Consider the following 57671-nt stretch of genomic DNA (forward strand, 5'->3'; position numbering starts at 1 on the left):
GGCCTGCACCATGAGGTGCAGGCCGCCGCCGTTGGCGCGAGACTGGCGGGCAGACAAGGGAGGGCACCGATGTTGACCGATACGTCGACCAGCGCCGGCAGGGCGATCCTGCTTCACGACCGGCACCCCACGCTGGAAGAACTCGCCGACACAGCACACCTGTTGGCCGCCAGGCACCCGGAACTCTGCCGCGTGCGCACCGCCGGAACCTCCCGCGCCGGCCAGCCGCTGGTGCTCCTGACGATCGGCCGCGCCACCGCCACCGACAGCGTGCTGATCGTGACGGGTGCGCACGCCGACGAGTTCTCCGGCCGCGCCGGCATCGTGGAACTGGCCCACCGGGTCCTCGCGCAGCCGTCTCTGCACGAGGCGGTGACCTGGAACTTTCTGCTCTGCCTCGACCCCGACGGGGCACGCCTCGCAGAGGTCGGCGCCGGCACCCGAAGCCTGCCCGAGTACTTCGAGCACTACTTCCGCCCCGCCGCCGAGGAACAGCCCGAGTGGGCGCCGGCGATCGGCGGGAGACTGCCCGAGAGCCGGATCCTCCTCGACCTGATCGACGACCTCCGGCCGTCCCTCCAGTTCTCCCTCCACAGCGCCGACGTCGGCGGGACCTTCCTCCAGTCGACCTGCGATCTGGCCGGCCTCGCCGAGCCGTTCGCAAAATCCGCCGCCGGACTCGGGATCCCGGTCGAGACCGGCCCCTACGACGCCTTCTGGCTGCGCGAAGCGGGCCCGGGCGTCTTCATGATGGCGCCGCACCACATCGACCAGCAGGAAAGCAGCACCGGAATGCTGGCGCCACCTCACGCCGACCAGCCTCACGCCAGCCAGCCTCACCCCGACCAACCTCACGCCGACCAACCCCAACCTCACCCCGACCAGCATCAGGAGACAGGAGGCGTCCGCGCCACCACCTGGTTCGCCCCCCAGCGCTACGGCGGCGAGACGGTCATCGTCGAGACGCCGGTCTGGGCCAGCGCCCACCTCGGGGACGCCCGCCCGGCCGACGACCCCTACGCGCGCCTGACCGCCTGCGCCGGCCAGGTCCGGGAGCGCGGACGCCTGGTCACCGACCTGATGGACGAAGTTCTGCCCCACCTGGACGACACCGCCCTGCTCCGGGCCGCGCACACGCCGCTGACGGCATCGCGGCAACTGGCCCACGAATGGGACCCGCAGGCCGCCGGACAGCGCCTCCTCCACCCGAGGCCCATGACGGAGGCGAGACTCGCCGGCATCGAACTGTGGGCCCACCGGATCCCGGTCCGCGCGGCCGCGCTGCTCCGCCGCGCCGCCGAGGCGGCCAAGGCACCCACCACACCGGCCACCGCCCGACTCGACCACCTCCTCCAGGACTGGTGCGCCCAGTACCAGCAGCGCTTCCAGCCGCTCTGGCTGCCCGTCGCCCGCCAGGCAGAGCACCAGGCGAACACCGTCCAGGCCGCCGTGGAGCTCAGCCGTCCGACGAGGCCCGGCTTTCGGCGCGACCGGTAGAGCGCTCCGCAAAAACCCGTTTGGTGGGCGAGGTGACCGCTGCTATGTTTTCGGAGGCCGTGCGAGAGAACGAGGAGGTGGTACCCGTGAACGCAGTATTCACATGGGTGCTCTCCTCCGGGGTCACGGTCGGGCGATAGGTCGTCCGGGAGCGCCGTATCTGAGCCCTCCCGAAAGGCACGACCATGCACTTCACTTCTGAACAGCGTTTCGACGACGGTGTCCTCGAGCGCGAGTTCACCCTCGGCGAGATCCCCGGCATCCTGTGGACGCCCGGATCCGTATCCGCGCCGGCGCCGCTGATCCTGCTCGGCCACCCTCCCCTCGGACTGCGCAGGATGTACCCCCGACTGGTGGCCCGGGCCCGGCACGCCGCGGCGGATGGCTTCGCCACGGCCACCATCGAGCTCCCCGGAAGCGGCGACCGGCCTCGTTGGCCCGCCGTGGAGCAGGCCCGCGCTGACCTGCGCCGGGCGATGGAGGCTGGCGAGCCGGTCGGCGACGAGATCGTCGACGCCCTCGTCCTCCCGCTGGTCGACAAGGCGGTCCCGGAATGGCAGGCCGCCCTGGACGCCCTCCTCGCGCTGCCTGACATCGGCGGCCCGGTCGCGTACTCGGGGGGAGTGATCTCCATCGGCGTCCGGCTGGCGGTGGTCGAGCCGCGCATCTCGGCCGCCGTTCTGTTCGCCGGAAGCTTCGTGCCTCGCTCCATGTTCGAGGAGGCCCGGCAGGTCACCATTCCGCTGCATGTCCTGCTGCAGTGGGACGACGAAGGGAACGACCGGCAGGCGGCCCTGGACCTGTTCGACGCCTTCGGCTCGAAGGAGAAGTCCCTGCACGCCAACATGGGCGGGCACACCGGCGTCCCGCAGTTCGCCGGGGACGCCGCGGCCCAGTTCTTCACCCGACACCTGAGGTGAGGCCGGGCCGTCAGACCGGCGGCTGACGGTAGCTGATGTCGGCCGGCCTGCCACTCGTCGACGGCAGGTCCCGGCCGTCTACAGATCTCTGCACCGTGGGCCCCTGCCGAACTCTCGGCAGGGGCCCGTGCTGCCCGAAGTCAGAACTGTTCCATTTCTGCAGAGCTTCGAGTGCTGCCCGAACTCGTGTACAGGTGCTGTCGGTTCTCGTGGACAGAGCCACCCAACGCCTGTCGCGTGGCGGCGCCGAGGGCTGTGAGGGGGTCCGGGGAGGCGTGGGCGGTGCGCCAGGCGATCACGTGGTCGGGACGGACCAGCAGGGCGCCGTGGTCGCCGATGCCGCAGGTGTCGGCGGGCCGTTCCGTTGCCGGGGCGATCCGGCGGGGCAGAAGTGCCGTGTCGAGGAAGGCGTTGTGCGGATCCAGCTCGCGTGCGGCCCGGATCCAGGGGTGTCCTTCGGGTCCGGCGAGGACCAGGTAGCGGCCGGCGCGGACCAGGTCGAGCGTGGAGCGGGGCCGGTCCGTGCCGGGGAGGGGCAGGGGCAGGGGCAGGGGCAGGTGCGGCAGCCGGGTGCCGGGCTCGCCGTGCCAGCGTTCCGGCTCGTCGGCCGCCGGGTGGGCGGCGGCCGGGCCGTCGCCGGGCATGGGGTAGCGGTAGCCGATGGCCACTGCCGCCTCGCTGAGCAGCGGGCGGTCCTCGATCGGGGCCCGGGCGCGGTCGCGGGCGCGTAGGAGTGCCTGGTCCACGGTGATCCGGCCCACCGCGCGGCGCTCGGTTTCGTAGTCGTCCAGCAGCCGCGGGTCGGCGTGGCCGCGCAGGACCGAGACGAGTTTGGTGGTGAGGTTCCAGGTCATCGACCTCGTCCTCGACGGTGCGGCGCCCGCGCCGAGCTGAGGAGAAGAGCGGACCGGACTGCGGCCTCCGCCACGCCGGCACCGCCTCCACGTGCGCACTGGCGCGTCCGTCCGCCGCCACGCCGCTCACCGGCATCGGGTGCTGCCGGGCCCGGGTGGGGCATTGCACGCCAACTTCCTTGCTGTCATCCTCGGTTGGCCGTATCGGTCCCGGCGGTCGGTCGGGCAGGCTCTGCGCGGCGGGCGCGGCTTCGTGGCGGGGGCGGCGGGCGCGGCTTCGTGGCGGGGGCGGCGAGCGCAGCAGCAACAACGGGGGGTAGCGGTCGTGGTGCGTGCGCGGGGAGGCGGCGTGTGGGGTGTGGCGGTGCGAGCGGTGGCGGGGATGCTGGCGGTGGCGTTCCTGACCGGGGCGGTGTGGCTGGCCTGGTGGCTGAGCGCGGAGCGGATGGGCGCGGCCATGGGGCTGGGCCCGCCGGACGGCGTGGTGCTGGTGGACCGCTGTTACGAGGTGTCCGACAGCGAGGGCAACAGCGACGGCACCAACTGCCAGGGGCGGTTCACGCCGGCCGGCGCCTCCGCGGGCGAGGCCCGCCCGATCGTGGTGAACGGCACGACCGGCAAGCACCGGGCCGGCACCCGGCTCCCGGTGCGGCTGGTGCGAGGCGTGGCCTACGAGCCGTCGTCGTCGCCCGCCGTGAAGTACGGCGCCGGCGCGGGCGTGGTCCTCGTACTGGGCGTCGTGCCGGCCGGCTGGCTGCTCGTCGGAGTCCGGCGTGGTGAGGCCCCGGAGGTCATGACCCTGGTGGTCGGCCTCTTCATCGGGCTTGCGGCCGTGGCGGCCCTGGGCATCGTCGTCGGCTTGCTCGCAGGCCTCGTCGAACTGGCGCTCTGAGCGGAGCCGGGCCGTCGACGTGGTGCTCACCTGGTGATGTCGCCGTCCGGCACGTCCCGGACGGTGACCTCCTTGCCCTGTCGGCCCAGGATCTTGGCCACCACGTCACCGATCCCCTTCGCGTCGCCCGTCGGCTCGGGGACCGACCCGTCGGTGTACCGCTCGATGGCCTTCCGAAGGTACGAGGGGTTCCAGGCCCCGACGGCCCCGCTGACGTCGACGGCCGCCACCCGTCGGCCACCGACGGCACGCCTGATGGCCGGCAGGACCTCGTCCGAGTAGTACTTCCCCGGGACCTGGAACAGGCTGACATGGCCGCCGACCTTGCCGCCGTCCCGCAGGTAGACGGTGACGACCAGGCAACTGGTCACCGACGGATAGGTGATCGTCCCGTGCGGACCCACCTCGCCGACCTCGCCCTCCGTGATCGAGAGGGTGGTCGCGGGCGCACCGGCCTGCTGGACCCCGGCTACCGGGCCGGACACAGTGCCGAGCCCGGTGAGGTCCTCGGTCCCGGCAGCCTTGCCGAACGCGGCCCTGACGGCGCTGACGGCGCTGACGGCCCTGACGGAGCCGACGGAGTCGACCGCCTCGGTGGGTGCCGGGCCGCGTGCCGTCGCCCCATCGCCCCCGCCTGCCGCGCAGGCCGCCGACACCAGTACCGCGCCGACGGCCAGCCCGACCCTTCCCACGCACCGCCCGGACACCACGAACTTCATGACTCCACACCCCACGAATCCGGTCTACACACACCCGCGCACACACGCGGCGACACATGCTCCCGAGTGCGAACGATCTCGTCAACCCGACACCCGACGGCCCCCTGACGGGGTCACCGGCGCCGGTCGTGTGGCCGCCGGTAGCGGTCGCCGTGGTCGGCCCGTCCGGGGGAGGGGGAGTCGGCTCCGATCGTCGCCGGGTCAGGCGTTGGAGGAGTCGGTGATCCACCGCAGGACGTCCTCGGCGACCTCCACCGGGGCACGGCCGGAGCTGGTGAAGGCCGTGGGGACGAGTTCGCGCAGTTCGTCGGCGTCCTGGAGGGCTTCCTCGACCTGCTCCGCGCTCCAGCCGCGGGCGGCCAAACGGACGCGGCGGTCGTGGTCCGCGCAGTCCAGCCGCGCCCAGACGACCTCCGGGGCGTCCGGCACATCGGCCGCGGCGGCCTCCCACTCGGCCGGGGTGAGGGGGCAGGACACCAGGACGGGCCCGCCTCCTCGCGCGAGCATGCCCGCGATCCGCACCCACAGGCGGTTGTAGTCGGGCCAGACCCCGGACGCGTCCGGGGAGGTGATGTCGATACCGAGCAACCGACCGTCCTCGTCGGGCAGTTCGTCGAAGTCGACCACCGTGACGGGCCGTTCCCGCAGCCGGCCCAGAAGTGTCGACTTGCCCGCCCCCGGTGCCCCGGTGATCAACCGCACCACAGACCTGACCATGCCGATTCCAGCCCCGCTTCCGTCGATGACCGGCACCCCGGATCCTGAGTGCCCAACCGACCATAGCGGGACACCTGTCCTTCGTCCCCCAGGATCCGGCCGCAAGCCGCGCTCCGGTGCCGCAACATCCGGGTTCTGTCCGCGAGTTCGCGTTGATCCGGCGACGAACCGGCCGAGGGCAGACCACCGATCGGGCTGCGGGCCCCGGTCCGGCGGGCTCTCGCCACGCGAACTCCATCTGGCGCCGGTTCGGCCCCGAGGCTGACCACGCTCTCGCCGCCGACTGGACCGGCTGCTCGCGGCTGGCGAGCTTATTGGAAGTACTTCCAGGCACCGCACGAGGAGAGGCTGCCGTTCCAGTTGCAGATCCGGGCCTGCTTGATGGGGTACTTGAAGGTTTTCGCCTTGGGTCCCATAGCGATCATGAAGATGCCGGTGTGTTCGCCGCTGGAAAGATAGAGGTCCAGGGCAGCTCCGATTCCGTCGTCGCTGTCGTCCGTGATCGTTCCGATCGCGCCTTCCACGTAGGCGTAGTCGCACAGGCCTCGGTCGCAGCTCGACCAGCCGGTCCCGGCGGCGCTGGCCGGGCTGGCGGTCAGGAGTGCTGTTGCTGCGAGGATGGGTACCACTGTTCCCACCAGTCGCTTGATCATTCGATGCTCCTTCTCGTGTGATTTCTGTTCAGAGACCCAGTGGCGGCTGCTACGGGGTTTGTGGTGCGGGTTTCCTTTGCTTGACGGGCCGTTGATCCATCGATCGACAGTTGGGAGACCTCCTTGGAGGCTCCTGGCCGAATGGCGGGTCCGCGCAGAAGAGCGCATCGTTGAACGAGCGATCTCTGGATGCAAAACTCGCGGACCCGCCATCGACCGAGCTGCCTACAAGGCCGCCATCAGCATCGACATGCTCACCACCAGCCCTTGACGGCCCTGGCGCCGGTGGAGACTCCACAGTGCAGCCTGTTTGATTGTCCATCTACAAGAACCCGGCCGAAGGCCAGGTGGGCGGCGGACAACCCGGTTTGGCCGCGGACAGGACAAGGTGGCTTGGGGTGGCTGGTGTTGGACGTCCGCAGGGGCGGCTCTCGGCGGCCTTCGGCGAAACGGACTCCCATGCGTCCCGGGAAGATCGCGGCACTCGGCTCGGCAGTCCGCGCACGGAACCGCCGACCCCTTCCGTTCGGCCGCAGCCGCAGCCGCAGCCGCAGCCGCAGCCGCAGCCGGCTCCCACCACGTCGGCGTCTGCGCGGCCCGGCGGGCGGCGGGCTGCTCCGGACGGGACCCGGGCAGTAACCTCAGCCGGTGCGGCGCGTTGGGGGAGGCGTGCCACAGTCTGCATCCACCCCCAGCTCCAGCAACGCCACCGCCGTTCCGGCCGGCAAACCCCAGGCGCTGCCCTTCCTCCTGACACCCCAGCAAGGCGCGGCGGCGCGCACGCTGCTGAGCTACGTGGCCGCCCTGCCACTGCCGGATCCCGGCCAGCAGCTCCTGGCCGTCGTGGTGGCGATCCGGGCCGCACGCGGCGGCACCGGCAACCTCACCGGTACCGACCTGTCCGCCCTGCGGCTGGGTGATCCCCGCGAAGTGGTCGATGCCCTCCGCGGCCTGGGCTGGCTGATGGGCGACACGATTTTCAGCAGCGACCCGGTCGCACCTGCGACGCCGGTCACCGTTCCGGATCTGGCCCGCGAGGCCGACCACCCCCTGCCGTTCGGAAAGGCCGTGCGCTCGCGCGTATCCGGGTGGACCACACGGGCCTTGTCGGCCAAGCCGGTCCGCAAACTCCCGCCGGCCGCCCGGCTGGCGGCCCTGTTCGCCGCCGCACACAGCACCTCCACGCTCCTCGGACAGATCCCGCCCGACCTTCCCGAAGCCTGCCGGGCCGCTCTGCCGGACCTTCTGGCCAAGGGCTTCCTCGCCGAACTCGCGGACGGGCGCTACCGCCTGGATCCCCAGGTGGGCCACCTCGCGGGCATGCGTCCGCCCACCGCCCAGGAGAAGGCGGCAGACCCCGAAGCCGGCACCGGCACCAGCACGACCGTGACTCCGGGCTTCGACTTCAACGCCGCCGCGTGGACGCAGTGGAAGGACGCGGCCACGCCCGCCCTGCGGCGGCACGCGGAGAGCGTCGAGTACTGCGCCCTGTGCGCGCTGGGCCCGGAACGGGTCGCGATGGCCTTCACGCTGCCCCCGCCCCGACCGTCACAGCAGCCTTCCCTGGACGGCAGGAGCCAGACCGCGTACAAGCGGTGGAAGGACGCGCACCCGGACCGCGGGCCGCAGGCCGCGCAGTTCACGGTGGCCTTCCGTGCCGAGCACGGACACGGCCCGTCGTTCAGACAGCTCTGCAAGGGGCTGGGCTCGCGCCCCGACCTGCGCGAGGTGAACCTCTTCATCGTGCACCGTCTCGTGGCGAACGGATGGCTCACCAGCACTGACCAGGTGCCATGGACCCTCCGCCCGGGCCCGACCGCCCAAGACCAGGGCATCACCCTTCCCCAACGCCGCAGCCCCGAGACGACCGTCCCCGCAGCCCGCCCCTGACCGTCCCCACCGACGGCCGCGGCCGAGCACAGACGAAGTGCCGCGAAGGCTCGCCTCGATGAGGAAGGCCTCGGCTGCCGCCGGAACGCAAGTCACCGCCGGACTCCAGGAGTCGGCAATGCAGGCAGGCCAGCCGGCCGGCGTACCCACACCGGCCGGACGATGGCCAGCCGGCAGGGACCGTCGCGTTCACGAACGTCCCGAGGCGCGCACTGGGCGCCCGAGCCCGCCCAAGCCGCCAACTCCCCGGCAACCAAAGGCATCACGGCGCCCCCGGTACCGCCGCTGCTCCGCCTCACGGACACGCCGCGCCTCAACGCCGGCGGCCCGGTCAGGGCGACCAGCCGCCGTCGGCCCGGCTGTGGGCGTGGGCGTAGGTGTGGCTGGGGGCGTGGGCGTGGCTGTGGGTGTGGCTGTGGGGGAAACGCTCCGCCGGCCGGTGTGAGGTGCGGGCCGGCCGGCGGAGGAGGGTGATCAGGCCTGCGAGCGGCGGCGCGAGGCGACGACCGCGCCGGCGCCCAGCACGACGGCCGCGCCGGCGGCGGCGGCGAGCTGCCCGAGCGGGGCGGTCGTGCCGGTGGCGGCCAGCGAGCCACCGGCGGTGCTCCGACCGTCCGTGGTGGTGGCGGCGGTCGTCGTGCCAGTGGTCGTCGTCCCGGTGGTGGCCGAGGCGGGCGCGACAGCGGCGTCGGGGGTCACGGCGGTGACCGCCTGGGTGGTGCCGGAGCCGCCCCGCGAGGTCTCCGTAGCGGTCTTCGTCGCGGTCTCGGCAGTGTTCTCGGCGGTGGTCTTCGCGGCGGCCTGGTCCTTGGCCCGGGCGGTGAACTGGCCCTCCTGCAGGAAGGTCCGGACGTCCTCGATGCCGCCGTTGAGCGCGGCGAGGCCGGCCTTGCGGACCTCGGGCCCCCCGGCCTCGATGAGCTGCGAGACGTGGATCCGGTCGTCGCCCGCCCGCAGCGGCTCCAACTGCTCCTTCAGGAAGTGCTCGACGTCCGCCGCGCTGCCGGCGAGCGCCTTCTCGGCCGCCTCCCGGACGTGGTGGCCGGTGCCCGCGTCGGCGAGGATGTCCTGCACCTTGGCGCGGTTCTCGTCCTCGGCCCGGGCGACGTACTGGCCGGTCTTCAGGAAGGCGCGGACGTCCTCGATGGTGCCGGACATCGCGGCGTTGGCGGCCTTCTTCACCGCCGGGCCGCCGCGGGACATGATCTGGCTGAGCAGGACCCGGTCGTCGTGCTCGGCGGCCGTCTTCAGCCCCGTGTTGAGGAAGCGCTCGACATCCGCGGCGGTTCCCGCCAGTGCCTGCTGGGCGCCCTCGCGCACACCTGGTCCGCTGTTCGGGTCGTCGAGGAGCTGCTGCACCTTGGCGCGGTTCTCGTCCTCGGCCCGGGCCGTGTACTGGCCGACGTTCAGGTAGGCGCGGAACACGTCGAGGTCGTTCGAGCCGAACGCGGTGTTGGCGGCCTTCTTGACGGCCGGGCCGGCGGCGTTCATGGTCCACAGGATCGCGATCCGCGCGTCGTCCCGGCGAATCCTGTCCGCCTCCACCGCGAGGAAGCGCGCCCGGTCCGCGGGGGTGCCGGCGAGGGCCTGGCCCGCGTGCTCGCGCAGGTAGTCGCTCGGAGCCGTGAGCAGGTAGTCGTTCGGGTAGACGAGCAGCCTCTCGATCGCTGCCCGGTTCTCCTCGTCCGCCTTGGTCTCGGCCGGGTCGGTCTGCCCCTGCCCCGCCGGGACGGTGTCGGCGAACGCCGGGGCGGCGCCCAGGGCGACGGGTGCGGCGGCTGCGGCAAGGAGGACGGCAGCGAGCGAATGACGGATCTTCAACGGTCCCTCGGGATCTGAAACACGGGTGGGCCCGCCGCGGCTTCACGACGGTCGGCCGAGTGATCGTATAGCAACGGCACCCCCCGCAGGCGAACACATTTCCGTCACGTCCCACACCCCGGCTTCCTCGTGCACCGCCTGGTCACACCAGCCGGGAGAGCTACCCGGCGCCCCCGTCCCTGGCTCAGCCCTCGTACGCGCGGGCGGCAGCGTCGAGGCGGGCGGTCAGCGCCCGGGCGACGGTGCCCAGGGCGTGATGCGGCCACAGGTGCTCGGTACTGGTCACCGCCGCCCGGGTGCCCAGCAGGTCGGCGCGGGGCGCGATGCGTCGTCGCACCGGTTCTCGCCGGGAGTCCTCGACCGGCGCCCGCCCGCTGCGAGCAACACGGCCAGGCCCACGCGAGTTGGCCGGAACCCCTGGCGAACGGCATGCGCGCTACGGTAAGCATTCTCTCAACTACGTACTGTGGGAACCTGCTTGTGCTGACGGCCGTACGGCCGCGGCCCGTGAAGGAGGTACACCGGGATGACCCGATCGCCATCGACAGCCCCGACCTCGACTGGCGTCGCCGGCAGAACCTCCTGACCTACACCCAGGTCGCGGTGCCCGACGATGTCGCCGCTGCCGTGGCCCGCTACCTCGGCGCCTTCGGCCTGGTCTTCGGCGCCTTCGACTTCGCCGTCGACACCGCCGGGTGCTGGAACTTCTTCGAGTGCAACCCGAACGGTCAGTGGGCGTGGTTCCCGCCGCCGATGACCGACCTGATCGCCGAGGCCCTGGCCGACCGACTCCAGAGAGGCACCAACCCGTGAGCACCCCCGCCGAACTGCGCGCCGCCCTCGTCGACCGGCTCACCGCCGACGGCGCCCTCACCGATCCGGCCTGGCGCGCGGCCGCGGCCGCCGTGCCGCGCGAGACCTTCGTCCCCGAGTACTTCCTGCCCGTGCCCGCCAGCGCGCCCACAGCCTACGTTCCAGTCCTGTGCGACAACCCCGGCCGCCTGGAGGGGGTCTACCGCGACCAGACGCTGGTCACCCAGCTCGACGGCCATCTGAGCCCCTCCGACGTCCAGGGGCCGGTGGCCGGTGCCCCCTCGTCCTCCTCCACCCTCCCCTCCCTCGTGCTGGGGATGTGGCAACAGCTCGACGTCGAGGCCGGCCACCGTGTGCTGGAGATCGGCACCGGCACCGGCTACTCCACCGCCCTCGGCGCCCACCGCCTCGGGGAACAGAACGTCGTGAGCGTCGAAGTCGACCCGGAAATCGGGGCGCGGGCGGCGGAGGCGGTCAAAGCCGCGGGCTACTCTCCCACCCTCGTCATCGGCGACGGCCTCGCCGGGTACGCCGACGGCGGACCGTACGACCGGCTGATCGCGACCTGCTCGATCCGCCACCTCCCCCTCCCGTGGCTCCACCAGGTCAGGCCCGGCGGAAGGATCCTCGCCACCTTCACCGGGTGGAGCTTCGCCTTCGGCCTCGCACTCCTCACCGTCACCGGGCCCGGCCGCGCGAGCGGCCGCTTCCTGCCCGGCTACGTCAACTTCATGGTCGCCCGGCCGCACGACCGGCCCCCGCGCCAGCCCGTCACCCTGCTCTCCGGCGACGCACGGCCCAGCGAGATCGACCCGGCGATCCTGGGTGACTGGACCGGCAAGTGGGTCGCCCAACTCGCCGCCCCCTCCGCCGAGATCATCGGCGCCGGAGACCAGCAGATCCTCGTGGACTTCGCCACCGGCTCCCACGCCCGCACCACGCCGAACCCCGACGGCGGCTGGACCGTCACCCAGCGCGGGCCCCTGCGCCTGTGGGACCAGGCCGAGGCCGCCATCCGGGCCTGGCAGCAACACGGCGCCCCCCACCAGGAGGGCTTCGGCATCACGGTCGACGGCGACGGCCAGCGCGTGTGGATCGGCACCGAAGAAGGCCCCACCTGGAACCTGCCCATCTGACCGGCGGCCGGGGCCGAGCCCCGCCGAGGCTTCGGCTGCTCACGGCACCTCGGCGCGCGAGTCCGGGTACCGTCCCAGGACGACAGGAGGAGCAGCACCCACCCACCGCAGGACCTCGTGGACATCCTGGCGGATGGAGAACGAGCTCAGTTCGGGCAGATGCCGCGGGTGTAGTCGACCGTGGCGGCGGCCTGCGAGTAGTGCCACTCGGGTGCCAGCAGGTTCGTGTCGAGCTGGGCGGCCGCGTTCGGGTTCTCCACCAGGTAGCCGAAGTCCTGCAGCCAGGCGGGGTAGAGGTTCTTCGATCCGACGAAGAACGCCGAGCCGTCGACCGCGACGACCTTGTGGTGCAGTGCGAACGGGTGGCCGTCGGTCCAGGTCGCGGTCGGCGCCGCGCGGAAGGAGGCGAGCTGGAGGTTCCGGCACATGGTGGCCTTCGCGCCGGACGCGTCGCCGGTCCGGGCCGCCAGCCGGGCCTGGAGCGCGTCGCTGATCTCCGCGAGGGATTTGATCTGCGAGTAGCCGCCGCTGCCGACCGTGCCGCGGTTGGCCGGGTCGCTCACCACGATGCGCACCTTCACGTTGGCGGCGAGCTTGGCGGCGAGCAGGTCGTAGAGGCGCAGGTCGTAGCGCGGCAGCGGCGGGCAGGTGCCGTTCAGGTCCTGCTGGGAGATCTCGATGTGGCTGGTGGCGCCGGCCACCAGGGCCCGGAGCGCGCTCTCCTCGGGGTTGACCGTCTCGTAGTCGCGGTCGCCGTTGGTGTTGTCGTGCAGGGCGACCAGGCCGCACTTGGCGTCGGCGGCGGCCGGCAGGTCCGGCTGGTAGGTGGAGGCCGGGTCCACGTTCCGGATGCCGACGCCCAGGCCGCCGATCGCGATCACCGGCAGGTTGCCGGTGGCCGGCACCGGGCCGGGGTTGGCGTCCTTCTCCAGGTTCGGCAGGCAGGGCGCGCCGTTACTGGAGGCGAACCAGGCACTCGACAGCACTCCGGTGTTCTTGCAGGTCCAGCCCCACAGGGTGTCGAGGTAGGAGCCGGCCGAGGCGGCGGCGGGGCCGGTCAACGCGAGGTCGACGTCGGACACCGGGTGGGTGGTGTCGAGGTAGTCGTCCTTCCAGTTGTTGATGCCGCCGGTGATCACGCTGCGGCCGTCCACCACCAGCAGCTTGGAGTGGTTCCAGGACAGGGCGGTCTTCGAGGTGGTCATCGAGGCGACGTTGAGCGTGACGCCGGCGGCGGCCGGGCCGAGCCGGGCCAGCAGGTCGTCTCGGTAACTGGTCGGCAGCGCGGTGATGTTGTAGAGCGGGGCGGCTCCCACCAGGACCCGTACGGTCAGCTTGTTGCCCGCCGCCACCGAGGCCTTGAGGCCCGCGACGATCGCGTCCTGGAACGCGCCGTTGGGGAACGGCGCGAGGGTGGAGATGTCGACGGTGCGGGTCGCGCCGGCGATGTTCGCCGTCATCTTGGCCAGCAGCTTCTCGCTGCCGGTCCGGTCGGTGCAGTTCGGGTCGCCCCAGCAGTTCGGGGTCTGCAGCAGCCAGCCGGCCGGGTCACCGGCGGGGGCGTCCAGGTTGTTGCCGCCGGTGCGCTGCCAGACCGTTCCCTCCAGGCCGGGCGAGACCTGACGCAGCGTCTGCTCGACGGCGTCCAGGTGCGGGGTGTCGGTGGCCGCGGGCGCCGCGGGGGCGGGTATCTGCGTGTCGGCGGAGGCGGAGGCGGAGGCGAAGGCGGGGGCGGCGGGCAGTGCTGCCAGCGCCGTGCCGAGGGTGAGAGCGGCGGTGAGCGTGGTGCGGGCGGCGCGGCCGAGGTGGCGGGACGGGTGACGGAGCACGGGTAATCCTTCAAGAAGTGGCAATGTTCACCTGAAAGGCCCCTTAAAAATACCTGATAGTAACTTGAGGATGCGTCAGGGGCCTGTCGGGATCCGCCCGCTGGGACTGACGGCCCGGCTGTGACCGGGCTCGGCTGATGGGCCGGGCGTGACGGATCTGCGGGCGCGTGGGCACCAGGCGCCTCCTCCTGTGCCGAGGGCGTCCGCCGTCGGCGGGTGTCCGGAGACGGGGAGAAATTTCTTTCCGATCGCCTGCAACCCCTGGCCGGGCTCCACGTCTATGACAGTGAGAAGCGGGGCCGTGGTCGCCCCCCGGCCGCACACAAACCTGCTGCGGCCCGCTCGCCATCAGTCATTCAGCCATCAGTCATCAGCGCGCTGCTGCGGCCTGCCCGCAGAACGGTTTCAGGGGAGAACTGTGTCCACCATCGTTCATGTTCGTCGTACCCGTCGTGCCATCGTCGTCGCCGCTGCCCTCGGCGTAGCCGCAGTCTGCGGATCGGTCGTGGCCGCCGCCCCGGTGGCCTTCGCGGGGGAGCCGTCGCACACCTCGCTCTCCGTCCAGGCCCCGGCCTCGGTCGGATTCGCCGGTGGGCCGGTCGAGTTCACCGAGGACATCACCAACTCGGGCCAGGAGAGCACCGGTTACCACCTGGAGTTGCAGACCGTCACCGACGTCGGAACGCCGCCGGACGCGATCGTCATCGACTACAGGGACCCGGCCGACGGTACGTGGAAGTCGGTGCCGCTGGGGATGACCCGTACCTCCGGAGGCGTCGTGTACGACGGGACGGTGCTCGGGCTCACCGTCCCGGCCGGGCGGACCCTCAGGGTCGACCTGCGGATCGGCGCGCCGATGGGCCTGCCCCACGACGGCGCCACCAACGGCGGCTTCCGGTCCATCGCCCTGCATTCCGCCGTCGTCGTCGACCCCCACGAGCCGGCGCAGGCCGAGGTGACCAGCACGATCAAGGTCACCTCGATCACGAGCTCGCTCGACCACGTTCCCGCCACCGCCGTCGCGGGCGGCGCGCCGGTCGAGTTCGACGCCACCCTCGACAACCCCACGCCGTCCGACTACACCAACCTCGGCAACGTCCTGTTCGTGGACCGGTACGCGACCGTGCAGGTGCGTACGGCGGACGGGGCCTGGCGGACGCTGGACAAGGTGGCCGGAATCGCGCCCGACGACCCCTACGGCGTGTACCTCCAGGGCCGTGACTCCGGCCTCCGGTCGGGTGGCAAGGTCGTCGCCCGGGTGCGGGTGTCGTACGACGCGAAGACTCCGGCGGGCACCACCACGCTCGGCTCGTGCGTGTTCGTCAACGAGGGCCTGCCGTTCCGGGGGACCACGAAGTGCGCTGCCCACTCGACGATTCAGGTCCTGCCCGCCGCCACGAAGGCGCCCGAGCCGAGCCCGTCCTCCTCCTCCTCGGCCCCGTCCTCTTCCTCGGCCCCATCGGCCTCCTCTGCCCCGTCGGCCCCGGTGTCCTCGGCCCCGGCCGGCGCCGCCGTGCCGGTCTCCGCGTCCTCCCCGAGCGCCCCGGCTCCGGCGGACCCGTCCACCACCTCCACCGCGCCGTCCACCCCGCAGGCCCGCGTCGCCGACGCCGCGCAGCCTGCCGCGCCGTCATCCGTCCAGCTTGCCTCCACCGGGGCCGACCACACCGCGGGCCTCGCCGTCGGCGGTCTTGCCCTGACGGCCGCCGGGGCTGGCGCCCTATGGCTGCGCCGGGTGCTGCGCCGGGCCTGAGCGCGCACGGGGAAGCCGAACGCGAAGGAGCCCGCCACCCTCCCCAGGTGGCGGGCTCCAGCCGTGGGCGGCACGTCGGGCGCGCGGTGTCAGCGCCGGCGCGCGGATGCGGGTGCTGACTACGGGTACGGGAGCTCGCCGAGTGGGGCGTGCGGCTGCTTCCCCGGCCCGCAGGGGCGAGCCCTCCCACGGCCCCGTGCGGACGAGTTCACCCGGACGCTGCGACGAGGATGGCGCCGGGCCGGGGCGCCGGGACGCAGAGTAGATAGTCCGATAATCATGGCGCAAAGGGGACGTGGCAGTGTGCGCAAGAGCCGGAGCGGGCCTCAGACTGGGATCCGTCCTGGGCGGCCTGATGCTGACGGCGTGTTCGACCCCCGCCCCGCATGCCGTGGACGGCAGCGGCGGGGAGCCTCGCGGCAGTGCGGTGGTCATCGCGGCTGACCAGGCGCCCGGGCAGGCAGCCGTGCCGGGTGATGCGTCGGGTGATGCGGCCGATCCGGGGTCCGGGCCGGCCGGCGTTCGGGGCAGTGCGTTGATCGTCGCGGTCGATCAGGCGTCCCGGCAGGTTCTCGTCCTGGACGGCGAGACGGCGCGGGAGGCCGGACCCGAGGCCGGACCCGAGGCCGACCGGTTGCCGGTGGTGTGGTCGTGGACCGCTGACGGCGACGATCGGCTGGCCGACCTGGAGCCGGCCCGCAGCTGGGCCAGGCCCACCGAGGCCAGGGACGTGGTGCTCGACGGTGAAGGATCCCTCCTGGTCACCGCCTCGGGCGGCTTGGCAGCCCTGGTCGACACGGCGACCGGCACGCCGATCTGGGCCACGGACCTCGGCACTTCCGTCAACCCCCACAGCGCGGAGCTCCTACCGGACGGCAACGTCGCCGTGGTCGCCAGCACCGCCGGATGGGTGCGGCTGTACGCGGCCTCGGAGGGGCCTCGCAGCACCACCTATACCGAGCAGGAACTCGACGGGGCCCACGCCGTGCAGTGGGACGAGGGCGCGGACCTGCTCTGGGTGCTCGGGGACGACACCCTGCTGGCCCTTCGGGTCGGTGGCACGCCCGACATCCCGTCCCTCACCCCCGAACGCAGCATCCCCCTTCCGGAAGTCGGGGGACACGACCTCGCACCTGTGCGCTCCGCGCCGGGGACGTTCTGGCTCAGCACCGGCGACCGCCTGTGGCGCTACGACTCACACCTCGACCGCTTCGAAGCCGTCGGGCTGGGCGCGGAGGACTCAGCCCGCGGGATCAAGAGCGTGGGCAGTGAGCCCGCTACCGGTCGCCTGCTCACCATCACGCCCGATCACGCGGGGCCCTGCTCCTGGTGCACCTCCGCCGTCACCTTCCACCATCCCGACGGGACGCTCGCCCTGACCGGAACCGAGCTGTACAAGGCCCGCTGGTGGACCACACCGCTGCCAGGTCCGGGCCCGACGAACCGACCCCGGTAGCGCGGTCCTCCGGCAGCCGCCATCCACGCCGAGCTGCACCACCGCGACGCCGGTCCCGGCAAACCGACCGGCCTCGGCGGCCGCCCCGCCATGATGGTGCCGTTGAAGGTGAGGCGGTCGAGGACGGCCGCGCACTTCTGCGACCACCACGTACTGGAGATGCTGATGCCTGCCCCCGGGCCGACGACCAACGCCCCGCCGGTGAACGGGATACCGCCCGGGCGTCCGTTCTCGTGGCGATTCGTCACCCCGTTGTTCGTCGGTTCGGCGCTCAACCCGATCAACAGCTCGCTGATCGCCACGGCCCTCGTACCGATCGCCCACGGACTCGGCGTGTCGATCGGGCGGACCGCCGCCCTGGTCACGGCCCTGTACCTGGCCAGCGCGATCGCCCAGCCCACCGCAGGCAAGGCCGCCGAGGTGTTCGGCCCACGACGGGTGTTCCTGGCCGGAATCGGACTCGTCATCGTCGGAGGACTCATGGGCGGCGCCGCCCACAGCCTTCCGACCCTCCTGATCAGTCGAGTACTGCTCGGGTTGGGCACCTCGTGCGCCTATCCGACGGCCATGCTGCTGATCCGCCGCCGCGCCGAGGACGCCGGTCTGGACAAGCCGCCGGGCGGAGTGCTGGGCGGCCTGCAGATCGCCGGCATCGCGACCGCCTCCCTCGGGCTGCCCCTGGGCGGTGTCCTGGTGGCCGTGCTGGGCTGGCGTTCCGTGTTCTTCATCAACGTTCCGGTCGCACTCGTCGCGCTGGTCACGACATTGGCCTGGGTCCCACCCGACAGCCGACCCGACAGCCGACCCGACAGCCCATCCGACAGCCGACCGGACAGCCCACCGGACCGCAGCCGACGCGCCCGTGACGTCGCGGCCGGCCTGGATGTCATCGGCATCGCCGGGTTCGCCGCCGCGATGATCGCGCTGCTGCTGTTCCTGTTCGCCCTGCCCGACGCCCGCTGGTACTTGCTGGCGATCTCCGCCGTGCTGTGGATCGCCCTGGTGCTGTGGGAGCTGCGGGCCAGGACCCCGTTCCTCGACTTGCGCCTGCTCGCCGGCAACCGGGCCCTGACCAGTACTTATCTTCGCTACGGCCTGGTCCTGTTCTGCGCGTACGTCGTGCTCTACGGCGTCACTCAGTGGGCCCAGAGCGTCCGGGGCCTGTCCGAGACCGAAGCCGGACTGCTCCTGTTGCCCATGACGCTCGTGTCCGGTCTGGTGATCTCGCTCGTCTCCCGGCGCAACCGGGTGCGCGGACCGGTCGTAGCAGCGGCCCTGGCCTGCCTCATCGGCTCCGCCGGCGTACTGCTGCTCAGCGCCTCGGGCTGGATCGGATGGGTCGTGGTGGTCACTCTCGTCTTCGGCGTCGCCATGGGCACGTCCGGCGCGGGCAACCAGATCGCCCTCTACGACCACGCCCCCGCCGAACAACTCGGCACCGCCTCCGGCCTGCTGCGCACCTTCGGCTACCTCGGCTCGATCGCCGCTTCCGCAACCACCGGCATCGTCTTCCGCATCCGCGTCTCCGACCCCGGCATGCACCTCATCGCCTGGATCATGGTCGGCGTCGGCGTCGTCCTGGTCCTGACGACCCTCGCCGACCGCACCCTGCGTACCCGGCCCGCCCCCTGACACGCCTCCGCGAGGGCACCCCCCCGCGAATGTGAACGGGGGAGCGGGTTCAACGCCTCTTTGCTGCGGGGGTGTTTCGTTCCCATGTCCATATGCCCAGATCACTGGCGTCGCGCACCAGTCGTGCACAGACTCACATCTGCACGATCGTGCACTCGACTCTCACCCCAGGAAGTTCTACGGGCATGCGTACCCCCCCCAGACCCGGCGTTCCCCAGGCGCACCCGCCGCACCTGGTGGGGAGGTGCCGTCCGTGCTCCGGTACGTGACACGCAGGGCGGCGGGCTGGTTCCTGGTGATCGCCATGGCCACCAACGCCACGTACTTCCTCGCCAGTTGGTTCCTCGACCCGCGCTCGAACTTCAAGGAACTGCGCCCGGTCCGCACCGAGGAGCAGATATCCCGGGCCCTGGCCCCCTACAACCTCGACCCGCACGAGCCGCTGCTCCACCGCTGGTGGGACTGGCTGACCAGCGTGGTCCTGCACTTCGACTGGGGCCGCTCCCCGGTCGGGGTCCAGGTGAACGGGGAGATCGGCTACCGCTCCCTCGTCAGCGCCGAACTGGTGATCGGCGCGACGGTCCTGTCGGTCGTCGTCGGTGTCGCCCTCGCGGTCCACACCGCCTCGCACCAGTACGGCTGGAGGGACCGGGCCGCCCAGGCCCTCTCCATGGCGCTGTTCAACGTCCCGGTGTCCATCGCCGCCCTCGCCCTGGTGCTGCTGGCCATCCAGCTGAACGAGCAGGCCGGTTGGCACTTCCTGTACGTCGCGGGGGAGAACTCGCCCGGCGTGGAAGGGTTCTGGGCGACGGCCGGTGACCGGCTGCTGCACCTGATCCTGCCGACGCTGACGCTCACCCTGACGGGGTACGTGGGCTACCACCTCACCCAGCGCTCCCTGCTGCTGGACGTCATCGGCTCCGACTTCGTGCGCACCGCCCGGGCCACCGGGCTCACCCGGGCCCAGGCGATCCGCCGGCACGCCCTGCGCACCGCCCTGATCCCCACCGCACAGTCCGTGGCCTTCAGCATCCCGGCCGTCTTCACCGGCGCGGTCCTCACCGAGACGATCTTCGGCTGGAACGGCATGGGCCAGTACTTCATCCAGACCATCAGCAAGAACGACGTGCACGGCACCGTGGCGACCGCCGCCTTCGCCGCCGCCCTGACCGCGATCGGCGCGATCCTCGCGGACATCGCCACCGTTCTCCTCGACCCGAGAGTGCGGGTGAGCTGAGATGGGCACCCCTGTGAGTCCCGACGCGACCTCCGAAGACGTACTCGCCACCGCACCCGCGCGAGCCACCGATCCGCCGCCCACCGGGCACGACGGGCACTACCTGGGCCGGCGCCGTCTCTACCTGCGGCGCTTCCTGCGCAACCGGATCGCCGTCGCCGGCGTGGTGATCTTCCTGCTGCTCGTGCTGTTCAGCGCGCTCGGCGACCTGTTCACCCCGTACGGCTACGCGGACGCCGACTTCTCGGCACTGACCCAGGCCCCCGGCGCCGAGCACTGGTTCGGCACCAACCAGGGCGGCAACGACGTCTACGCCGCCGCCGTGCACGGCCTCCAGCGCTCGCTGGTGATCGCGGTGAGCGTGTCCGTGCTGACCGTCGCCATCGCCGCGGTCGTGGGCGCGGGCGCGGCCTACTTCGGGGGCCGGGTGGAGAAGGCCACCCTCGCCGTCGTCCACTTCCTGCTGATCGTGCCCTCCTTCCTCATCCTCGCCCTGGTCTCGCACCGGCTGGCGGGCGACTGGCGGGTCCTCATCCTCGTGCTGACGGTGTTCGGCTGGATGTCCACCGCGCGCGTGGTCTGGTCGGTGTCGACGTCCCTGCGCGAGCGCGACTACGTGCGCGCCGCGGAGTTCATGGGCGTGCGCCCCCTGCGCATCGTGGTGCGCCACATCATCCCGAACCTGGGCTCCCTGCTCATCGTCAACCTCACCCTGGGCGTGGTCTCCACCGTGCTCAGCGAGACCGCGCTGTCCTTCCTGGGCTTCGGCGTGCAGACCCCGGACGTGTCGCTGGGCACGATGCTCGCCGACGGCGCGGGCACCATCACCAGCGCCCCCTGGCTCTTCGCCTTCCCCGCCGGGCTGACCGTCCTGCTCACCGTCTCGATGACCTTCGTCGGCGACGGCCTGCGCGACGCCCTCGACCCCACGTCCACCACCGCCGCGGCAGGAGGCCGACGATGACCCTCGCACCCGACCGCCGCACCGGGCCCGTGGCCGGCTCCCCGGCCGGGCCCACCGAGCCCGCACCCGTCCTGTCCGTACGCGACCTGAGCGTCTCCTTCCCCTCCGAGGCCGGACCGGTGGAGGCCGTGCGCGGCATCGGCTTCGATCTGCTGCCCGGGCGCACCCTGGGCATCGTCGGCGAGTCCGGCTCGGGCAAGTCCGCCACCGCCCTCGCCGTCATGGGCCTGCTGCCGCCCACCGCGCGCCTCGGCGGCCGGATCCTGCTGGGCGGCCGCGACCTGGCGGCGATGGACGACAAGGGCCTCTCCCGGGTGCGCGGCAAGGACATCGGCATGGTCTTCCAGGACCCGATGTCCGCGCTCACGCCCATCTTCAGCGTCGGCCGGCTGCTCTCCCAGGCCCTGCGCGTGCACCGGGAACTGTCGAAGAAGGACGCGTGGGAGCAGGCGGTGGAACTGCTCGACCTGGTCGGCATCCCCGACCCGCGCGAACGCGCCAAGTCGTTCCCGCACGAGTTCTCCGGCGGCATGCGCCAACGTGTCGTCATCGCCCTGGCCATCGCCAACAAGCCCTCGGTCCTCGTCGCCGACGAGCCCACCACGGCGCTCGACGTCACCGTCCAGGCGCAGATCCTCGACGTGCTGCGCCTGGCCCAGCGCGAGACCGGCGCCGGCCTCGTCCTGATCACCCACGACCTGGGCGTGGTGGCGGGCCACGCCGACGACGTCGCCGTCATGTACGCCGGACGGATCGTCGAGCACGCGAGCGTCGACGAGCTCTTCCGCCGTCCCACGATGCCCTACACCGCCCGGCTGCTGGCCAGCATCCCCACCGTGGACAGCGGCGTCGAACGGCCCCTGATCCCGGTCGGCGGCGAGCCGCCCTCCCTGGTCGGCCTGCCCGGCGGCTGCCCCTTCGCGCCCCGCTGCGCGGTGGCCCTGGACGTGTGCCGGACCACCGAACCGGCCCTGACCGAACCGGCCCTGACCGCACCGGCCTTGACCGCACCGGGCGGGCAGCACGGACACGTCGGACACGTCGGACACGTCGCCTGCCACCGTGCGCAGGAGATCGCCGACGGAACCCTCGACCCGGCCGGGCGCGCCGCTGCCGTGCCGCCGGCCCGCGCCGGAGAGCGGACCGCGGGCGAGGTGGTCCTGCGCGTGGAGGACCTGGTCAAGACCTTCCCCGTCACCAAGGGGGCCCTCCTCAAGCGCCGGGTGGGAACCCTGCACGCGGTCAACCACGTCAGCTTCGAACTGCGCGCGGGCGAGACCCTGGGCCTGGTGGGGGAGTCCGGCAGCGGCAAGACCACCACGCTGCGCGAGGTGCTGCGGCTGCGCGCCCCCGAGGGCGGCCGCATCGAAGTGGCCGGCACCGACGTCGCCACGCTGCGGTCGGCGGCCCAGGTGCGCGAGCTGCGGCGCGACGTCCAGATCGTCCTCCAGGACCCGACGGACGCCCTGGACCCCCGCCTGACCGTCTTCGACCTGCTGGCCGAACCGCTCCAGGCCGCCGGTGCCGACCGGACGGCCATCCGGTCCCGGGTCACCCGTCTCCTGGACCTGGTGGGCCTGGACCGCACCATGGGCGACCGCTTCCCCGCCGCCCTGTCCGGCGGCCAGCGCCAGCGCGTCGGCATCGCCCGGGCCCTGGCCCGCGAGCCGAAGATCCTGGCCCTGGACGAGCCGCTGTCCGCGCTGGACGTCTCCGTGCAGGCCGAGATCATCAACCTGCTCGCCCGGCTGAAGCGCGAACTGGGCCTGGCGTACCTGCTGGTGGCCCACGACCTGGCCGTGGTGCGCTACGTCTCCGACCGCATCGCGGTGATGTACCTCGGACACATCGTCGAGTCCGGTGCCACCGAGGAGATCTTCGCCCGGCCCCGGCACCCGTACACCCAGGCCCTGCTGTCGGCGATCCCGGTGCCCGACCCGGAGCGCGAGCGCCACCGCGAGCGCATCGTCCTCGCGGGCGAGCAGCCCAGTGCCACCCGGCTGCCGGAGGGCTGTGTGTTCGTCGACCGCTGCCCGCTGTACCGGGAGGCCGACGAGAGCGTACGGACCCGCTGCCGCACCGAGCGGCCGGCGACCGTCGGCGCCCCGGACGGCTCCGACCACCAGTACGCCTGCCACGCGGTCTGACACCCGCCCTGCCCCGCCCCGCCCCCTTCTCACCGATTCCAACCAAGGACATCCCATGCGCCGGAAGCTCGCCCTGCCCCTCGCGCTCGCCGCGGCCGTCGCGGTCGCCGCCACCGCGTGCTCCTCCTCGTCCCCCGCCGGCGGACCCTCCGGCGGATCCTCCGGGCCGAACGCCACGAACGCCACGAACGCCGCCAAGGCCGCGTCCTCGGTCACCGACTACAACCCCCAGCCGTACGAGAACATCAGGGACGGCGGCACCTACACCACCGCGGGCACCTTCGACGAGCAGGGCAACCCCTTCAACGTCAACGGCACCCTGAACGCCTCGCGGATCTGGGCCTGGTACAATGCCCGCGCCATCACCTACTCGCCAACCGGCGAGGTCCAGTACAACCCGGACTACTACAGCGACGTGAAGGTCTCCGTCGAGGGCGGCGACCAGAAGGTCGTCATCACCCTCAACCCCAAGGCCGTCTTCAACGACGGCACCCCCATCGACTGGCGGGCCATCGAGGCCACCTGGAAGGCCGACAACGGCTCGGACAAGGACTACGCGGCCTCCTCCACCGACGGCTACGACCGCATCACCTCCGTCACCCGGGGCGCCGACGACAAGCAGGCGGTCATCGCCTTCAAGGGCGTCAACGCCTCCTGGTCCGCGCTGTTCACCACCTTCCTGCACCCCCAGGCCGCCACCGTCGACAACTTCAACAAGGCGTACGTCAAGACGGCCCACCCCGAATGGGGCACCGGACCGTACACCGTGGGCACCTGGGACGACCACTCCGGCAACATCACCTTCGTGCGCAACCCCAACTGGTGGGGCCGGCCGGGCAAGCTCGACAAGCGCGTCTACGTCAACCTGGAGAGCGCCGCCTCGATCAACGCCTTCAAGAACGGCGAACTCGACTACGCCCCCGTCGGGACCGCAGAGAACCTCAAGCAGGTGAAGACGGTCAAGGACGCCGAGATCCGCAGCGGCGGCAGCCCCTTCGAGTACGCGCTGTACCTCAACGCCAAGTCCCCGTTCCTCGGCGACGTCCAGGTCCGCAAGGCGGTGCAGGAGAGCATCGACCGTCCGCAGATAACGAAGATCCGGTTCCAGGGCCTCGACTACACGGAGCCGCTGCCTGGCTCGGCGGTGCTCTACAGCTTCCAGCAGGGCTACCAGGACAACGTCGCCGCTGTCCTGAAGTACGACCCGCAGGAGGCGCGGAAGACCCTGGACGCGGCCGGCTGGAAGCCCGGAGCCGACGGCATCCGCGCCAAGGACGGCAAGCAACTCGAACTCGGCTACACCCTGCTCGGCGACGACCCCATCGAGAAGGCCACCGCCGGAGCGTTCACCGCGATGCTCAAGGCCGTCGGCGTGAAGGTGAACGTCAACAAGGTCTCCGAGAACGACTTCTCCAAGGTGCTCAGCGACCGCCGCTTCGACCTGTTCATCTCCGGCAACCGCTCGACGGACCCCTTCGGCGCGCGTTACCTGTGCGACTTCTACTGCTCGGACCGCGACTCCAACATCACCGGAACCGGCACTCCCGAGCTGGACAAGGAGATCCGCGCCACCGGCGAGATCGCCGACCTCGGCCAGCAGATCGCGGCCGTCAACAAGGTCGAGCAGAAGGCCCTCCAGCAGTACGCCTTCCTGCCGCTCTACAGCGGCCCCTCCACCTACGGCATCAGGAAGGGCCTCGCCAACGTCGGTGCCACCATCTTCTACAGCCCGCTGCCCGAGACCATCGGCTGGCAGAAGTAGCACCACTGCCCCGGCGATCTCGCGGGCCGAGCGGCTGCATGATCCTTGCTGTCGTGGGTATCGTTTGAGTCAGCAGTCGTGGATCCGAAGTACCGCAGCATCGGCAGTCGGAGGACCAGGGCGATCACCTCAACCCCAGGGGTACGCACCAGCGCGTATCCCGTCCCCGACCAGGGAGCAGCACATGGCCACCGGCATCGTGAAGTGGTTCAACGCCGAGAAGGGCTTCGGTTTCATCGAGCAGGACGGCGGCGGCCCGGACGTCTTCGCCCACTACTCCAACATCGACTCGCAGGGCTTCCGTGAGCTCCAGGAGGGCCAGAAGGTGACCTTCGACGTCACCCAGGGCCAGAAGGGCCCCCAGGCCGAGCACATCCGCCCCGCCTGACGTTCGCAGCGCGACGCCCCGTACCGCTCTGGTACGGGGCGTTCGTCATGCTCAGACCTGGTCGTGCCGGTTCATGGGCTGTCGGCATGGACGTCGACCGGGATGTCGAGCGGGACGGGACGGGCGGTCATCCTCGGGCGCGCCAGGCAGACAGGCGGCGGAACCAGCGGCGGCGCAGGCCGGTGCGGGGAGGCGGCGGAAGTTCGGCCTCCATGGGGGAGGCGAAGGTGCGCAGCAGGACCTCGGGGGCTGAGCCTGGTCCACCCGGCGGCTCTGCGGGCGGCGATGGCAGCAATGCGGGCAGGTAGGCAGAGGGGGGAATCGGTGGGGGGTTCGGTGGGGGGTTCAGTGGGGGGTCCGGCAACGCGGGCGGCTGCTCGGGTCGCGGTGCGGGCTGCGGGTACCCGCGTGTGCCGAGGCGCACGGTCGTCGTGTCCCGAGGCGGCAGGGGCAGGACCGCCCCGGTCGGCATGCCGAGTGGTCGGAGTCGTACGGTCGGCCCTCCTGGAGCGGGTCGCAGGAGTGTCTCGGCCGTGGCGAGATTCGGCGGCGGTTCCAGGGCCCGGTCCGGTGAGAGCTGGTACGGGCGGTCGAGGTCGAGGACGAGCTGTGCGCGCCGCAGCGTGGCGCGGGAGATGGCGTCGGGTAGCCAGTCTCCGCGGGCGAGCTGCCGCTGCGCGGTGGTGATTCGGCGGTCGGAGAGCGATCTGAGCAGGCCCTCGGCTGTTGGCCGGTGGGCGGGGTCCTTGCTCAGGCAGGTACGGACCCAGCCGTCGAGGTCCGCGGGCAGCGAGGACAGCCGGGGCTCGCCGTGGAGCACGTTGTAGATCACGTTGACGAGGTTGTCCCCGTCGAAGGGCGACGATCCGGTCGCTGCGAAGGCCATCACGATTCCGAGGGCGAAGACGTCGGTCTCGGGCCGCACGGGCCGTCCCGTGACCTGTTCCGGGGCCAGGTAGCCCGGGGTTCCGATGATCACTCCGGTCGATGTCTGCCTGGTCGAGTCGGCCGTGATCGAGACCCCGAAGTCGATGAGTCGCGGGCCCTGCGCGGTGAGCAGGACGTTCGACGGTTTGAGATCCCGGTGCACCACGCCGGCCTCGTGCACGGAGTGCAGGGCCCTGAGGAGGCCGTACCACAGCGCGTACAGCGAGTCGGCCGGGAACGGGCCGAAGGCGTTGACGCTCTGCTGGAGGGAGAGCCCCGGGATGAAGGCCGTGGCCATCCAGACGCCGTTCTCGTCGGCCTCCGCGTCCAGGAGCGGCGCCGTGAAGTCTTCGGGGATCCGTGACACCACGGCGATCTCGCGCCGGAAGCGTTCTTGCGCCTCCGGCTCGCTCAGCAGTTCCGGGCGCAGGACTTTGACGGCCGCGGCCCGGCCCGTGGCCGAGCGCGCGAGGTACACGATCCCCATGCCGCCCGCACCGAGGCGGCCCAGCAGCCGGTAGGCACCCAGCTCCCGGCGGTCCCTGGAGGAGAGCGGCGCCAGCCCGTCGGGCATGCCGGTCCGGTCGTCGGGTTCAGCCATCGCTCCACTTCCCGAAACCGCGTCGGTCGGTGCTCCGGTGTCCGCGACCGAAGAGGATCTCCGACCTGAGCCGCCGGTCCGCCCGGCGGCGCCAGCGGGCCAGCAGGGCCTCGTTCGCACGGACCTCGGGGTGGTCGGGGCCGAGCGTCCGGCGCAGGTCCGGCAGCACCTCGTGGAAGATGCGCAGCGCGGTGCGGACGTCTCCGTCCGCACCGGTCCAGTGGGCGAGCCGGGCGCGGTTCACCAGGGCCACCTCGTCCTGTTCTCCCAGGATCCAGTCCAGGTCGTCGAGCAGCTGCCGGAAGAGGGCGATCGCCGTGCGCGGGTCGCCGGCCTCGCCGGTCCAGTGTGCGTGCTGGCTGCGTGCGAGGAGCGTCTCGCGGGCGTCCCGCCCGGCGACCCGGCTCAGGTCCGGCACCACCGCCGCGAACAGCCCGCGGGCGCCCTTGGGCGAACCCGACAGGCCGGTCCACTGGCCGAGCCGGGCCCGGCCGATCAGTGTGTGCAGGTCGTCGGCGCCGAGCAGCCAGTAGAGGTCGGGGACGAGGGAGTCGAGCAGGCGGACGGCCTGCCGGGTCTGGCCGGTCCGTCCCGTCCACTGGGCTTGGTTGATCCGCCCGACCAGCGTGTCGCGATCCTCCGCTCCGAAGACCCGGTGCAGGTCCGTCACCAGGAGGTCGGTGAGCCGAGCGGCGGAGCCGGTGTCGCCGGAGACCCCTATCCAGTGGGCCAGCCGGCCCCGGCCCAGTAGTGTCTCGCGGTCGTCCGGGCCGAGGGCGCGGACCAGATCGGTGACCACCTCGCCGGTGAGGCGCGCCGCCTCCACCGGCTGCCCGGCCTCCCCGGTCCAGTGGGCGAGCTGGGCACGGCCGACGAGCGTCACCCGGTTGTCGACGCCGAGCACCCGGGTCAACGCGCCCACCGCCGCCGTGGACAGGTCCAGCGCCTCGCGGACCTGGCCGGCGGCGCCCAGCCACTGGGCGTACTCGATTCGCCCGGCCAGGGTGTCCGGATCGTCGGAGCCCAGGATCTGTGTCATCTCGTCGAGGACGTTGCCCAGCTCCGAGGCGGCGGACCGCGCGTGGCCGCCCTGGCCGAGTCGCCGCCCGGCCTGCACGAGGGATTGGAAGCGCTGCCTTTCGGTGACCGGCCCTTGGCCTTCCGTGACCGGTCCGCGGCGGCTGTCGGCGGCTTCGCCCGGGCCCACCCGAGTGGGGCGTCTGGTCCGCGGGCGGCTGAGGATCAGATTGGCGGCGGTGTCGGTGCCGCACTGCTCCGGTTCCGGCCACCCCCGCGAGCGCAGCGCGAGTCTCAGGTGGGGAAAGAGCGCGCCCAGCGACACTCCCTCGGGACCGGCGTCGTCGACCCCGTTGCGCAGCGCGCGCAGCAACTCGCCGGTGAAGGCGGTGTGCCGTTTGCCCTCCTCGAAGCGGGAGGGCGAGTTGGGCGGCGACGAGACCAGCGTGTACGCGCCGGCGATCTCCAACTGTTCGGCCACCGGCGGGGTGCCCCCGGACAGCCCGCCCGCGACCGCGCGGCCGGAGAAGCAGCAGTCGAGGATGAGTACCCGCACGCGTGCCGGACTGGCCTGGAAGGCTTCCCGGATGACATCGAGCGGGCAGGCCGTCAGGGACGGCATGCTCTGGTCGGTCTCGGTGAGTGCGAGGTAGAGCTCCCCCTTCTTGGACCCGATCAGGCCGTGGCCGGAGTAGTAGACCAGGAGCACGTCCTCGGCGGCTGCCGCCGCGTTCAGCAGCGGCAGCCCGAGGTCCCTCGGCTGTCGCGGGTCCAGCACGGTGATGCTGCGCTCGGGTGCGAACGCGCCCGGTTGTCCTTCGATCAGGACATCCCGGAAGTCCAGCACGTTGTTCGTGATCGACGGTACGTCCGCAGGCCCGCCCTGGTGCGAGTAGTGCGCGGTGCCGATCAGCACGGCCCACGAGCGAGAGGCGTCGGGAAGCCGGAACACGGTCAGTCCGAGACGTCGTCGGTCCGCCGGCCGGAGTGCAGGGCGGCCTTGAGCACCGACTCCACATCGGCACGCGCGACGTGCTCGGCCGTCACCTCGGTGCGGGTACCGTCCGGATTCACGGTCTTGAGCTTGATGCTGCTGGTGCGGGGCTGGCTCAGGTACACCTTGAGCGAGGCGGCGAGAGTGGTGAGCGTGCCGCCCGCCCCCAACGCCACGACGAGGGTGTCGGACCAGGACCCGAGCTCGCCCGGACCGGGCGTCGCCGCCGCGACGCGAACCCGGCCGCGGAACGCCGGCTCGTCGGCCAGCCAGTCGCGCAGGTCGAGGACAGCATCGGGGCCTCCTGCTTCCACCGCAAACCAGGATTCCACCACAGCGATTCCCCCTAGGATCGAACCGACGCGAGTGCTCCGCATCCTTATAGGACGGCAGCAGGGCGCGCCCTGTTCCCCTTGCGACCAAAACGTTATGACTGACCGTCAGAAGATCGCCATGGGATCGGCGCAGCAGGCGACGGCGGCGGGCATCGAGCTTGGGCAGCAGGCGGGCGGGAAGACCTCCCAGCCCGCGTACGACATCACCCGTCGAAACCGTCCACGCCTGCTACGTACTGGCGGGCAGCACACCAGTGCTCGTGCACAACGGCAGTTGCCCCATCGGATTCACGGGGCTGGGCGGAGGCGGGTTCCAGCCGCCGGCCGGCCTCCGAGTGTTCCGTCGTCCTGCACCGCATGGCCGACCTCGCGATCACGCGCGCCGCCGCAGCCCGGGGCCGGCCGGGGGTGTGGCCGGCCCCGGGGCGCTCAGTGGCAGACGAGCTTGTTGCGTGCGAGCTCCTGGACGGTGCCGGGGGAGACCGGCGTGTCGCAGGAGACGGTGCCCTCGATCTCGGCGTCGAAGGTGCTGTAGGTGGGGTGGGAGCCGAAGGCGTAGGCCCAGTACCCGTCGCCGGGGTCGCTGCTCGGGGGGTAGCGGGGGAGGCAGACGTACGCGTCGGCTTTGCCCTGGACGCGGTTTGTGCCCTTGAACACCGCGTAGTCGCCGGGGCGGGAGAAGTTCAGTGTGACCTTCTGGGACCACGTGCTGGTGCTGGACTTGGTGTTCTGGACGGAGAACCCGACCTTGATGGAGACCTTGGCGAAGAACGCGCCCACCTCCGAGTTGATCTCGGTCGAGGCGTTGAACGTGGTGCTGACGTTCTGGACCTCGGTCACGGTGGTCTCGATGGAGCCGGTGGTGCCGGGGGCGATGGTGATGCCCTTCCAGTGCGTGAGCACCGGGTCGACGACGGCGGTCGAGACCTCGTACAGCCCGTACCGGTCCACGCGGGGGTCGCACGGGCCGCCCGGTTCGGCCGCGTGGGCCGTGCCGGCGCCGAAGGCCGAAGCCGCCACGGTCAGGACGGCGAGCGCGGCGGGTAAGGACAGCCGCCGCAGGAAGGTGTTCGCCAAGAGGACTCCTCGGGGAGGGGAGGCGCCAGGCGGTCACACCGCCGACACCTGGCATGCATTTGTCAGATCATGCCCCGATCGCCTCCACCGCACACTCACAACTCCCAACTCCCCCGTACAAAAAGAAGGTTGGCCGTGCACGCAGCCTGTGGCGTCGCCGTTCGTGCAGGCGGTGGGGCGAGCCGCGCGCAGGGCGGTGCGGGCCGGGTCGACGCCGCTGGTCGTGGGCGTGTCATCAGGCAGCCTTTCCGAACCGGTCGCACCAGGTGTTGAGGAGCTCCCCGTCCTCGCCGGTCAGCGCGGCTACCGGCCGGGCGGGACGGGCGTGCTCGCGCACTCGCCGCTACACCTCGTCGGCCCCGGTGTCAGCCGGCGAGGCCCTGACCTGCACACCTCCGGTTGTCCCACTCCGTGTCAGGCGATCCCAGTCTCAGAGTCGTGCCGGCTCCTCATGGGTCGGCGTTCAGCCGGCAGTGCTCGGCCGAACCGTGCGGATCAGAGTCTCGGCGGCGGACTTGTCCCCGGCCATTCGGCCTGCTTGGGCTACGCCTGCTCGTAGGCCTCGGAAAGAATGCCCGTCAAGGCGTGGGCGATCTCCGCACGCAGTTCCTCATGCTGCGGACCCAAACGGTGTTTCGGGGCAGTCCGCTCATCTCCGTAACACCACACCGGGCTGTGGAGAAGGCGCGGCGGCTCCCACTCGTAGCGCGGGTGAATGTGACCGTGGAGGTGCTCCCACGAGTTCCCGAGCACCTCGTAGTTCAGCCGACGGAAGGCCTGGTCCCGCCTGCCACACGAAGCCTCGACAGCCTCCCCCAGGAGAGAAAGGTCGAGCAGGAAGCGGGACCGCTCGTCCCGGGGCAGATCCGTCAGGTGGTTCGCAGTGCCCGCGTACAGCAGCAGGCAGTACCCGGGAAGGTGCTGCGTGTCGCCGATCACAGCCCAGCCGGTCCGCATCCGGGCCAGCACCGTGGGGTTCTCAGCACGCTCGGCCGCAGCGATCCGATCTTCTTTCCAATCTTTCATGTCCCATAGATACCAGGTCACTTGGCTGCTCGGCGGGGCGTAGAGGCGCCGGTCGGCGGGCGGCCAGGACGACTGATATTCCATCACTTCGAGACATGCCGCCGCGGCGCCCGAGATGCGCACCGGACAGCGCGTCCGGCCTGCGTCCCGTGCGCGCCGGCGAGAGGGAAACCGCGAGCGTGGGCGGAGCGCCGCTGTCTACTTGTCACTTCGTCGCAGCCTCGGGCAGGCGGGCCCGATACTGTGGTTCAGGGGGTCGCTTGAATCGCGAGGCCCCGGAATCGGGAAGTGTTCTTCGCGTGCAGGCGAAATTCAAAGCCTTGGCCGTCGCGACGTCTTCGGTGGCCGCGCTCGGGGCGGGCATGGGGACGGCGCACGCTTCCACAGCGCCGTCCGCAGCAGTCGATCCGATCGGCTTCCACGCCGGCACCACCACTCCGGTCACCACCGCCGCACCCGCGGGCAGCAGCCGCTCCGGCGCCGTCGGCGATCCACAGATCCCGAACACCGCCCGGACGGGCTCCTCCCGCTGCTCGGCCCAGCCGTCCGCGCCCAGCCCGCGCAGCACCTTCAGCGGATCGGCCATCGCAGCGGGGGACAGCGCCTCACCGAACACCCCGTGGTGGCCGCCGAGGATCTGCGCGAGCTGGTGCGCCACGGACTTCCACGGCCGCTCGACTGACGGCCGCCCCAGCCCGGTGAGGATCTGCGGCAACGACCAGTGGCTCGCCACCTGGTGAGGAATCCACTCGTCATGAATCCAGCTCGCCTGTGCCGGATACCACGGATCGGCCAGTAGGTCCGCTCCGCCCATGCGGAGGTGGACCGGCGGGGCGGCCGGCGACTCCGGCTCGTTCTCAATCGGATGACATGACTCCGGACTCTCGGTTGCGTGACAGATCCTCTCGGTCGCAGCGCTTCCTCAGGGCCCGGTCGAGAGGCGCTCGCAGGGCGGGCGAGGTCAGTTCCAGGTCACGGTTGTCTCGGCCGTCGAGCATGTGGTCGAGCCAGCGTTCGTACCAGGCCAGGAAGTCGGTGGCCGATGAGACGTTGGGGCCCCAGAAGCCGTCGGCGTTTCCGGTGACGACGCGGCTGGCCAGGGTACCGGTGATACCGAGAAGCACCAGGTCGGTGCACCCTGCCTCGATGATGTGCAGGAAAAGGTCACTTCGGTGAGACGGACCGTCGGCGAACGTGAACCCCCGAGGGCGGCCGGGCTCACCTTGCGGGTCCATCGTGAACAGCCGACATGACTGCAACGGCAGCAGGCCGTAGAAAGGCGATGCTCCGCCCCCGCCCAGTGTGGTCAGGAAGCCCCGGTAGGGATCAGGCAGTTCGATGTGGTGATCGGCCTCGAACTCGTCGACCTTCGCGTCCGGCAACGGGGGTTCGAGACGGAACCCGTGCTTCTCTTCACCGAAGGAATGGCTTCGCAGCGCGGCATAGGGCGCCTTGGCCAGCTTGCGTCGGATGCGGGCGATCCGGGAGTCCATGCGAACTCTTCTCTCTGTCCTCCCGCAAACTACCTGCTCACCGGCAGAGATGTCACCAGTGTGATCAGCTGCCCGTAAGCCAGTTGTGCCCGGCGTCATGCGCTGGGACCCTCCCCAAGTGACCAACACGAGCACGGAACTGCGATCCGAGGCCGGATGGGACGGCCCCTACTACCGCGTCCGAACCGATGGCTTCGAGGCTTCCTTCCTCCCGAACCCCGATGAGGCACTCGACGAGGTCTGCAACGTCGATACCGAGGTCCGCCTCCCCGACGGCTCACGCTGGAGCGCAACGATCTTCACCGTCGCCGAGGTCAGCCGGTTGATGAAGAGATGGGAGGAGACAGGAGAAGCGGCAGGTGGACAGAGCTTCTGGTGCTCGGACGGGCTGATCGTTCGAGATCCCGGCATCCGGGAGATGGTGACCGTGATCACCGAGCTGCTTGCTTCGGGAGAGTTCGAAGGGGCCTTCCATCACCTGGATGACTCGGTGTGAGCTCTTGTCCAGTCTCATTAGATCTTGCAGGGGCGGGGCCGTTGACCTGCGGGGTGACAGGCTGACCGGCGACTTCCTGATGGAGTAACAAGGCGTTGTGGAAGACCCGAAGGTGGTGCTGATGACGTGTCTCATCGATCACGGCAGAGGTGATGCCGCTTGAGTAGGGCGTTGTCAGGATGGCGAGACGCTTGACGCCCGGTCTCGCACTGAAGATGGCAGTTTCCTGATCAGAGCCCGTAGCAGCGGAGGTGCTCAGGAAGGATGACGCCACTGAAGCTGCCGACGGGCAGTCGACCAAACGATCTCGAACTCATCGGCCAACAGCCACTGCGGGTCGTGCCCCTCCCACTGGGAGATGGGCAGTTCCGCAGTCAGACCGTAAACACTCTCGTATTCTCCGCCAGCAACGCTCATACCTGGGCCGGCTTCGCCCAGGACCGCTGGGCTGACTACCTCGCGGCCAGCCGGGAGGACGGATAAGCCCGAGATCGATCGGTGGGCCTCGTCCGGCCCTGGCTGCTTCAGATTTCGACGCGCCGTTGCCACCACGGCAGGTGCCGCGGGGCGAACGGGTCGTTGACTGTTCTACGGAGGATGCGGTCGTCTACGGGGGCCGGCGCGGCTCGCAGTTCTCGTCGAGCCCGGGACCGCAAGTCTTAGGCCGCCTCCTCAAGCAGCGTGCGGATATGCTCGGTTGGAACATCCGAATACCCGTAGTGCCATTCTTCAGCACTACGGGGTCGGCCAGCCCGCCCCGGTCGGCATGCGCGGCCTTGGCGTCGCGGTCTGGAGGCAGCCAAGCGACTGAATTGACGGGCCCTTACGAAGGATCGAGGCGAGTAGAACCCTCGGCGGCTCCCGTGGAAGCTGGTTTCCAGGGGAGCCGCCGGGATTTTCAATTAGTCGCCGATGAATACGAGACTTCTATGAGGCTTAGTGCGCGCTAGCTCGCACAGGCGAATCAGGTCTCGGATGGAACCGTCATCGACACCCATGGCTGCAATGAATTCAGAGCCTTCATGCAGCTCGCTAATTAGGAATCCGCACTGGAGATAGTTCAGAGTCGTGTCGCCGTACGGGTCCAGGGATGCCAGCGTTGGGAATTCCTTCGAATCTACCCCCTTCATTACCGGGTTGAAGCTGCTTGGTGGCACGAACATCTCTACGATGCGGCCATCCTGCTCCAGTACTCTTACTCTGAACACAATTCACCTTACCTGGGCCCGCATGTCTATGCCGGCAACGCTATCATCACGGAAGCCCGGGATGCATGGTTATGAGATCGCCAAATTCCAGGAAGTCGTTATCGTAAGTCTCCCTCCTTGCTGTCCTGATGATTGTGTAGAACTGCGTTTTGATGCCGTTCTGGTCTACGCCGATAACCCTGCCGGCATCAATCACGTATTGGATCCGTCCAGTGTTCGGCTGGAAGAGTCCTGCTTGTCCATCGGAGCCGCGGGCCAGTGCGTTGAGGTCTTCGCCGTCGCTGAAGATCGACTTGCCTGCTGCGGCCAGCCCGCCATTTGTCGTATGGCGAGGGGTCACGTGGACTTCAATCCGATAAGCATCCTCCTCCTTGCATAGGCCGAAGGAATTATGCACCAATACGGGAGTGCTTCCGGCGAGCACGTAGTAGGTGTGGATGTTGCTGATCGTGAGGTTGTAGGCAGGCTGAAGCGTCGACCAGTGTCGGACTCCAGCGATTCTGACCGCTTGGCCTTCGGGGGTGCGGACGGTGTCATCAGTTGTCAGGGCAACGGCGTCACGCCAGGCATGCGCGTTTTCTGACCAGTACGGGTGGTGATCAGTTGAGGTAATGGTTGCGGTGGACCCGTCCTTCGCCGCCAAGATGAGGTCGGTGAAGTCACGATCGTCGGGGGTGTAGATGGTGGCTTCGACACGCTGCGCACCGGTGGTGCCGGTTTCCGGGTCAGTGGCCGTCACCGAGTCACCGGCCCGGATCTGCTCGATCGGCCGACTTGTGCCGTCGGCCATGAGGACGTTGGTACCGGCCGGGAAGCTGTTGCCGCCTGTACACGCCTTGCGGAAGGCCGCCGCGAGGTTGGCCTCGCCCTCCGCCTGCAGCACCAAGGCCCGGTCGATGTTCCGGTCCTGCCGCAGAGCCTCAAGCGCCGCGTCGGTGCCGATGCCGTCCTTCAGGGTGTTGCGGAACCTGGCGACGGCTTCGGCGGTGGCGGTCACCTTGGCGAGGGCCGCCTTGCTGTAGCCGTCGAGTGAGGCCTGAACGGCGAGTTTGGCGTCTTCGATACCGATGCCGGTGGTGAGCGCGTAGCGGAACGCGACGACGGCCTTGACGCTCTTGGCCAGGACGGGGATGAACGGGGCGGCGTTGGCTGCGGCGAGGGCGCAGGACTTGTTGAAGTCGGGGTCGTTGTAGCACTTGACGAAGTCGTCGACGAACATGTCGTACAGGATTTTGCCGGTGTCCACCGTCGGCCGGTACTTCTTGACGTACTCGGCGTAGGTCACATCGACGGTCTGCGGGTACTGGACCTCCAGCGGGGAGCTGTTGAGGAGGACCGTGTTCCAGACGGTGTACTTGCCGCGGCAGGCGGCGATCGTGAGGTTCGGTTCGGGGCAGGTCTTCAGGATGTAGTCGGTGGTGCCGGTGGCCTTGACCGTGAGGGTGACGGTACAGACCGGCTTTCCTGCCGCATCGTTGCGCCAGACCGTGGTGTCCAGGGGTTTCAGCACATGGCCGTAGGCCGACAGCATCATGTCACCCGCTTCGCAGCGGTCCAGGTTGTCCTTGACGATCTCCGTGTTCGGATCACCCTGAGGAACGGCGTCGATGAAGGAGATCCGGCCCTGGTCGTCGACGGAGGCGGTTGCGTTCTGCAGCTTCCCGTCGGTGCTTTCGTCCTGCTGCTTCGTGAAGACGGCGGCCAGGGCCTCGTCGGCTGCCGTCTTCGCCTCGTCCCTGCTCTTGGCAGCGGCGGCGGCGGAGGCCTTCGCCTGGTCGGAGGCGGTCTTGGCGTCGGCCGCGTACTTGCTTGCCTGGGCGGCGTAGCCGGTGGCCATGGCCGCGGAGACGCCGGCGTTGCGGGCCGCCGTGTTGGCGGTGGCCGCCGATGCCTGGGCCTGCTTGGCGGACTGGGCGGCCTGCGCCGCCGAGGCCTGGGCGGACTGGGCGGACTGGGCGGCCTGGGTGGCGAAGCCCTGGGCCTGCTGGGCGGACTGGCTGGCCTGGTTGGCGTACCTCTTCGCCTCGTCGGAGGCGCCGCGGGCGTCGGCGTAGGACTGGGCGGCCTGGGCGGCGTACTGGCGGGCCTGGGCGACGGAACCGTCGATGGTGGCGAGGTAGGACGCGACGGTGGCCACGTGGGTGGCGGTCATCGCGTCGCGCTGCTGGGCCGTGAACAGGCCCGACTGCAGGAACGGCACCAGGCGGTCGGCCGGGCCTGACAGGACGGCCTGGGCGGCTGCCTTGACCTCAGGGCCGCCGTTGGCGAGGGCCTGGCTGACGAGGACGCGGTTGTCGTCGTCGCGGGCCTTGTACTGGCCGGTGGCCAGGAAGGCGCGGACGTCGTCGATGGTGCCGTCGAGGGCCTTGCCGGCGGCTTCCTTCACACCCGGTCCGCCGGCAGCCATGATCTGGGACAGCCGGACGCGGTCGTCGTCGTCCTTGCCCGGGTACTGGCCGGTGGCCAGGAACGCCCGGACCTGGTCGGAGGTTCCGACGGTCGCGGTCTCGGCGGCGAGGCGCTTCTCCAGCTTGCCGGGGGACTTGGCGATCGCCATGACGCTGGTGCGGTCGTCGTAGTCGCGGGCGGTCGTCAGACCGCTGCTCAGGAATTCCTGGACGGCGTTGTCGTCGCCCTCCAGCGCGCTCTGGGCGGCGGCCTTCGTCCACGGGCCGGCGGAGTCCAGCAGCCGCAGCGCGGCCTGGCGGCCCTTCAGCACGGCGGTCTTCGTATCGGCCCCGGCCGCGGTGGCGTCCTTGATGAGCTGCTCGGTGTCGGCGGCGAGCTGGGTTGCCTTCCCGGACTCCCAGGCTGCGGTCTTCGCCTTGAGGTCGGCGGCGCGGGAGGCCTCGTCGGCCTTGCCCATCTCCTCGGCCTGCTGGGCGTCGAGGCGTTCCTGGTCGCTGGCGCGGGCGATGCCGGTGACGTTGTGGGCCTGCTTGGCGGAGTTTGCCGCCGAGTTGGCGTAGGAGTCGGCCGAGTCGGCGGCCGACTTCGCGACGTCGGCCGCGTTCGACGCGTCGCCGGCGTGCTTGGCCGCCTCCTCGGCTGCCGTGGCCGCCGCTTCGGCGTGCGCGGCTGCGTCGTTGGCGGCCCGTTGGGCGTCGCCGGCTGCTGCGGCGGCCTGGTTCGCGATCGCGACGGTGGCCTTCGCCGCGCGGGTGGCCTCGGCGGCGGCGCTCCTGGCGCGGGCGGCGGCCTGACGGGCCCGGGCGGCGTCCGCGCTGGCCACGCCGGAGTAGCCGGCGGCCTCTGCGGCGGCGTCGGCGGCGGCCTGGGCGTTGACACCCGAGGCGGCAGCGGCCAGCGCGGCGAGTCCGGCCTGTGATGCGGCCCGGCCGGCCCACGCGCTGGCCTCACCCGCGGTGCGGGCGTCGACGGCCGCGTTGCGGGCGGTGACGGCGGCATTGCGAGCCGTGTCCGCCTGGCCAGCGTCACCGGCGGCGCCGGCAGCGGCGGCCAGCGCCCTGGCCGCCGCGTTGCCGGCCTTCGTCGCGGCCGACGCGGCACCGGCCGCGGCGTTGGCGGCCTGCCGGGAGGCCTCGTTGGCGGCCTTCGCCGCCTTCGAGGCGGTCTGGGCGGCGTTCGCGGCCCGGGTCGCCGCGTCCGCGGCGCGGCCGGCGGCGTTGGACGCCTGTCCGGCGGAGCCCTGGGCGGCCTTGGTCTCGTTGGCGGCCCGTTCGGAGGCCTCCTTTGCCAGCTTGGTGGCGTCCAGCGCCTTGCCCGCCGCGTCCTGGGCGGTCTGGGCCTGCTGCCCGGCCTGGTCGGAGGCGTTCTTCGTCAGGTCGGCGAGCTGGGAGACCGTCAGGGTCTCCTGGTCGTGGGCGGCGGCCGTCTGGTAGCCGTACTGGAGGAACAGCTGGACGTCGTCCATCGAGCCGTCCAGCGCGGCGCCGGCGGCCTTCTTCACCTCCGAACCGCCGGAGGCCATCAGCTGGGAGAGGTGGACGCGGTCGTCGTCGTCGCGGGCCTTGAACTGACCCTCGTTGAGGAACCGGTTGACGTCGGCGATGGTGCCGTCCAGCGCCTTGCCGGCGGCGTCCTTCACCCCGGGGCCGCCGGTGGCCATGATCTGCGACAGCCGGACCCGCTGGTCGTCATCGAAGTTCTTCTGGGCGCCCTCGTCGAGGAAGGCTTTCAGATCGGCCGCCGAGCCCTTGAGCGCGGCCGTTCCCGCTTCGCGCAGTCCGGGGCCGGACTTCGCGATGAGCGTTTCGATCTGCGCCCGCATGTCCTGGTCGGCCGCTGCGGCCTGACCGGTCGCCAGGAACGCCTTCAGGTCGTCGGCGGAGCCGGTCAGCGCGGTCTCGGCGGCGTGGCGCACGACGGGCCCGCCGGCCTGCCAAGCGGCTACCGCCGCGACCCGGTCCGCGTTCGGCCCGGTCGCCGGCGGTATGTCCGCCGCCGCAGCGGGGACGGTGAGCAGGCCTGTCAGCAGGCCTCCGACCACGAGCCCGGCCGCGAGGCGCGACCTTGTGGCCCGTGGGGTCAATGACACCCTCATCGGAATTCGCAATCCCATTCTGTTGTCGGGCACCGAAGTGCCGTACGACCGCCGACGATCCGCCGACAGCTCTGAAAATCACTCACGACCACACGCCGAGGCACGGCGCGCACACGACACGACCCGCCGCCCCGCAGAGGCAGACAGGGCGGCGGGTCGTGTCGTGTGCGGTGTGTCCCGCGCCCGGCGGTCCCGCCGGAACAGCGCGGCGTGACCGGGACGGAGGGCGGAGTCAGCTGGTGCTGGTGGCGGTGATCGCCGTGACGCCGACCGCCCCGCCGGGGACGTCGCCCCAGGTGGTCCAGCGGCCGACGTTGTAGTCGGCGTCGATGCCGTAGACCTTGTCGTCCTCGTTGACCGCGTAGACGTGGACGACGTCGTTGGAGGTGGTGCTGGTGATGGCCTTCAGACGGTTGTCACTGATCTTGGTCCACTGGGGGTCCCAGAAGCCGGTGTCGTAGTGCCCGCTGGTGCTGTAGAACGCATCGGCGCCGGCGATCGCGAGGTCGATGGTGTGGCCGTGGGTGCTGGCGCTGATGGCCTTCACATTGGGCAGGCTGCCGGGCAGGTCGACCCAGTCGGTCCAGCGGCCGGCGGTGTAGTCGGCGGAGCGTGTGTAGACCTTGTCGTCCTCGTTGATGGCGAAGATGTAGGTGGTGTTGTCGTAGAAGGCGCTGGTGACGGCCTTGAGGTGGTTGTCGCCGATCTTGTCCCACTGCGGCCGCCAGGTGCCGGCGTTGTAGTCGCCGGTGGTGGCGTAGAGCGAGCCGTCGCCGCCGACGATCACGAGGTCGACGAGGTTGCCGCGGGCGGTGGCCGAGATGTCCTTGACATCGGCGGCACCGCCGGGGACCTCGCTCCACTTGCCCCAGCTGCCGCCGACCTTGCCGTCCCGGCCGTAGACGTGACCGTCGCCCGCGACCGCGTAGACGTGGACAGTGTCCCCGATCGCCACGCTGTCGACCTTGAGGAGCTGGCTGTTGCCCATCGGGGTCCAGGTACGGGTCCAACGGCCGACGTTGTAGTCGGCGATCGACTCCGACAGCGTGTTGTCGGAACCGATGATCTGCACGTGCGTACCGGCCTGCACGTCCGCGGTACGGAACCGCAGCTCCTTCACCCACCCACCGACGTCGTCGACGCGGGTGGAGGTGGCTCCGGTGCGGGTCTCGGTGGCGGGGGTGCCCAGGCAGCCGCCCTGCCAGGAGAGGGAGGCGACGGCGGCGATCTCCGCCGTGCCGTTCGCCTCGCGCAGCAGCGGCGCTCCGGCGTCGCCCTGGCAGACCGGCGCCTGGCCGGCGGCCGGGGCCGTTTCGGCGGTGGTGGTGGCCACGGCGCCGACGGTGTGGGTGGTGGTGTGGACCTTGAAGGGCGCCCACTCGGTGGCGGTGCGGCCGTAGCCGGGCACGCGCAGGCTCTCCCCGGCCGCCGGGGCACCGGTGGCCAGGGCCGCCGGGGTGACGCCGTCGATCGGGCTGGCCAGGCGGGCCATCACCAGGTCACGGTCGCCGCGTGCCACGAGTTCGGCGATGCCGACGCTCTGGCCGCCGATGGTGGCCGTGCTCGCGGTCTTGGGGGCACCCTCGGCGGGGCTGTCGCCGAAGCAGCTGGCCGCGGTGAGCACCCAGTTGCGGTCGACCAGGGTCGCCGTGCAGGAACGCGCGTCGGCACGACCGGACTGCCCGAACGTCACCGTGCCGACGGCAGGGAAGTCGCCGGAGGCGGTGGGCGCGGCCGGTCCGTCGACCGAGGTGAGCTCCAGCAGGGTGGTGGCTTCCCCGACGCTCTCGCCGACCGGCGTCCAGACGTTCTTGGGGACGTCGAAGCTGGTGACGTTGCCTGCGGTGTTCAGCGTGGCCTTGACACTGTGGTCGTCGCCCCGGATGTCGTAGACCTTCGGGATCTCCACCGCCAGGTAGCCGGTCGGCCCGGTGATCCGGAAGCAGACCTCGCTCGGGTTGGCCGCTCGGCTGAGCACGTGCACCAGACCGGGACCCGACGCGCAGTCGGCGAGGACGATGTGCCCGTCACCGGACTTCAGGGTGATGTTCCGGTCGGTGTAGACCTTCGCCGCGTCCGGGTAGGCGAAGCCCTCCACGGTGCTCGGCGGGGCGGCATCGGCGGCTGTCGCGGGTATCGGGGCGGCCAGCACGGGTATTGCCAGGGCCGCGCCAAGAGGCCAGGCCAGTCTGCGAACGGTACGCACAGGTGCTCCAGAAAGATAGGTGCGCCCGGGAGCGACCAGCACCCCCGAGCTGGCAAAGAAGAGATCAAGTTGACGCTATCGGCCGGAAAACCGGCACGTCAAAGTACTTGCCGGCACCCGGTTAGCCGCTGACCCGCAGTCAAGCACCGTACGGGAAAACATGACTGAACGACCCAGAATCTGACATTCTGAATATGGACATTAAGGATGAATGAGAAGATGAGAGGGGCGACACCTGACCATTACGGTTCGATGACGTTTCCTCCTCAACGGTCATGGCAGACCCCTCCAGCTGCCGCCCCGACGAATTTCCGGCCAGGGCAAGAGCCGTGGAGCGCAGACGACTTGGCAACTGCCGGCGATACCGATCGACGCGGACGTGCCGGACTGGGCCCATCCGCAACCACATCCGCATCCGCCGCACGGCCGATCCGGCCCGCCACCACACCGCCGACGGCTGCAGTGTCCTGGTGTTCTGTGGCAGCAAGCGCTCCGTGCGCACCACCACCCTCGCCCTGGCCCACTGCCGCGGCGTCGACACCACTGGTGCGGATCCGAACGGCAGCGACTTGGTGGAGCGTCTGTGCACCAAGGCCGGTGTCCGCCTCCACTGCCGTGACTGGCCCCACAAGCGTGACGCCGAACAGGCCTTCGGCACCCGCGAGGCGGACGTCCTCATCACCACCCTCGCCACCCGCCTGGAGGATTGGCAGCCGGCCGCATCTGCGGGCCTTGACCGCCGTCCCCGTCCCCGTCCCCGTCCCGGACTCTTCCGGGACGGGGCCGACCGATTTCGTGGGTCCGCACCATCTGGTAGCACACTGTCCAGGCCGGGCGAGTTGGAACAAGTCAATTCCCTTCCTGTATGCGCCAGTACCCCATTAGTGGGGCGCCGGTCTACGGGAAGCGGGTCCTCACCAGACGATCTGTGCCGGTGTGGCGAGGGGATGGACACAGGTCTGGCGGCGCGGACTCGAAAGGCGGCTGAGCCTGGTCGCGGCTGCGGGCCTGCCCGCCTGGGGGCGGCCCGCTGACGGTGCGACAGCGGCTGTGGGACGGTGGAGGCGTGGCGTGAGTGGTTCAGGTGGCTCGGCCCAGGACTCAACGCCATGCTGCCTCGCGAGGAGACGGCCGCGGTGGAGAGGTTGAACGGGCAGCGAGTCTCCGACTCGTAGAGGTCCAGGGTGGGGGCCGCCAGCATTGCTGACGAACCTTGGCGAACGGCATCACCTCAACCCGACTGGATTGGAAAACTCCCGAACCATGCCTCAGCTGCACCGCTTCGACAACGACAGCAAGATCGGCGACATCTCCAACGAACAGCTCCAGTTCCTCAACGACCACCTCGCGAATGACAGGGACACGGAGTTTTATGTCGACTACGACATCCTCAGATCCCTCGCCGCGTACGGGGCCGACCCGATGCTCATCGGCATGCTGGAGAATTCCCTCGGTCACCAGTACTGGATGAAGTTCACCTGGAGCACCGACGGCACCCACCAGCCGTGGATCCAGGTGGTGCCTGCCCGGCCCGGCCGCAGGGGCGGCCGGGCCTGACGCGGGTCCGCGACCAGCCAGCGGCGCGTGCTTCGAGGTAGGCGGTCCAGTCGCTGGCTGCGCGGCGCCGCCACTTCTTGGTGGTGCCGACAAGAAGGCCGAGCAGCGGCGCGAGCTCACACCGCAGCCCGGACGGTAGCGGCAGGCTCACCCCGACCGGGCGCAGTCGGCCGTCGGCGTCGGGTCAGGCGAGGACGGTGGCCTGCCGACCGGGGTCGGCGGCCGCGGTGATGCAGGTGATCGCGGCCTCGGTGGCGTGCCGGCGGCGCCACTTCGTCCAGCCGGAGCCGCACCGCGGAAGATCAACGCCCCCCAACGGGCTCGGCGACGACGCCTTGTGCACAGTGGGTCACCGACCATATAGCTGCCGCCGTGATCGGGCCGGTCGTTCCTTTTCCGGTGCGTGGTCGGCCGGTCCCGTGCGGGCCCGTGCGGGCCGTGGTGTCGGGTGGGGGCGGGGTGTCAGCCGAGGGTGAGGCGTTTGTTGAGGGCCTCGCCCGAGGGCAGGGGGTCGATGAAGTTGTGCAGGAACGTGAGCATCGCGTCGGTGTCCAGGTCTTGGCAGGCGGTGTCCATCGCGGCGTAGAGGGATTCCTCGATCCCGGCGACGGCGGTGGCCAGGCGTTCGCCTTCGGGGGTGAGGCTGAGCTGGAGGTAGCGGCGGTCCGCGGTGTCGGTGCGGCGTTCGACCAGTCCGGCCGCGACGACGCGTTCGAGGAGCCGGCTGGGGTTGGTGCCGCTTTCGCACACCAGGAGCTGCCCGAGCCCGTTGAGGCTCAAGGTGCCGTGCTGCTGGAGCAGGCGCAGCACCTCGGCCTGTGACGGGGTGATGCCGTGCGGTTTGAGGGCCTGGATCAGCAGTCGGTTGCCCTCGCGCTGGGCCGCCAGGATCGCGAACCGCAGGTGTTCGGCCTTACGCATCGGCGTCCTGCCGGGTGGTCGGCAGGGTGGCGAGGAAGCCGTTGACCGCGGCGGCGTAGGTGACCGGGTGGGAGAAGCGGAACATGTGGCCGGTGCGCGGCAGCACGACCTCCCGGGCGTCGGGGATGCCCGCGAGCATGACCTTGGAGGCGTTCTCGCCGATCAGCACGTCGTGGGAGGGGGTCAGGATCAGGGTCGGGACCTGGACCCGGTCCAGCGCGTCGGTGTAGTCGGCGGTGAGGACGGCCCGCAGGCGGGCGCCGAAGGAGGTGGCGGGGGTGTTGGCGAGGAACAGTTCGCGGCTGCGCGCCTGGCTCCAGGGCGTCTGGCCCTCGCCGTCGTACGGGGAGGTGAGGCGGTGGGCGTGGGCGCGCAGCGTCAGCTGCTGGTAGAGCGGTCCGCGGGCCCTGCCGATCGCTTGCATCAGGGCCTTCCACGGCTTCGAGTCGACCGGGTTGGCCGCGAAGCCGCCGGACATGACGAGGGCGCGCAGGCCCGGCGGGCGGCGGGTCGCCAGTGCGAGGGCGATGTTCGCGCCGAAGGAGTCGCCGACCAGCACGTAGTCGTCGAGGTCCGCGATCGCGCTCTCGAGGTGGTCGGCGTAGTGCTCGATGTCGTCGACGCCCTCGGGTAGGCGCAGCGTCCGTTTGGGTGCCTCGCTGTAGGGGGCCAGTTGCTCGGCGCTCCACGGGGCGCCGGAGAGGCAGGGGATGAAGACGAGGGTCGGATTCTTCGCTGAAGTGCTCATATCGGACACATTACACGACACATGTGTCGTGACATATGTGGTCCAGGTCATATTCCTGGCCTGTTCTCCCTGGACTCGCCCGGCCTGGGGCACGGTGCAGGCCGCCCCAACGCGCAGAAGGCGGTCGCCAGGCCGCGGGCCGCCTCGAAGGCATCGGTCCAGCGTCCTTCGGTGCCGTCGCCGTGATCGTCGCCACGGCCCCGGTCGGCTGCTCGCGCGGCACCACCCGCTCGACGGGGTCTCGGGCGTCCGGCACCGGGACCACCGCGCCCGACCCGCCGACCGCATCGTCCGGTCGACCACCGGGGGGGCAGGGGGATAGCCGGGAATGCTGTCGGAGACGTTGAGCGCACTGGCCGCGGCTGGGGGTGCCGGGATCGTCCAGGCCGCCGGAACGGACGTGTGGGCGGCCGTCCGGGAACGGGTCGCCCGCCTGCTAGGCCGCGGGCGGACCGAGGACGAACGCCTCGCCCAGGCACGTCTCGACCGGACCAGTCAGGAACTGGAAGCCGCAGCCCCGCAGGAACGGGCAGCCCTTGCACAGCGACAGGAACACACCTGGCAGACCCGGCTGGCCGACTTCCTGGAAGGGCTGGAACCGGCCGAACAGGCCCAGGCCGCCGAGCAACTGCGCGCCCTGCTGGTCCCCGCCCCCGCCGGCCCCGCTGCCCAGGGCCGGGCCGACAACAGTGGAGCTGTTCCAGCGCCTTGGCCGCTGACTGGTCGATCTGGGCCGGTGTCGTCCCGTCCGCGTCCCGGCATGCCAGGGCGCGGTGGAAGCGGTTCGTGTGTCCGGATGGAGTTCCAGATGCTCGCCGGTCAGGCGTAGTGTGACGCGCCCGGCTGCGACGTCCCGGCTGACCACCACCGTGTCGGGTTCCTCGCCGAAGCCGGTCACGGTCACCGTGACGCGCCGCCAGCCGCCAGCCGCCGGCCGTCGGTGTTCGGCCTCGGGCTCTCCGGATGATTCGTTCGGGGTGGTCTCGCCGTCCACCGAGATCTGGCCGCTGCCACAGGTCGGCCCCTTCTGCGCCGTCCTGGAATGTGTTGGCCTTTACCACCTCACCGACGGCGACCGTCAGAGCGTCCGCGGCCTCACCCGCAGCCTCGGGCCCGCCGCACTATGCCAGGTCATGGGCTGGCTGGAGCGCCCCTGGCTTTATCCACGAGTCGTCGAGTCGTGGCGCCGGTTGTTCACGGGGGGTGGGGGGCGTCCCGGACCGCGGTCGGGCTGACCTGGGTTCCACGGTGGGGTGTTCCCGGTGGGTGCGTCCCGGGGTCGTGGCCGGCACGCGGGTGGCTGGTCTGCCCTGCGGGCGGGGGTGGGTCAGCGGATTGTCAGCGCAGTTGGCTGAACCAGTGCACGATGGCCGTCGTGCCGGCGATGTTGGAGCCGAGGTGTCTGGAGCCCGCGAAGTCGGGGGTGCCGAGGTCGATGACCGTCGTGTTCACGCCGTGCGATCGCAGTGTGGCCTCGCAGTGGTCGGTGTTGGTGTTGGCCGCCTGTTCGTCCGCGTCGGCCGCGTACAGGCGGACCGGGACGTGTGGTGCCCAGTCGCAGGTGCTGTCGGCCACCCGAAGTGCTTTGGCCAGCGGGCCGGTTGGGCGGCGCAGCATGTCGAAGCCGTGTGGGGTGAGCAGTGCGTCGATGGTGTCGGGTGTGCCGGCGAAGAGTTGCGGGCCGGTGTGTGAACCGTCGAAGAGTGTCTCGACCGTGCTGTCGTACGGGGCTTGGAAGACCTCGTCGGGGGAGTCGTAGAGGTGGTGCAGCCGGTTCCAGGCGACAAGGAGGTATGCCGTGTACAGCACGCTTGATTTCGGGTCGAGAGTGCCGTCGAGCAGTGCCGGCAGTTCGGCGTGCTGGAAGTCGTAGGCGCCGCTGACCGGTGCGACGGCTCGGAGTCGGAACCACGGGTCGTCGCCGGCCTGGAGTGCCCGTGCGAGCCCCATCGCCGCCGAGGCGCCCTGGGAGAACCCGGTGACCAGCACGTCGTGTCCCAGTGCCCGGCCCGTACGCGGGACAAAGGCGCGGGCTGCCCGGAGCATGTCCAGGGAGGCGGTGGTCTCCGACGGCACGTCCATCCAGGGGTGGAGTCCCGGGCCGGCGCCCAGGCCGATGTAGTCCGGGGCGACGGCGGCGAACCCGGCGGACGCGTACGTGATGGCGGGTGAGGACACGAATCCGGCCTTGACCATGGAGGACGGGGCATCGGAGCGGTGACTGGCCGTGCCGTGGGTGAATGACACCGTCCGCAGCTCGTGTTCGCCGCCGCGGGGCAGCACCAGCAGTCCGCTGGCGGTGATCGGCCGACCACCGGGGTCCACGGTGCGGTACACCAGCCGGTAGGCGTCCACTCCGAACCGGACCGTACCCGTGTCGTACCCGGCGGCGGCCAGTGCTGCGGCGGCATCCTCCTTCGCGGCCAGGGTGGTCGTCTGCTGGACGGAGACCAGCCGTCCGCGATCGCTTCGGTGCACCGTGTCCGCCGAGGCGGCTCCCGCAGTCGCAGTCGCAGTCGCGGTGGCCAGGACGGCCAGGACTGTCCCGACGTTCAGCCGGCGAAGCACGGGCCGTAGCGTGCTTGCTAAGTGGGTGGATTTCATGTCGCCGACGCTACGTACGGTCGCCCTCGTGCCGCAGTCCGGCCAGCGGGCGTATCCGTCCTGGGGCTAGCCCTACCGCGGCACCGTGCGCGAGCCGGGGGGAACCGGCGGGGGCCGGCTGACCACCAGGGTTCCAACTCGACGTCCCTGCGCCCTCCTTAGGTTCTGGGCCGTCGCTCGGGACGCCTGTCGGTGGCAGGGGTGATCGCCATGCGGCCGTAACCGACTCGAAGCCCTCGTCCGCAACCGACTCGAGCGACTCCGGTACCGAACCGACACCCTCGACGGATTCATAACCGGCACCGGCCTGACCCTCGACACCCCGACATCACCCCGACATCACCCTGACGGGCCGAAGTCGGTAGAGATCAAGCCAGGAGGGTGGTGGCCAGGGTCCGGGACCGCAGGCCGCCCCCGGCGTGGCCGGGGGCGGCGCCTCGCGTTCGAGGCGTGCGGCAGTGTCACCGGTGGGGTGCCGCGTAGGCGCGCAGGAAGGCCCGGACGCCGGCGACGATGATCTCCTCGGTCTCCGCCCGGTCCAGCGGGTATGCGCCCCAGTACGAACGCTGGGTGACCTCCGTCGCGGTCAGCAGCACGAAGTGTGCGGCCGCCCGCCCCGGGTCCGGTGTCTCCAGCCACCCGTCCTCGGCCAGTTCCCCGAAGCGCTGGCCGAGGGCGGTGAACACCCGTCGCGGTCCGGCTTCCTGCCAGGCGTCCAGGGCGGCTTTCGGCAGGTGCCGGGCCTCGGCGTTGATCTGGCGCACCAGCCCGAAGTGGTCGGCGAACTCGGTCAGCGGTGTCACCCAGGCCAGGGCGAACGCGGTGAGGTCCGCCTCCAGGTCGGTGACCTTTCCGAGCCTGCGCTCGATGATGTCCAGCTGGGCGTCGGCGACCTGCGCCGCGCTCTCCCGGACGACGGTCTGGAAGAGCAGTTCCTTGCCGGTGAAGTGGTTGTAGATGGTGCGGGTGGACACCCCGGCCTCCGCCGCGATGGCGTCGATGCTGGCGCGGGTGTAGCCGTCCCGGCCGAAGATCGTGCGGGCGGCCCGGGTGATGGCCTGGCGCTTCTCGGCCAGCCCCCGGCGGGGCCGGTCCGGTGTTTCCTGCCGGCTGGTCATGGGGTCTCCTTCATTGCCGCGGCCTCGAAAGTTGCAGTCATCGTTGTACTTATTGCCATACACGTTGTACTTTACCTGACGTGCCGTCCGAACGGGCGGTGACAGAACAGCAGCGCACCCCTGGAGACAGCCATGTCCGAGACCCCGTTCCGCCTCGCCGTCATCATCGCCAGCACCCGGCAGGGCCGATTCGCGCCCACCGTCGCCGACTGGTTCGTCCGCACCGCCGGGCAGCGCGCGGACCTCGACATCGACGTCGTCGACCTGGCCGAGCACCCGCTGGCTCACGTGGGCGAGGAGCCCACCGCCGAGCAGGCCGAACGGCACGCGGCCCTCTCGCCCCGACTGTCCGCCGCCGACGCCTTCGTGGTGATCACCCCGGAGTACAACCACAGCTTCCCGGCCGCCCTCAAGAACGCCATCGACCTGCACGGCGCCGAGTGGCGGGCCAAGCCGGTCGGATTCGTCTCCTACGGCGGGCTCGGCGGCGGGCTGCGCGCGGTCGAGCAGCTCCGGCTGGTCTTCGCCGAACTGCACGCCGTCACCGTCCGGGACACCGTCAGCTTCCACAACGTCTGGGGCCTCTTCGGCGAGGACGGCGAGCCGGTCGACCCGACCGTCCAGAACGGCGCCGCCAAGGGCATGCTCGACCAGCTCACCTGGTGGGCGCACGCGCTTCGGGACGCCCGCACCGTCCGCCCGTACGGCGTCTGAACCGCGACCGGGGGGAACGAAGATGAGCACCGCCACCGAGCCGGTCACGGCCGGGACAACCACCGACACGGCCACTGCGGCCGCACCCGGCCCGCGCACTGCGGCCGTCGCCGCCGTTGTGGTCCTCGGCTCGCTGATGACCGTCCTCGACACCACGATCGTCAACGTCGCCCTCAACCGCCTCGCCGGGGACTTCGGTGCCCCGCTGGCCACCATCCAGTGGGTCACCACCGGCTATACCCTGGCGCTCGCCACCGTCACGCCGGTCACCGCCTGGGCGATCGGACGGTTCGGCACCCGCCGCCTGTACCTGGCCGCGCTCACCCTGTTCGTGCTCGGCTCGGCGCTGGCCGGCGCCGCCTGGGACGCCCCCTCGCTGATCGCCTTCCGCGTCCTTCAGGGCCTGGGCGGAGGCATGGTGATGCCGGTCGGGATGACCGTCCTGGTCCGCGCCTGCGACCCGGCCCGCACCGGCCGCACCATGAGCGTGCTCGGCATCCCCGTCCTGATCGGCCCGCTGGCCGGGCCGGTGCTCGGCGGCTGGCTGGTCGACGAGGCCTCCTGGCGCTGGGTCTTCCTGGTCAACCTGCCGCTCGGCGCGCTCGCCCTCATCCTCGCCGCCCGGCTGCTGCCCCGCGACGGCGCCGGCACCCGCCGCAGGCTGGACCTGCCCGGCCTGCTGATGCTCTCCCCGGGCCTGGCCGCACTGATCTACGGGCTGGGCGCCGGGCACGGACACCTCGCCGCGGCCGGCAGCCTGCTGCCCATCCTGGCCGGCGCGACCCTGGTCGCCGGCTTCGTCGTCCGGGCGCTGACCGTCGGGGAGCCGCTGATCGACCTGCGGCTGCTGGCCCGGCGCGCCTTCGCCGGGCCCGCCGCCACCATCGCCCTGTTCGGCTGCGGCTACTTCGGTTCGATGCTGCTGCTCCCGCTCTACTACCAGCTGGTGCGCGGTCAAAGCGCCACCGACGTCGGCCTGCTCGGCATCCCGCAGGCGCTCGCCACCGGCATCACCATGCAGTTCTCCGGCCGGCTGTCCGACCGCTTCGCCCCCGGCCGGATCGTGGTCACCGGCACCGTCCTGGCCGCCACCGGCTTCCTCGGCTTCACCGTCCAGGTCGCCGCCGACACCCCGTACCCTCACCTGATCGCCGCCCTGGCGGTGATGGGGACCGGCATCGGCATGACGCTGATGCCAGCCATGGCGGCCGCCACCCGCAGCGTCGCCCCGACCGAGGTCCCGGCCGCCACCACCCTGGTCACCATCGTCCAGCAGGTCTCCGGCTCGGTCGGTACCGCCCTGATGTCCGTCCTGCTCACCGGGGCCATGGCCGACCGGCTTCCGACCACGGTCGCCGGCGGGGAAGCCGGCGGCGCACTGGCCACCGTGCAGGGCCTGGACGGCGCCGCGCGGGCCGCGCTCGCCCCCGGCCTCGCGGACGCCTTCCGGGACACCTACGGCTGGGCCGTCGCCCTGCTCGCGCTCGCCCTGCTGCCCGCACTGTCGCTCTCCCGCCAAGCCCCGGGCGGCGGCGCCGCCGGGAGCGCCAAGTCACGCCGAGTGCACACCTCCTGACGAACTCCACCAAACCCCCATCGAGCCTCCCCCACCCCGTACGCGGATTTCGCTACCGGTGGGGGCGGCCCATTCGGTCAGCCCGGCCGGCAGCAGGTGCGCCTGGCCGCGGGTCAGCGCGCGCTGCGGGTTGAGGACCGCGACCGGCGCGCCCTCCCCGCCCAGCAGCGCCACCCCGCCCGCCCGGCGCGGATCGTCCAGGCTCCACCCGGCCGTCGCCGTGATGCCCTGTGCCTGCGCGAGGTGGGCGATCGCCCGTGCCACCCGCGGAGGGCCCACGGTCTTCTCCCGGGCCGCGGTCGCCGCCGCGGTGCCGCGTACCGCGGCCTCGGCCTTCATCGCCTGGAACCGCTGCCGCTCCCGGCTGACCTCGTCCAGCCCGCGGATCTGGGCCCGCCGGGCGTCCAGACGGCGCTGACCCGCCTCCCTCTCGCTCTCGCGCTGCCGGGCGGCGTTCCCCGCCTCTGTTCGGGCTGCGAGACTGTGATCATGACCCCTGACCGTCGCAACCTTGGCCTGCCTGCCTTCTCCGAGCCCGCCACCGACGCTCCCGTGCCCGCCCAGTCCGGTGGGCGCCGGCTGTTGCCGGTGGAGCAGGGCGCGAACTTCCGCCAGCCGCCCGGCGAGACCACGCCCGTCCCCTCCCCGGCCCGGCGCCTGCGCGCCGTCGGCGGTCTGACCTTCTCCGACCCGGACCGGCAGATCTGATCGGCTACGGCTGGATCGCCAGCAGCTTCAGTGCAGGAGCTGCGGCCAGCTGTGGCCAGCGCCTCACTGCTTGCTATCGCGGGATGGCTGCCCCGTGCCGGCCTGATGCTGGCCGGGACACTGCTCGTGGGCTGCGCGGGCGCGGCCACCATCGCGCTGGTGCCGGCCCTGTGGCTCGCCGCGGTGCTGGCTGCGGTCATCGGACTGTGTGCGGGCGTCTTCGGCAGTCTGAACAACGCCCTCATACAGACCGCGGCGGACCCGGCCTATCCCGGCCGGGTCACCTCCGTCGTCATGCTCACCATGGTCGGTATCGCCCCCCTCGGCTACCCGCTGGTCGGTGCCGCCATCGGGGCCTGGGACGCCGCCCCGGTATTCGGAGCCTGCGGCATCTTCGCCAGCCTGGGCGTGGCCATCGCCCTGGCCTCCAACGCGGTGCGCCACGCCGAACTGCCCCAGCCGAGGGCCAGGCGTGACCGCCTGAGCAACCCAACCGCAGCCCAGTGAACCCAGCCCCGTTGGATTCCTGACTGGCCAAACGCTGCCCGGAAGCCTCCCCACTCTCGAACCGGAACCGCCAAGGCGGTGCCCGCCCGCAGGGGCCGAGGGGAAAGCAGAATCTGACCGGCGTGCTCGAAGGCAACAGTGCGTGGCCCCTCAACAGCCCCCGCACCAGACTGACCTACGGGCTCAAGATCCCAAGAGACAAGCGGAGTCGACCGGCCGGGCACCAGCCCCACATGTTTTCACGCCGCACGGCATCCCCTCCCGAGGCTGGCAGCGCAGCCCGGGAGGTGCGGTGGCCTTGCTCGCCTACGCGGCATGCCTTGTCCCTACGCCCGTGGCGCGCCATGCCACCGTGCGTCCGCGCCTGGTGCTTAGGGTGGCCTCAGGAGGTAGGGAATGCGGGTAGGACTGCACGCGCTCGGCATCGGTAACGGTGCCCGCCCTGAAGTGATCGCGGCCGTCGCCACCGCAGCGGAGGCGCATGGCTTCGCCAGGCTGTGGTGCGGTGAGCATGTGGTGCTCGTGGACACGCCCGCGTCCCGTTACCCCTACTCCGCGGACGGCCAGATCGCCGTGCCCGCGGACGCGGACTGGCTGGACCCGCTGCTCGCCCTGAGCTTCGCCGCGGCAGTCACCAGCCGGATCGAGCTCGCCACCGGCGTGCTCCTGCTGCCCGAGCACAACCCGGTGGTGGTCGCCAAGCAGGCCGCCACCCTCGACAGGCTTTCCGCCGGACGGTTCAGCCTCGGCATCGGAGCGGGCTGGTCAGCCGAGGAGTTCACCGCCCTCGGCGTCCCCTTCACCGGACGCGGACGCCGCACCGACGAGTACCTCACCGCGATGCGCACCCTCTGGGCCAAGGACCCCGCCTCCTTCACCGGGGAGTTCACCCGCTTCGACGCGATCCGGGTCAACCCAAAGCCGCTGCGCGGCGCCCAACTCCCGGTCGTGGTCGGCGGCAACAGCAACACCGCCCTGCGTCGCGCGGCCACACTCGGCGACGGCTGGTACGGCTTCAACATCCCCGTCGCCGACGTCCCCGAACGCATCGCCGTCCTCGTCGACGAGTGCGCCCGACGCGGCCGCACTCCCGGTGAACTCACCATCGCTGTCGCACTGAGTGACGGCCACCCGGAGCATCTTCCAGAACTCGCCGCAGCCGGCATCACCGAGGTCGTCGTCGTCGGAGCGCCCCCGCCGACCCCTGACGCGGCCATCACCTGGGTCGCGGAACTCGCCCGGACGTGGATGCCCCCGGCCGAATGACCAGGGCACCACGCCAGGCGCCAGCGCCAGCCTATTGTTTTCACGCCGCACGGTGTCCCCGCCCGGGGCCAAGATGACTGACCTGCGGCCCCAGCAACGGCCCGACATCGCCATAGCCTGCGCGGTTGCATTCGCACATGTCGCCTCGCCGTGGCGCTGTTGACCACGGGCGGGAAGCCGACAAATCACACCACGGTCAGGCGCGGTGAACAGCAGACCCGGCAGTCCGGGCTGAGGAACGTCTCCCGGGTGAACGCCTCAAAGTTGCCGGCGTAGATGGCCTCCCACAGGTCCTCGCTGTACTCGTGCACGCACACCCGATCCTCCGAGGAGGCGTCCTCGACAGTGAAATAGGGGAAGCTGTGCCGGGCGGCGGCGATACGGGGGTCGGCGCCGCAGACGGCAACGGCCGGGTTCACCCACAGCCGGACGATGCCGTCGGCCCGCCCGTCCAGGTGAACGAAGCGGTGCTCGGCAAACCAGTCCAGCTCCGCCAGCATCAGCGCCTCGCTCCGGTCGTACAGCGCGGCCATCTCCCCCAAGTTCAGCCGCACTGGTGCATCACCCTCAAGGTGGCCGACCAGGTAGAACACGGTCCGGGAGATCTGGAAGTCCGAGCGCCGCGAGCGAAACCGCCTGCCGTCCGCTGTCCGCTCCGCACGGATCTGCCTTTGGTGCAAGTGCATCGCGGCCAGTCCGCCCGGCCCGGTGCAGATCGGCCGCTCGCACGTGCATTCCGCTGCGTTCACGGACCTACCGCCCCACCCTGCACCGGGTACGAGCCCTGGGCGGGTGCCCCCCGACAGGGCCGCCGGCTGGGGAACCCGGACACCGTCGGCCGCACTGCCCGCACGAACATCCCCCACCAGCCCCTCGCAGGCGCTCCCCGGCTCAACCTGGGGTCCCGGCCCGGCGCTGATCCCCCACGGCCGTCCGTCAGTGACCAGCCACCCGTTGATGATCAGCCGTTCCACCGCGAAGGCCCAGACCCTCTTGTCCGCCACACGGCCAGGACGAGGCTCGCACCAGCCGAAGTGGGCGGCGACATCGAGGCGGGACGGCTGGTGGCCGTGCTCAGCGGCGAACGCCGTCACGAAGGCGACTGCCCGCTCACCTCGGTCAGGGTTCTCCTGCTTCAACTGCTCGTACGCCCCGCGCAGGCCGCGGGCGAGGGACAGTCGCCGTCGGCCCGTGCCAACTGGAGCGAGGAAGGCCCCTCGTACGTGCTTCTCGAACCCAGGCTCCGTGGAACAGATAGCGCAGTTGGTGATGATCCGCGCCCGGGCCGACTCACCCGGCGGCGCGGTCTGCGTCCAGCTGACCCACCGCTCCTCGGCCGGCTGGGCACTCCTGCGACGCTGCTTCTCCCGCGACACTGATCGCTTCCCCTCGTATCCGCCTCCGGAACCGCGCCACCCTCCCACCCGGACCGCAGGCCCCACCACGTCGTCCGCAGCCAGATCAGCCGCCCGGGTGACCCTCACCACCATCAACCACCCTCCTGGAGCAGTGCCGGCCAACGACCGAGTCCGCCGCCAGGCCGACCGCCCCAGACCCGCTTCGGCACCATCTCCGGCCTGCAGCCCTTGCGCGCTTTGCCAGTTCTGGCCATGGGTACGGTCGGCGGTATGGACGGCAGCGTGGAGAAGCCCGCCGCAGTGGGCGCCGGTGCCCGGCCGGGCACGCCGGGTACGGTGCTGATGGTGGTACGCGGACCCAGTGGCGCCGGGAAGTCGAGCACCGCCACCCGGATCCGCTCCGCGTACGGCCGCGGCCTGGCGATCGTCGGGCAGGACCTCCTGCGCCGTGAAGTGCTGCGCGAGCGGGACGTTGCCGGCGGCGCGAACATCGCCCTGATCAGCCTGATCGCCCGGCACGCCCTCGACAACGGCTTCCACGTCGTCGTCGAGGGAATTCTGGACGCCGGCCGGTACGGCGCGATGCTCACCGATCTGGTGGCCGGCCACCGCGGGCGCAGCTTCCTCTACTACCTGGACGTCAGCTTCGCCGAGACGGTGCGGCGCCACGCCACCCGGCCGCTGTCCGCCGAGGTAGGCGCCGAGCAGATGGCCGGCTGGTACCGGCCACGGGACCTCCTGTCCGGCGGCCTCGAACACGTCGTCGGAGAGGACAGCACCTTGGACGACACTGTCGCCCGGATCCTGACCGACACCGAGCTCACCCCACCGGGCTGGACACCACGCCCCTGAACCGCCAGCCGGTCCAGCCAGGTCACCTGGTGAGCAGTGCCCATCCGACGGGGCCGTGGGCGACGGCGTCGTCCTGGGCGAGCTGCTCCAGGGCCAGCCACACCGCCGCGATCGGCCGGGAGATCTGATGGGCGATCAAGCCACTTGTGAGGATGGCGGGCGGATTGCGGTTGGCCTCCATCCAGGCGGTGACCTCCTTCACGGGCAGGTCGCCGGTGTGATGGTGGCGGCTTCCGAGGGCGAGCAGGACATCGTCCAGACGGGCGCTCCAGCTGCTGACCGCCTGGTCCGGGTCGTGCTGGCCGTCGTACTCCAGCGGGCGGATTGCCGCCGCACGGTCCAGCAGCGGGGCGAGCACGACCGAGGAGGTGCGCAGGGCCGGGCCCGCGATGTAGCCGCTGGTGCGGTCGGTCGCCGTGTCCACCAGGGTTGTCAGGACCGCGCGGGAGGCATCGGCGATGGCCACGCCCCTGGAGTCGACGCGGTAGCCGTCGGTGGCCGCGTGGCTCAGGAGGATTCGGGCCCGCAGGGCGGTCGTTTCGGCGAAGTCCCGGGCGAGTTCGGCGAGCGCCACCGTGTCGCGGGCTTCGGCCAGGCCGAGCACGACGGTGCCCGGGCGCATGTCGCTCTCGCGGCTGGCCGCGATGTCGTCACTGGCCTTCTGCCAGCGGGCAAGTTCCTCGTGGGCCTGCTGCTGGGCGGCGTGGATGCCTCCCCAGGTGGTTGGGTCGGCGGGGCGGTTGATGACGGCAAGGTCGTTGACCAAGTCGTGCAGCGGGGCGGTGGAGATGTCGGGGGGGCATGCGGGCTTCCCTCCGTGGGCGGGTTGGCTCGCCGGGCGCAGGGGCGGCCGGCGGGCCGGGACTGGAACCGGGCAGTCGCGCAAGGCACCGACGTCAGTGGTGACGGAAGTGCCCCTGGAGCCGGAGGACTTCGGCCTGCCAGTGTTCGTCAGCCTCGCCGGTGCCGGCGGGAACTTGCCGCCCGAGGCGGGCGGCCAGATCCCGGTAGAGGCCGGGCGTGGCAGTGTCGGCGAGGGCCAGAACGGAGCAGAGCAACGGTTCCTCGGCCCGGGTGGCGTCCTCGATCCCCAGGAGCACCAGAGCCCGGGCCGTTGAAACCCTCAAACCGGGTCCGGCAACCGTCTCCCCCACCCGCGTCCTCCGTGGGCGCAGTTGCAACGGGTGTCCGGAGCCGGGGGCTTCCTGCCGGGTGGAGCTGGTGGCGACGGACGGTCTGCCGGGCGGCGTCACCATGCTGTTCCGTGCCACGGAGGAGGAGGTCGTTCAGGTCTGGGAGCGGCGTTGGCCGACCGAGTTCGCGCGGATCCGTGGGTCCTGGAGCGCCGGGGGAGTGCCGAACGACCGCGAGCGTCGGCCCGACTGCTGCCGGTAGGTCTATCGGAGGTGTCCCGGACCACAGGTGGTTGCGGGCTGGGCTTTCAAGGACGGGCGTGGCATCAGTCGTCCCCGTACTCCACAGTCTTCCACCCCTCGGGCATCTCCCGGACCTCGAACCCCGGCGCGAGCACCTGGTGGACGTAGGAGCGGTCGGCCCAGCCGGTGAGGGTGCTGTGGACGGTCGAGATGGTCGGCTCCCGCGGATTGTCGAAGAGCACCACCGGCTCCAGCGGGGAGCTCATGATCGAGCCGGAGTCCTCGGGGATCGGCACCCACCCGACCAGCGGGACGACCATGATCTGTGAATCCCCTGGGGAAGCGATCGCCACCCGCCAACCGTTCGGCGCCGCCACGAACCCGGCGAGCCCGCTCTCGTTCATCATGACCATCAGCCTGGCCCCGTACCCGTCCCCGCGTCCTGTCCTTCTCCGTTTTCGCCTGGCCGGCCAGGCGAAAACGGAGTGAAAGGGTCAGGCGGCCACCTCATCCGTTCAGGTCAAGTGCTTGATGACGGCCCGGCCGGCGCGCAGCAGTGCCTCGTCGTCTTCGACGCTGTGGAATATTCCGCCGCTTCGGCAGGTGAAGGTGAGTTCCGCGTGGATCCGGGGAAGGGCGGGCGCGGCAGCGCATGTCCAGCCCGCGCAGGGCTGGTGGGGGGTGCGGGGGGAGGAGCCCCCCGCTGGTAGGCGGGTCCAGCGCCGCCGGGCGCTGGCCACGGGTGCGGGGGCGGAGCACGCCGTGCCTGGCCATCCACTCGGCTGCAGTCCGCGGCGGTTCTGCCGTTGCCGCCCGGTCCCGGCCTGGTTGGCGGGGCAGGCGGGGGTCCCGGGAGAGGGAGACCGAAGGGGAGGGTCCGGACCGAGCCGGTTGCTGACATGACGACGGCCGGGCTCCTCCTCTGGAGTGCCCGGCCGTCGCTTGACCTGTGCTGATGCAGAGTGAGGTCACGACGGTGATCCAGGTCACCAAGATCGCCGATATGCTCTCATGCAGGCGCTACACGACGCTGATGCGGTAGCCGGAGTTGGGGCCCGGGTCGGCATCAAGTTCATTGACACCGAGGGATGTTGGGGTTCCGGTCGACGGTGTTCGCGTTGTTGTCGACGTATCCGGCGAACGTCCAACCCGGTGAGTACACGTAGTTCGAAGCGCCCGGGTACCAGACGTAGGTGACGCGGTACCAGGTGTCTCCCCAGTTGCCGATGCTCTCGCCGACCTGCCAGCAGTCGGCCCAGATCTCGGAGCCCGGGGGCAGATCCGCCGCGCCGGTCTTGCTCGAGGTGTTGGGGTTGTTGTAGATACCGACCCAGTTGCTGGTGGTTGTTCGGACCCAAGCGGAGGCAGCGGCGCTGTCTGCCCCCGAAATCACCACACCAGC

50 protein-coding genes (1 of these 50 running past the window's edge) are annotated in these 57671 nt (G+C 71.0%); 22 read left to right on the top strand and 28 right to left on the bottom strand.

What is annotated here, in order from left to right; all coding sequences use genetic code 11:
• Positions 1-69: 69 nt before the first annotated feature.
• Positions 70-1497, top strand: a complete 1428-nt coding sequence (locus tag ACFVHI_RS24085; protein ID WP_380342542.1) for a M14 family zinc carboxypeptidase — start codon at positions 70-72, stop codon at positions 1495-1497.
• Positions 1498-1682: 185 nt separating this feature from the next.
• The gene (locus tag ACFVHI_RS24090; protein ID WP_380342544.1) at positions 1683-2417 is read left to right on the top strand and encodes an alpha/beta hydrolase; all 735 of its coding nucleotides are present in this window, start codon (positions 1683-1685) and stop codon (positions 2415-2417) included.
• Positions 2418-2557: 140 nt separating this feature from the next.
• On the opposite strand, the gene ACFVHI_RS24095 is transcribed toward ACFVHI_RS24090, so the two are convergent.
• A complete protein-coding gene (locus ACFVHI_RS24095; RefSeq protein WP_380342547.1) occupies positions 2558-3271 on the bottom strand; it encodes an FAD-dependent monooxygenase in 714 nt (237 codons plus the stop codon).
• A gap of 358 nt (positions 3272-3629) precedes the next feature.
• Here ACFVHI_RS24095 and ACFVHI_RS24100 point away from each other — a divergent pair, with 358 nt between their 5' ends.
• The gene (locus ACFVHI_RS24100; RefSeq protein ID WP_380342550.1) at positions 3630-4163 is read left to right on the top strand and encodes a hypothetical protein; all 534 of its coding nucleotides are present in this window, start codon (positions 3630-3632) and stop codon (positions 4161-4163) included.
• A gap of 26 nt (positions 4164-4189) precedes the next feature.
• Here the strand turns inward: ACFVHI_RS24100 and ACFVHI_RS24105 are convergent, their stop codons facing one another.
• From ACFVHI_RS24105 to ACFVHI_RS24115, 3 genes are all read right to left on the bottom strand, one after another.
• Positions 4190-4882 (bottom strand): hypothetical protein, encoded by a 693-nt coding sequence (locus tag ACFVHI_RS24105; RefSeq protein ID WP_380342552.1) that lies wholly within the window; start codon positions 4880-4882, stop codon positions 4190-4192.
• Between the two features lie 201 nt (positions 4883-5083).
• On the bottom strand, positions 5084-5599 hold the full coding sequence (locus ACFVHI_RS24110; RefSeq protein WP_380342555.1) for an AAA family ATPase: 516 nt from the start codon (positions 5597-5599) through the stop codon (positions 5084-5086).
• A 311-nt stretch (positions 5600-5910) separates the two neighbouring features.
• Positions 5911-6252, bottom strand: coding sequence for a hypothetical protein (locus ACFVHI_RS24115; RefSeq protein WP_380342558.1), 342 nt, complete (start codon positions 6250-6252; stop codon positions 5911-5913).
• Positions 6253-6921: 669 nt separating this feature from the next.
• On the opposite strand from ACFVHI_RS24115, the gene ACFVHI_RS24120 reads away from it, so the two are divergent.
• Positions 6922-8142 (top strand): hypothetical protein, encoded by a 1221-nt coding sequence (locus ACFVHI_RS24120; RefSeq protein ID WP_380342560.1) that lies wholly within the window; start codon positions 6922-6924, stop codon positions 8140-8142.
• 474 nt (positions 8143-8616) lie between these two features.
• On the opposite strand, the gene ACFVHI_RS24125 is transcribed toward ACFVHI_RS24120, so the two are convergent.
• The gene (locus ACFVHI_RS24125; protein WP_380342562.1) at positions 8617-9963 is read right to left on the bottom strand and encodes an ALF repeat-containing protein; all 1347 of its coding nucleotides are present in this window, start codon (positions 9961-9963) and stop codon (positions 8617-8619) included.
• A 184-nt stretch (positions 9964-10147) separates the two neighbouring features.
• Positions 10148-10300 (bottom strand): hypothetical protein, encoded by a 153-nt coding sequence (locus ACFVHI_RS24130; RefSeq protein ID WP_380342565.1) that lies wholly within the window; start codon positions 10298-10300, stop codon positions 10148-10150.
• 170 nt (positions 10301-10470) lie between these two features.
• Here ACFVHI_RS24130 and ACFVHI_RS24135 point away from each other — a divergent pair, with 170 nt between their 5' ends.
• Together ACFVHI_RS24135 and tgmC are read left to right on the top strand one after the other, a co-directional pair.
• Entirely contained in the window at positions 10471-10776 is a 306-nt protein-coding gene (locus tag ACFVHI_RS24135; protein ID WP_159398732.1) for a hypothetical protein, read from the top strand.
• On the top strand, positions 10773-11912 hold the full coding sequence (gene tgmC, locus ACFVHI_RS24140; RefSeq protein WP_380342567.1) for an ATP-grasp peptide maturase system methyltransferase: 1140 nt from the start codon (positions 10773-10775) through the stop codon (positions 11910-11912). The genes ACFVHI_RS24135 and tgmC overlap by 4 nt, the downstream gene beginning before the upstream one ends.
• 146 nt (positions 11913-12058) lie before the next feature.
• On the opposite strand, the gene ACFVHI_RS24145 is transcribed toward tgmC, so the two are convergent.
• A complete protein-coding gene (locus ACFVHI_RS24145) occupies positions 12059-13741 on the bottom strand; it encodes a phospholipase (protein ID WP_380342570.1) in 1683 nt (560 codons plus the stop codon).
• Positions 13742-14159: 418 nt separating this feature from the next.
• Between ACFVHI_RS24145 and ACFVHI_RS24150 the strand changes: the two genes are divergently transcribed.
• From ACFVHI_RS24150 to ACFVHI_RS24185, 8 genes are all read left to right on the top strand, one after another.
• Positions 14160-15494 carry a hypothetical protein gene (locus ACFVHI_RS24150; RefSeq protein ID WP_380342573.1) on the top strand — a complete coding sequence of 445 codons (1335 nt, stop codon included), beginning with the start codon at positions 14160-14162 and terminating at the stop codon, positions 15492-15494.
• A 535-nt stretch (positions 15495-16029) separates the two neighbouring features.
• Positions 16030-16950 (top strand): DUF6528 family protein, encoded by a 921-nt coding sequence (locus tag ACFVHI_RS24155; RefSeq protein WP_063352632.1) that lies wholly within the window; start codon positions 16030-16032, stop codon positions 16948-16950.
• Between the two features lie 108 nt (positions 16951-17058).
• A complete protein-coding gene (locus tag ACFVHI_RS24160) occupies positions 17059-18582 on the top strand; it encodes an MFS transporter (protein ID WP_244293864.1) in 1524 nt (507 codons plus the stop codon).
• Positions 18583-18835: 253 nt separating this feature from the next.
• Positions 18836-19819 carry an ABC transporter permease gene (locus ACFVHI_RS24165; RefSeq protein ID WP_063352825.1) on the top strand — a complete coding sequence of 328 codons (984 nt, stop codon included), beginning with the start codon at positions 18836-18838 and terminating at the stop codon, positions 19817-19819.
• Between the two features lies 1 nt (position 19820).
• Positions 19821-20783, top strand: coding sequence for an ABC transporter permease (locus ACFVHI_RS24170; protein ID WP_167745915.1), 963 nt, complete (start codon positions 19821-19823; stop codon positions 20781-20783).
• Positions 20780-22930 carry an ABC transporter ATP-binding protein gene (locus tag ACFVHI_RS24175; protein WP_079136577.1) on the top strand — a complete coding sequence of 717 codons (2151 nt, stop codon included), beginning with the start codon at positions 20780-20782 and terminating at the stop codon, positions 22928-22930. The genes ACFVHI_RS24170 and ACFVHI_RS24175 overlap by 4 nt, the downstream gene beginning before the upstream one ends.
• A 55-nt stretch (positions 22931-22985) precedes the next feature.
• Positions 22986-24692, top strand: coding sequence for an ABC transporter family substrate-binding protein (locus ACFVHI_RS24180; RefSeq protein WP_208869259.1), 1707 nt, complete (start codon positions 22986-22988; stop codon positions 24690-24692).
• Between the two features lie 184 nt (positions 24693-24876).
• Positions 24877-25080 (top strand): cold-shock protein, encoded by a 204-nt coding sequence (locus ACFVHI_RS24185; RefSeq protein WP_063352633.1) that lies wholly within the window; start codon positions 24877-24879, stop codon positions 25078-25080.
• Between the two features lie 127 nt (positions 25081-25207).
• Here ACFVHI_RS24185 and ACFVHI_RS24190 read toward each other — a convergent pair whose 3' ends face one another.
• From ACFVHI_RS24190 to ACFVHI_RS24220, 7 genes are all read right to left on the bottom strand, one after another.
• Entirely contained in the window at positions 25208-26608 is a 1401-nt protein-coding gene (locus ACFVHI_RS24190) for a serine/threonine-protein kinase (RefSeq protein ID WP_380342580.1), read from the bottom strand.
• Positions 26601-28541: a tetratricopeptide repeat protein gene (locus ACFVHI_RS24195; RefSeq protein WP_380342583.1), complete on the bottom strand. Its 1941-nt coding sequence runs from the start codon at positions 28539-28541 to the stop codon at positions 26601-26603. The genes ACFVHI_RS24190 and ACFVHI_RS24195 overlap by 8 nt, the downstream gene beginning before the upstream one ends.
• Positions 28542-28579: 38 nt before the next feature.
• Positions 28580-28933 (bottom strand): hypothetical protein, encoded by a 354-nt coding sequence (locus tag ACFVHI_RS24200; protein ID WP_079136578.1) that lies wholly within the window; start codon positions 28931-28933, stop codon positions 28580-28582.
• Positions 28934-29383: 450 nt separating this feature from the next.
• Positions 29384-30031 (bottom strand): hypothetical protein, encoded by a 648-nt coding sequence (locus ACFVHI_RS24205; protein WP_063352637.1) that lies wholly within the window; start codon positions 30029-30031, stop codon positions 29384-29386.
• Positions 30032-30574: 543 nt separating this feature from the next.
• The gene (locus tag ACFVHI_RS24210) at positions 30575-31180 is read right to left on the bottom strand and encodes an HIT family protein (RefSeq protein ID WP_380342587.1); all 606 of its coding nucleotides are present in this window, start codon (positions 31178-31180) and stop codon (positions 30575-30577) included.
• A gap of 82 nt (positions 31181-31262) precedes the next feature.
• Positions 31263-31871 carry an HD domain-containing protein gene (locus ACFVHI_RS24215; protein WP_380342590.1) on the bottom strand — a complete coding sequence of 203 codons (609 nt, stop codon included), beginning with the start codon at positions 31869-31871 and terminating at the stop codon, positions 31263-31265.
• A 43-nt stretch (positions 31872-31914) separates the two neighbouring features.
• Positions 31915-32550, bottom strand: coding sequence for an SMI1/KNR4 family protein (locus ACFVHI_RS24220; RefSeq protein WP_380342593.1), 636 nt, complete (start codon positions 32548-32550; stop codon positions 31915-31917).
• Between the two features lie 97 nt (positions 32551-32647).
• Between ACFVHI_RS24220 and ACFVHI_RS24225 the strand changes: the two genes are divergently transcribed.
• Positions 32648-33046, top strand: coding sequence for a hypothetical protein (locus ACFVHI_RS24225; RefSeq protein WP_380342596.1), 399 nt, complete (start codon positions 32648-32650; stop codon positions 33044-33046).
• Positions 33047-34300: 1254 nt separating this feature from the next.
• Here ACFVHI_RS24225 and ACFVHI_RS24230 read toward each other — a convergent pair.
• Positions 34301-38758 carry a polymorphic toxin-type HINT domain-containing protein gene (locus tag ACFVHI_RS24230; RefSeq protein WP_380342599.1) on the bottom strand — a complete coding sequence of 1486 codons (4458 nt, stop codon included), beginning with the start codon at positions 38756-38758 and terminating at the stop codon, positions 34301-34303.
• 232 nt (positions 38759-38990) lie between these two features.
• Complete coding sequence (locus tag ACFVHI_RS24235) at positions 38991-40964, bottom strand: trypsin-like serine protease (RefSeq protein ID WP_380342602.1); 1974 nt, start codon at positions 40962-40964, stop codon at positions 38991-38993.
• A 1263-nt stretch (positions 40965-42227) separates the two neighbouring features.
• Here ACFVHI_RS24235 and ACFVHI_RS24240 point away from each other — a divergent pair.
• Complete coding sequence (locus tag ACFVHI_RS24240) at positions 42228-42521, top strand: hypothetical protein (protein ID WP_063352647.1); 294 nt, start codon at positions 42228-42230, stop codon at positions 42519-42521.
• Between the two features lie 184 nt (positions 42522-42705).
• On the opposite strand, the gene ACFVHI_RS24245 is transcribed toward ACFVHI_RS24240, so the two are convergent.
• From ACFVHI_RS24245 to ACFVHI_RS24270, 6 genes are all read right to left on the bottom strand, one after another.
• Positions 42706-42864: a hypothetical protein gene (locus ACFVHI_RS24245; RefSeq protein WP_380342605.1), complete on the bottom strand. Its 159-nt coding sequence runs from the start codon at positions 42862-42864 to the stop codon at positions 42706-42708.
• Positions 42865-42983: 119 nt separating this feature from the next.
• On the bottom strand, positions 42984-43442 hold the full coding sequence (locus ACFVHI_RS24250) for a MarR family winged helix-turn-helix transcriptional regulator (RefSeq protein WP_380342607.1): 459 nt from the start codon (positions 43440-43442) through the stop codon (positions 42984-42986).
• Complete coding sequence (locus ACFVHI_RS24255; RefSeq protein ID WP_380342610.1) at positions 43435-44190, bottom strand: alpha/beta fold hydrolase; 756 nt, start codon at positions 44188-44190, stop codon at positions 43435-43437. Before ACFVHI_RS24255 ends, ACFVHI_RS24250 begins: the two co-directional genes overlap by 8 nt.
• A 436-nt stretch (positions 44191-44626) precedes the next feature.
• On the bottom strand, positions 44627-45184 hold the full coding sequence (locus ACFVHI_RS24260) for a hypothetical protein (RefSeq protein ID WP_380342613.1): 558 nt from the start codon (positions 45182-45184) through the stop codon (positions 44627-44629).
• A 344-nt stretch (positions 45185-45528) separates the two neighbouring features.
• Positions 45529-46668 carry an alpha/beta hydrolase family protein gene (locus ACFVHI_RS24265; protein ID WP_380342616.1) on the bottom strand — a complete coding sequence of 380 codons (1140 nt, stop codon included), beginning with the start codon at positions 46666-46668 and terminating at the stop codon, positions 45529-45531.
• Positions 46669-47255: 587 nt separating this feature from the next.
• Complete coding sequence (locus ACFVHI_RS24270) at positions 47256-47912, bottom strand: TetR/AcrR family transcriptional regulator (RefSeq protein ID WP_363377355.1); 657 nt, start codon at positions 47910-47912, stop codon at positions 47256-47258.
• A 132-nt stretch (positions 47913-48044) separates the two neighbouring features.
• On the opposite strand from ACFVHI_RS24270, the gene ACFVHI_RS24275 reads away from it, so the two are divergent.
• On the top strand, positions 48045-48626 hold the full coding sequence (locus tag ACFVHI_RS24275; RefSeq protein WP_380342620.1) for an NADPH-dependent FMN reductase: 582 nt from the start codon (positions 48045-48047) through the stop codon (positions 48624-48626).
• A 22-nt stretch (positions 48627-48648) separates the two neighbouring features.
• Positions 48649-50202, top strand: a complete 1554-nt coding sequence (locus tag ACFVHI_RS24280) for a DHA2 family efflux MFS transporter permease subunit (protein WP_380342623.1) — start codon at positions 48649-48651, stop codon at positions 50200-50202.
• On the opposite strand, the gene ACFVHI_RS24285 is transcribed toward ACFVHI_RS24280, so the two are convergent.
• Positions 50179-50541, bottom strand: coding sequence for a hypothetical protein (locus ACFVHI_RS24285; RefSeq protein ID WP_380342626.1), 363 nt, complete (start codon positions 50539-50541; stop codon positions 50179-50181). The two genes, ACFVHI_RS24280 and ACFVHI_RS24285, sit on opposite strands and share 24 nt — an antisense overlap.
• Before the next feature lie 150 nt (positions 50542-50691).
• Between ACFVHI_RS24285 and ACFVHI_RS24290 the strand changes: the two genes are divergently transcribed.
• The 3 genes from ACFVHI_RS24290 to ACFVHI_RS24300 all read left to right on the top strand — a co-directional run bounded on the left by ACFVHI_RS24290 (position 50692) and on the right by ACFVHI_RS24300 (position 52683).
• Positions 50692-50910 carry a hypothetical protein gene (locus tag ACFVHI_RS24290; protein WP_063352833.1) on the top strand — a complete coding sequence of 73 codons (219 nt, stop codon included), beginning with the start codon at positions 50692-50694 and terminating at the stop codon, positions 50908-50910.
• A gap of 51 nt (positions 50911-50961) precedes the next feature.
• Positions 50962-51417, top strand: a complete 456-nt coding sequence (locus tag ACFVHI_RS24295; RefSeq protein ID WP_380342629.1) for a hypothetical protein — start codon at positions 50962-50964, stop codon at positions 51415-51417.
• Between the two features lie 396 nt (positions 51418-51813).
• Positions 51814-52683 carry an LLM class F420-dependent oxidoreductase gene (locus ACFVHI_RS24300; protein ID WP_380342632.1) on the top strand — a complete coding sequence of 290 codons (870 nt, stop codon included), beginning with the start codon at positions 51814-51816 and terminating at the stop codon, positions 52681-52683.
• Positions 52684-52868: 185 nt separating this feature from the next.
• On the opposite strand, the gene ACFVHI_RS24305 is transcribed toward ACFVHI_RS24300, so the two are convergent.
• Positions 52869-53432, bottom strand: a complete 564-nt coding sequence (locus tag ACFVHI_RS24305; protein ID WP_380342635.1) for a hypothetical protein — start codon at positions 53430-53432, stop codon at positions 52869-52871.
• A gap of 879 nt (positions 53433-54311) precedes the next feature.
• Between ACFVHI_RS24305 and ACFVHI_RS24310 the strand changes: the two genes are divergently transcribed.
• Positions 54312-54893 (top strand): kinase, encoded by a 582-nt coding sequence (locus ACFVHI_RS24310; protein ID WP_063352658.1) that lies wholly within the window; start codon positions 54312-54314, stop codon positions 54891-54893.
• A gap of 22 nt (positions 54894-54915) precedes the next feature.
• On the opposite strand, the gene ACFVHI_RS24315 is transcribed toward ACFVHI_RS24310, so the two are convergent.
• The 4 genes from ACFVHI_RS24315 to ACFVHI_RS24330 form a co-directional block, all read right to left on the bottom strand.
• Complete coding sequence (locus ACFVHI_RS24315) at positions 54916-55659, bottom strand: hypothetical protein (RefSeq protein ID WP_063352659.1); 744 nt, start codon at positions 55657-55659, stop codon at positions 54916-54918.
• Between the two features lie 130 nt (positions 55660-55789).
• Positions 55790-56020, bottom strand: a complete 231-nt coding sequence (locus ACFVHI_RS24320; RefSeq protein ID WP_159398739.1) for a hypothetical protein — start codon at positions 56018-56020, stop codon at positions 55790-55792.
• Between the two features lie 332 nt (positions 56021-56352).
• A complete protein-coding gene (locus ACFVHI_RS24325) occupies positions 56353-56676 on the bottom strand; it encodes a hypothetical protein (RefSeq protein ID WP_159398740.1) in 324 nt (107 codons plus the stop codon).
• A 665-nt stretch (positions 56677-57341) separates the two neighbouring features.
• Positions 57342-57671, bottom strand: the 3' portion of a protein-coding gene (locus ACFVHI_RS24330; RefSeq protein ID WP_159398741.1) for a hypothetical protein. Its footprint extends 57 nt past the window's final position; the window shows 330 of its 387 coding nt (coding positions 58-387); its start codon lies beyond the right edge, outside the window; the stop codon is at positions 57342-57344.

Source organism: Kitasatospora sp. NPDC127121, from assembly GCF_042677305.1.
Lineage (GTDB): Bacteria > Actinomycetota > Actinomycetes > Streptomycetales > Streptomycetaceae > Kitasatospora.

Coding starts and splice junctions, on each gene's coding strand:
- ACFVHI_RS24290 (WP_063352833.1), top strand. CDS start 50,692: ATGACCCCTGACCGTCGCAACCTTGGCCTGCCTGCCTTCTCCGAGCCC.
- ACFVHI_RS24175 (WP_079136577.1), top strand. CDS start 20,780: ATGACCCTCGCACCCGACCGCCGCACCGGGCCCGTGGCCGGCTCCCCG.
- ACFVHI_RS24300 (WP_380342632.1), top strand. CDS start 51,814: ATGCGGGTAGGACTGCACGCGCTCGGCATCGGTAACGGTGCCCGCCCT.
- ACFVHI_RS24085 (WP_380342542.1), top strand. CDS start 70: ATGTTGACCGATACGTCGACCAGCGCCGGCAGGGCGATCCTGCTTCAC.
- ACFVHI_RS24110 (WP_380342555.1), bottom strand. CDS start 5,599: ATGGTCAGGTCTGTGGTGCGGTTGATCACCGGGGCACCGGGGGCGGGC.
- ACFVHI_RS24275 (WP_380342620.1), top strand. CDS start 48,045: ATGTCCGAGACCCCGTTCCGCCTCGCCGTCATCATCGCCAGCACCCGG.
- ACFVHI_RS24310 (WP_063352658.1), top strand. CDS start 54,312: ATGGACGGCAGCGTGGAGAAGCCCGCCGCAGTGGGCGCCGGTGCCCGG.
- ACFVHI_RS24255 (WP_380342610.1), bottom strand. CDS start 44,190: ATGAGCACTTCAGCGAAGAATCCGACCCTCGTCTTCATCCCCTGCCTC.
- ACFVHI_RS24180 (WP_208869259.1), top strand. CDS start 22,986: ATGCGCCGGAAGCTCGCCCTGCCCCTCGCGCTCGCCGCGGCCGTCGCG.
- ACFVHI_RS24090 (WP_380342544.1), top strand. CDS start 1,683: ATGCACTTCACTTCTGAACAGCGTTTCGACGACGGTGTCCTCGAGCGC.
- ACFVHI_RS24280 (WP_380342623.1), top strand. CDS start 48,649: ATGAGCACCGCCACCGAGCCGGTCACGGCCGGGACAACCACCGACACG.
- ACFVHI_RS24095 (WP_380342547.1), bottom strand. CDS start 3,271: ATGACCTGGAACCTCACCACCAAACTCGTCTCGGTCCTGCGCGGCCAC.
- ACFVHI_RS24325 (WP_159398740.1), bottom strand. CDS start 56,676: ATGATGAACGAGAGCGGGCTCGCCGGGTTCGTGGCGGCGCCGAACGGT.
- ACFVHI_RS24170 (WP_167745915.1), top strand. CDS start 19,821: ATGGGCACCCCTGTGAGTCCCGACGCGACCTCCGAAGACGTACTCGCC.
- ACFVHI_RS24215 (WP_380342590.1), bottom strand. CDS start 31,871: ATGGGCGGAGCGGACCTACTGGCCGATCCGTGGTATCCGGCACAGGCG.
- ACFVHI_RS24230 (WP_380342599.1), bottom strand. CDS start 38,758: ATGAGGGTGTCATTGACCCCACGGGCCACAAGGTCGCGCCTCGCGGCC.
- ACFVHI_RS24250 (WP_380342607.1), bottom strand. CDS start 43,442: ATGCGTAAGGCCGAACACCTGCGGTTCGCGATCCTGGCGGCCCAGCGC.
- ACFVHI_RS24115 (WP_380342558.1), bottom strand. CDS start 6,252: ATGATCAAGCGACTGGTGGGAACAGTGGTACCCATCCTCGCAGCAACA.
- ACFVHI_RS24190 (WP_380342580.1), bottom strand. CDS start 26,608: ATGGCTGAACCCGACGACCGGACCGGCATGCCCGACGGGCTGGCGCCG.
- ACFVHI_RS24220 (WP_380342593.1), bottom strand. CDS start 32,550: ATGGACTCCCGGATCGCCCGCATCCGACGCAAGCTGGCCAAGGCGCCC.
- ACFVHI_RS24240 (WP_063352647.1), top strand. CDS start 42,228: ATGCCTCAGCTGCACCGCTTCGACAACGACAGCAAGATCGGCGACATC.
- ACFVHI_RS24105 (WP_380342552.1), bottom strand. CDS start 4,882: ATGAAGTTCGTGGTGTCCGGGCGGTGCGTGGGAAGGGTCGGGCTGGCC.
- ACFVHI_RS24225 (WP_380342596.1), top strand. CDS start 32,648: ATGCGCTGGGACCCTCCCCAAGTGACCAACACGAGCACGGAACTGCGA.
- ACFVHI_RS24270 (WP_363377355.1), bottom strand. CDS start 47,912: ATGACCAGCCGGCAGGAAACACCGGACCGGCCCCGCCGGGGGCTGGCC.
- ACFVHI_RS24285 (WP_380342626.1), bottom strand. CDS start 50,541: ATGAAGGCCGAGGCCGCGGTACGCGGCACCGCGGCGGCGACCGCGGCC.
- ACFVHI_RS24185 (WP_063352633.1), top strand. CDS start 24,877: ATGGCCACCGGCATCGTGAAGTGGTTCAACGCCGAGAAGGGCTTCGGT.